Source organism: Ferroplasma sp., from assembly GCF_037442045.1.
Taxonomy (GTDB): domain Archaea; phylum Thermoplasmatota; class Thermoplasmata; order Thermoplasmatales; family Thermoplasmataceae; genus Ferroplasma.
In genome coordinates, this window is sequence record NZ_JBBIRC010000004.1 from 1 (window position 1) to 53,035 (window position 53,035).

A 53,035-nucleotide genomic window follows, 5' to 3' on the forward strand; every position below is an offset into this window, starting at 1 on the left:
ATGAAGAATGGAATAATAAAGAAGAATTAAATGACAAAACTATTATTGGCGTATCGGATCTTATGATTCTAAAGATAACCTATGGATTGAAATAGGTGGTACGTTTATGATGATGTATTCAAATTCAAAGAACGTAAAAAAGGCTATTGAAAGGACAAATAGCTTCAAGAGTGAAGTTTTAAATGAAAATAAAAAGGATATCAAATATGTAGTGTAGTATCGGAACTGGAAAAACACGATTTATTCAAGCGTGAGTGAGTGAGCTATTGCAAGAAAAAATTATTTACCATATTGATGCGAATGTTATACTTGATTATTTGATTCCAGACAATAAAGATTTTTAGAAATTACAAAACGCAACTTAGAAAGAAAAGAATGGTGGATTGACATATACAGGATTAACTCGCATGTTATTGGAGAGATTTCTACAAAGTTATTTAAAACAGCAGATTTAAAAATATATACAGCTATACAATAAAATAGAAAAGGCTATAATTTGTTTATATATGATTACTATTGGAACGATGCGGAGAGTGGGATTTGAACCCACGAATTCCTGCGAAAATGGACCCTGAATCCATCACCTTTGTCCTAGCTCGGCAATCTCCGCTTCCTGAAAGCAACAGTTTCATTATGTGCTTTTTTCAATATGTATGGATATTTACCATTTCCTAATAACTTTATCTTTCTTATACTTGACTCCAGGCTTATCATGTTCCCAGGGCTAACTATTGTATGCTTATTTATGTAATATCCAAGTTTTTTATTATTGTAAATTATGTAGCCATCGGCATCAATTTTACCTATAAGCAATGATTTTGCAACTCCGATTGTTTTTCTGTTCATTACAACACCAGCAAAGGTTGCAAGGCCACATTCCCTTGGATGCAGTAAACCGTTTGCATCTATTAATAGCATGCCTGGAACTCCTTCAGAAAGCTTTTCTATAAATGGTGTTTCCCTGTAGCCAAGATATCCCGGTATATATGGAAAATTTACTTCCATTTCAATATTTTTAACATTATATTCCTCATTATCATATGATACAAGAGCTCCATATCCGGTTCTTCCAGAGTATGAAATATCTATTGCTGCAAAATTTTCTTCTTCCAAATCGTCATCAAAATTTGCCATTTCTGCTATTTTTTCCTGTTCCTTCTGCAATTTAATTAATGGATAATCAGTTTTAAAATCGGCGAAAAATCTTTCATTGAAGTTTTCAATAATTCCATTGTTTATTATTATTCCATCTTTTTTCAGCCTTTTCTCTTTTTCCTCAATGCCCAATGCATATTTGCCCATTCTTTTATCTGTATGGACTACCTTATAGCACGGTATTCCATCAGGATCATTGTTTATGGAAAGCATGTATCCCACAGCCCTTGCAGCCCTTATATCACCAAGTGCCCTTGCCAGTTCACCATATGTTGTTATGTATCCTTCCGGAATCTGCTTTACCAGTCCATAAAAATAATCATAAAGATTTAAATTTGCATAATTCATATTCAATTATATTGATAATATATAAATTATTATTGAAATATATTCATTTCTATATTTATTCATTTTAAGAATTGTTTACTCATAAACTTTATATTTTACTGTGGCATTGCTTGTCAATGTTTGAATCGTTCTTCTACAGAGTGGGAAAGTATGTCAAAAGAAACAAAAAGAAGATAATTGTATTCTGGATAATTTTATTTTTGCTCATGGCATATCCTGCAACACTCATTTTCACTGATACTTCATATAATCTAAATAACTCACTGGTTACAAAAAATTCACAATCCAGCAAGGCAAATGATATATTAACAACACAGTTTAACAGTTCATCAGACCCTTCTATAATTATTGTATCAAATAATACTTCAATAGATAATCTTACAATTAGCAGGGAAATGCTTAATTTCCAGCATTCAATTGGTTCCTATTTAAAAAGTATAAATGTTGGATATAACAGGGCAACAAGCATTTATACAGTGGAAAATCAAACTTTAATGGGCTATTCAAGTAGTGCATATAAGCTTGAAAATGGAACAAAGGGCATGATTAAGTTTACACTTTTAAACTTATCAGAGGATAAATATAATGTAACAGAGACTACAAAAAATATTAGTCGCAATACTTCGCTTTTGCCATTGCTTGACGAACTTGGCTTAACAACACCAAAAAACGTTACAGCTTTTGTACAGCGTGTAAATAATACCATACGATCTCCTAAAAATTCATCAGCCATTGAAAATTATACTGTAAATCTTGTTGATTCAAGCCAGATATATTTAATAAATAATGTGAAACCTCTGGCAAATCCACTCATAAAAATTAACGTGCCATATTTTAACAACTATCTTTATGAATTATATAATAACACAGGAAATAATTACAGTGCTTTTGTGAGTGGCATTATACATAATACAACTTACAATGAATTGCCGGTTCTTCCTTCAGCCTATGCTTCATCCTCACTGATCAATAAAGGCAATTCAACATTAATTATGATATTTTCATATAAAACCAAGATTACCAGTGCACAACAGGCACATATCACATCAATGGAGAAAAGTTACAGCTCTAAAATTGAAAATAGTTCATATTATCTTGCAGGGTCATCAGTATCCAACAACCAGCTGGCCAGTGAGTCACTTCATGGGATGATCGTTGCACTGGTAATAGGAATAATAGTCTCAATATTTATTGTAGGATTATTCTTCAGGTCTCCTGTAGCTGCTTTTCTGCCATTTTTAATGTTTGTAACATCATCGGTAATAGCAGCTGGAATAAATGGCCTTCTTTACAAATATGTATTTCATACAACAATATCGTTTATAACGCCAACACTGTTGCTGATACTTATTCTTGGAATTGCTTCAGATTATTCTGTATACATACTTTCCAGGTTCCGCAGTGAATTGAGGTCAAAAAATCCTGATGCAATACCTGAATCGTCAAAATGGGCCGGGCATGCAGTATTCACATCCGGGACCACGGTTGCAATATCTTACCTTATATTATGGATATCAAATATACCAATTTTCAGTGATGCAGGCCTTACAAATGCCATTGCTGCTGTAGTTACCATTATAGTTGCCAATACATTTCTTATAGCAATACTTGCCCAGTGGCAGAATAAAGCTTACTGGCCCTCTAAAATTAAAGCAGGGCAGAAGCTCCCATTTGAAAAAGCCATGGAAAAAGTGGCACATGTAACATTGAAGAACAAGAAGAAGATTATTGTAATTTTCCTTGTAGTAACCCTTGGAGCATTATTATTATATTCAACAACACCAACAAATATGGATCTGTTTGAATTAATACCTGCAAGCAGTGGTGTTCAGGCAACATCAGTAATAAACAGCTCACTGCACTATGACCTTTTTGATCCAGCTTACGTTATGGTTAATTTTACATCACCATTTATAATAAATTCAACCGGCGGTGGCATTTCGTTTAACAGCACGGAATACAACCAGACACTTGCAATGGAAAATAAGCTTTTAGATTCACCTGATGTGCACAGCGTATCGGGCCCCGGTTATCCATATGAAAAGGAAGTAAATTACACTGACCTTATATCTTCTCCGTTATACAGAAAAGAATACATTAACCAGACGGCAACATATGTTGGGCATAATGATAAATCGGTAGAAATTGTAGTTTACCTTTCTAATGTTGCGTGGAGCAATCCGTCCACAAATTATGTTAATAAGATGCCTGCAATAGTAAGCAGTATTCAGGGAAGTGATTATAAAGCGTATGTTGGAGGAACAACAGAATACCTTAACAACGCATATTCATTTACATCCCATTCATTTAATAATATGGTGCCAATTCTTGGCATAGCCATATTCATTATACTATTAATACAGCTTGCATCGGCACTGACTCCAGTAAGGCTTATACTGATGGTGATGGCAGCAGTTATTATGGCACTCTCGGTTACATATATAATATTCTATTATCTTCTTCATCTTCCTGTAGTTATATTTTTGCCGCTCTTTGTATTTATTACGCTTCTCGCCGTAGGGCTTGATTATGATATATTCATGATTACCAGGGTTCAGGAAGATATGGCGAAAGGCAAGAGCACTGAAGAAGCTGTGAAAAACTCAATAATAGAAAACGGTGGAGTTATAATAACTCTGGGAATGCTTCTTTTCGCAACATTCGGTGCTTTATATTTCAGCGGGCTGGGAATAATGGAAGAAATTGGAGTCGGGCTTGCACTTGGTGTTCTTATTGACACATTTGTCAGCTGGATGCTCTTCGTACCTGCAATAATGACTGTAATGGACAAATATAACTGGTGGCCTTCAAAGATTGGAAAGAAGAAAGATACGGAAAAATAATTATACGTTGCTTAACTGTGGATATATGAAAACATTCCTTAAGGTGATATTTAACAGCGAGGGTACAAAACCCAGTGAGATAGTGGGTAGATTAAGGTCGTTAGGCTTTTCCCTGATAAAAGGTGAACAGGATATGGTTTACAACTGGCCTGACTCTGCAACAGCAGATGATGCAATATGGTTTGCAGATAAGATACAGGCCACGCTTCAGGGCTTTAATGTTTATTTCGAACTTGAAACTATGGATTGATTCTTATTTTCAAAAGGTATCCTTCTTATATTGCCACAGTACGGGCAGTGAATGATTACCATTTTGTTTTTTAATGAAATTTTAATATTTTTATACGGGGTTTTGCACTTTTTGCAGTAAGACCTCTTTATAGCAGGTTCTAAAGTAATGTTCATCCGCATTCCTATTTTTTCCATTAATTTAATATACCTTCGGGATAATTCAATATTATCTGTTTTTCCCGCCTGTTCAAACAATTCCGCAATTCTTTTCCTTGAGATTTTCACAAGGATCTGATCTTTCATGTTCTATAAATATTTATTAATATTATAAATATTGCCATGAATGATTAAATTCATGATACTGGATGTGGATGGAACAATTACAGACCAGAACCGAATTATTTCACCTGACGCAATGAAAAATATAAAGAATGGAATAGAAAAAGGATTGAATATATCGCTTATCAGCGGCAATGTCATACCAGTTATGTTCGGGCTTAAAACCTTTCTTGGAATCAATGGGCCGGTATTTGGGGAAAATGGTGGAATTATGTATTACAATGGAAAAATTGAAAAATTTTTCAGCAAAGAAAAGCCATTCAAATTTCTTGAGTATATATCGACTATTTCATCTGCTACTGCGTATTTCACCAACCAGTGGCGTGAAACATCTGCTGCATTTTCCATGGATCCTGGTGATGTGGAAAAAGTGTCAACAGAAGCAAAGAAATGGAATCTTAATATTGTCGACAGTAAATTTACATGGCATATAATGAATCAGGGGGAAAACAAGGCATATGCAGTAAATATTATAAAAAACCTTTACGGGCTTAACTGGGATGAAATTCTCGTTGCTGGAGATTCAGATAATGATAATCCAATGTTTAACCTTCCTGTAAAAAAAGCATGCCCGGCCAATGCAACAAATACCATAAAATCTTTAAGCGATTATATATCGCCAGAATCATATGGGAATGAAATAGGAGATATAATGCTTAAATTTAAAATATTACCTTAAATCATTTACATATTTTCCTGTTCTGCTGCCTGTAAGTTCTTTTTGATCTATAACGGTTTCACCCCGCAATATTACATAATCAGGAAATATTGCATCAAAGCCATTAAATGGAGAGCCTGGATTTTTTGAATGAAGCTTATAATCATCTATTCGATTCATGGAGGAAAAATCAACAGACATGAAATCTGCATAATTTCCGATTTTTATTTCCCCTTTTTTAAGATTAAATAATTTTGCAGGATTTAATATGCAGGTTTTATAGAATATATCAAATGGCAATATTTTTTTATGTACAAGTGCCAGCATTAGAGGGATTCTTGTTTCAACGCCGATGATTCCGGATTTGGCATATTCAAAATCAATTTTATCATTCTGTGTGTGTGGTGCGTGATCTGAAGAAACAGTGTTAAATTTTCCATTTATAAGCCCATTCAAAAGGCTTTCCTGAAGATCCTTTGACCTTAATGGAGGGTTTACCTTTCCATAGGGCCCAAGGGGCATATCTGTGTTAAGCAACGTATGGTGCGGTGTCACTTCCTTTATGTATGGAGTGTTTACATCGTGTGTTATGTGTGTAATAATTCCCTTTGAAAATTTCATGTTTTCTGCTTTTTTAATTGCAATGTCTTCACATTCCACTGGCCGTATAGATGAGTATTCCTTTAAATTTCTGGCTAAACCTGCATGGTTTTTAAGGCATTCACCATCCTCTGCATGGAAAACTACCGGTATGCCCATTTTTTCTATTGATGCCAGTGATTCTTCAGTAATATTTCCAATTCCACCGGCATTTGTGGTTTCACCCATGTAGATTTTTATTCCCGATGATTCTTTGCTGATTATATTTGCATTTGAACCGGTAAAATTTGAATATAATCCAAAATCACAGAAAGCTTTTCTTCTCACTATTTCCAGCTTGTCCATGTATGCAGAATAGTTATCAATTTTAATTCTGTTATTCGGCATATCAAATACTGTTGTTGTTCCGCCGTAAATGGCTGAAATAGAACCTGTAGAGAAATCCTCCTTTTCTGTTTCTCCAGGATCCCTGAAATGCACATGTGTATCGGTTCCTGCCGGAATAATTGCGTTTTTTAAAAGTTTCCGTTTCCCATTAATATGTTTTTTTATATCTGTTATAATTCCATTTTCAACTGCAACATCCAATTCCTGAAAAGTGTTCTGGAAAAAGAATTTTCCTGAGTATACAGAATCATGCATATAAACATATAATTGTAAAGTTAAAATAGATTGCCATTTTAAACGAAATAATTATATTAATAGTCAAAATAAGTAATAATGAGAGAGAAAAAAATCTTTGATTATGTGAGAAACGTGGATTCAATACTTATAATGAATGGCGGTGAAAACCAGATTGATAAAACCTTTTTTTACCTGACAGGAGCAAAATCAGGCATATTTGAAGGATCAATACTGCATGTAAAGCCTGAAAAAGTAACGATAATAACATCTGCACTTGAAGAGGAAGCTGCAAAGGAAACTGGCTTTGATGTAATGGTATACAATGGCTCTTCTGAAAAAAATGAAATACTTAAAAATGCATTCAATGGGGATGTTAATGTTGGGCTTAATTATTCTGCACTTACTCTGGACCTGTACAAGCAGCTTATGAGGATAATTCCAGATAAGGAATTCATAGATGTCTCACAGTCCATAGATGAAGCAAGAAAAATAAAGGATGAATCAGAATTAAAAAATTTAAGGGAAGCTGCAAAAATAGCCAGTGACTCCTTTCAGGATTTTATAAAAACACTGAAAGAGGGAATGAAAGAATCGGAGCTGGCGGCAAATGTGGTTTATGCAATGATGAGAAACGGTGCGTCTGGTGAATCGTTCAAAACTATAGTTGCATTCGGTAAAAACTCTGCAATGCCACATTATATGCCGGGCAATGCAAAACTTAAGAAAAATGACTTTGTGCTTATTGATTACGGAGCTTTGTATAACAGGTACTGTTCTGATATGACCAGAACTGTTGTATTCGGAAGGGCTGATGAGAAACAAAAAGAAATGTATGAAACAGTGAGGGCTGCACAGGATGAAAGCAAAAAAGCATTGAAAGCAGGAATAAATGGAAAAGACATAGATATGATTGCAAGAAAAATAATAGATGAAAAGTATCCAGGAAGATTCATTCACAGCCTGGGGCATGGTATTGGCCTGGATGTACACGACCACCCTGCATTATCTCCCTCCATGGATTTCTTGCTGAAGCAAAATATGGTGGTAACTGATGAGCCTGGAGTCTATATTCCGGAAGTGGGCGGCGTGAGAATTGAAGACGACTTAATCATAAAGAAAGACGGGCATGAAGAAATAACCAGTGCTACAAGGGAACTTCTGGAATTATAGATGATAACATCAAATTTTTTTGTTGATTTCAGGCTTATTCGTGATGAGAAGCGCATGGATGAAATAGTGAATTCAATTGACATTAATGCCCGAAGAGTTGTTGTTGAAGCATTTGATTACTTAAATGGGCTTGTTAGAAAATATTCAGATAATCAAGGATATAATATTACAATGAGCAAAAATGCGTTTGCCATTGCCATGTGGATGCTGCGGTATATAAATGAGCAGGGAATGACATCAAGATTTGTTATAACACAGAGAGACGTTTTTGAGCTGGAACTTTACAGAATTTCCAGGGATGATAATGAAGCCATAATTCTTTACTGTGACAGCGCAGGCATAGAGGCTACTACAGAAGGCGGCTCATTTAGAATACCATTTGATTTCTTCATAAAAAATAATAAAAAAATTTCAGGTTACAAATACAGGCTTATATATCAGAAAATTAAAAATGGATTTATTGATATAAGCAAGGAGCAGTTCGCGCATCTTTTGCGTGAAGATTTTGTGGTTAAAATTATGGATACCTATAACAGCATCAACATGGGTGATTCACAGAACATCTTTAGAAAGTATACAGGAACGCTTGATAAAATAAAGAGGGAGTATCTGGAAATAAAGGCAAAAAATACCATATCACTGGGAGATGTCGATTTTTCAATCTTTCCTCCATGCATAAAGGAGTATATTAATGAGATAAGGGACGGAGGAAACCCATCGCATCTGGCGAGGCTTACACTGGCAACATTCCTGCACCATATTGGAATGGAAAATGAAGATATTACAAAAATATTCAGGAGTACTGCTGATTTTGATGAAAGCAGTGCAACATACCAGATTAACCATTTAACCGGGAAAATATCTGGAACTGAATACAGCCCGCCTAAATGCGCAACATTAAAGTCGAATAGTCTTTGCTACATGGGAGATGATCCTGTTTGCAAAATAATAAAGCATCCAATGCAGTATTATGAATACAAAAAGAGAAGGAATGGAAAAAAGAAATAATTTATAATTTATCCTGAATAATTTTTAGTATTGTTGATTTTTTTATATTTGCATCAATTACAAACATCTTTGAATCTTCATACGGCATTCTTGAATAATGGGCGTCCCTGACTTCATATTTAACATTTATGGCTTTCAGGATGCCTGCCAACTTTTCATCGGAATAATTTTTGGCCTTTTCAACATTTATTCTTCTGCCGTATTTACGTGAATTTTCTGCCTTAAAATACTGGGAATAAAGAATTATCATTTTATTAATACTGCATTTATTATTCCATTCTGCCCTGGCCTGGATGTGATTCTAGCAGTGCCTGCATCTGTTGATATAACAGTTCCTTTGCTCATTATATTTCTCTGGACATAATGTGGATCGGCATTATTTTCTTTAACAGTAAGGATTTTCATTTTCTTTGTGGTTTTATCCTCTGGATTATATATATTTGCATACCCTTCCTTAAGCAACAATAATTTTCTGTTTCCGCCAAGTGTTCTGATAGCCCTGCGTTCAGTTTCGCCAACTTTAGTGAATGAAGGTTCTCTGCCAAGTTCATATCTTCTTTTTGAATGGTTTCTTCTTAACTTTCCTCCTGTATACTTACTTGTACTTTTACCCTGATAAATTGTCATATTATCCCTTATTTAATGTAATTATATAAGTTTATTTATGAATAGAGCCGGGCAGTTCACTTTATTTTTGATTATCCGGTTTAAAATTAATTCCCGTATCCACTATTAATCCAGTGTTATTATGATTGCCTATTATTAATTCTTTATTGTTTACAGTTTGCTGCAATACAAAAATAGGCATAATATTCTATTGAAACTCAGATGGCTGTTGAAGGCACACAAAATACAAAAAATAAAAATAAATAATTGGTATTCAGATATACTGTGAACAGATATTCTATTATATTTAAAAACATAAAAAGTGTATGGTATCTTATAATTGCCGTAATACTGGCATCACTTGCGTATGCCTATTTACGTCTCCTTGTGCCATTATATATTGGAGATGCCGTAGACAGCATAGTATCAAAGAATTATATTATAATACTGCATTTTGCTCTTCTAATTTTTGCCGTAACTGCTGTAGCTTCCCTATTTGATTTTGTAATAGATTATTATGCAAATAAGGCAAGCCAGAAATTTGTATATAATCTTAGAAAGAATGAATTTGGAAAATTATTGTCAAAAAACTATGAGTATTTCAATACAAATTCTACAGGCAATATATTATCGAAATTCACTATGGATATTGAAACACTGAGAAGGCTTGTAAATATGTCACTATCCAACCTTTTCAGTGTAACTTTTCTAATAATTATAGCAGGCATTGACCTTACAAGATTATATTATGGTTTCACAATTATATTTTTAATTGTAATAACTCCTGTTATTTTCTTTACATTTACCATGCAGAGAAAACAGAGAAAATACTGGCGTTCCCTGAGAGAAAAATATGGAAAGATGACTAATATACTCAATCAAAATATTGTTGGAAACCGTGTTGTGCGAAGCTTTACAGCCGAAGAACAGGAAATCAATAAATTTAATGATTCAACGGATTCGTATTTTGATGATTACAAAGGCATAGCAGGTGTCAGATCCCTTTATAATCCATTCCTCACACTTTTGCTGAGTCTTGCCATTGGATTTGTTTTAATATATGGTGGAATAGAGAGCATTGATTCGTTAATACCGGTGGGAAGTGTCATTGCTGCAGTAAATATATTTACACTGGTTCTTGGCCCGGTTAGGTTTTATGGACGGTATATATCTTTCTATGAAAACGGAATGGCCAGCCTTGATAGAATTAATTTAATAAATAGCGAAGATCTTGTCATTGCCGGCGCTCTTAAGCCTCCAATAGAAGGCAATATACATCTAGAAAATCTTGGTTACAAAAGCAATAAAACAGTTATATTGAATAATATCAATATGGAAATAAATGCTGGAGAGAGAGTTGCTATTGTGGGTGAAACAGGGTCTGGAAAAACTACGCTTGTAAATATAATTTCAGGGCTTTATAAGAATTATACCGGCCATGCGTATCTGGATGGAAATGAATTAAAAGAAATAGATGATAAATTGATAAGGGAAAAAATAGGTATAGTTTCACAGGATTCCACATTATTCTCAGGAACTATAAAGTATAATATAACAATGGGAAAAGAATATCCTGCAAATGAAATAAAAGCTGCTGCAAAACTTTCCATGCTGGATGATTTTATAGAGAGTTTACCATTAAAATATGAAACACCTGTTGGTGAGAGGGGCATAACGCTTTCCGGAGGCCAAAAGCAAAGAATGGCAATAGCAAGGATAATAATTAGAAATCCGCAGATTATTATATTTGATGATTCAACTTCCAATCTGGATGCTGATACAGAAACGAGATTTCTGAAGACAATAGAGGAATTCATAAGGGATAAAACTACCATCATAATAAGCCATAAACTATCTTCTGTTATGCTTGCAGAAAAAGCATATGTACTGGAAAAAGGCACTATTATGGAGTATGGAGATATAAAAGACCTTATAAAACAGAACGGATCCTTCTCCCATATATTTGCAAGGAGATTTGGAGGTGACCCTGTTGAATAATTATTTTATCAGGCTTTTAAAGGAAATTCTTGCATATAAGAGGAATTCGTTTATAATAATTACAGCCATACTCGGATCATCTGTTGTTGCAATGATTGGACCATATATCATAGGTGTAGCCACAGACTCCATAATAGCACTTAAATTTAAAATCCTTATAATTCTTGCAATTCTATATCTCTCTCTATATGGAATAAACTATATTGCGGAAAACAGAAGAACAAAGTATATGATGAATACATCCCAGGCGGTGATTAAAAATCTGAGGGACAGAGCATTCATGAATTTGCAATATGTTCCATTGAAATACTACTCTGGGAAGAATGGTGGCCAGATTATAAGCAGGATAACAAATGATGCGGAAACACTTTCAGATTTCCTGACTTTTCAGCTTCCACAGGTTGTTGGAGGCATAGCTGGAATTATAGCATCAATATTTATAATGGTTTATTTAGATCCTGTTCTAACTTTATATGCTATTATAATAATACCAATGCTTTTGGCTACGATATTTCTTATGAATAAAAGAATTAAATTTAACTACATGAATGTAAGAACAAGGATAGCGGCCATGACAGGAAATGTTGCAGAATCGGTAAATGGAATAAAAGCAATAAAAAGTTCTGGAACGGAGGATATATTTAATTCGAGCTTCGAAAATGTTAATTCCGATAATTATTATGCAAACATAAATGCTGTGAGATTAACTTCATTGTTTTCAAGCATAGTTCAAATCATAGAAGGTTTCGGAATTATGATAGTGCTTTATGAAGGTGGAAGACAGGTCTTTTCAAGTATTATAAGCATCGGTATTCTTGTGGCTTTTATTGTTTATGTTCAGAGTTTCTTTAATCCAATAGTACAGTTATCGCAGTTCTATAATTCGTACCAGTCGTCATCTATTGCTATAGAAAGAATTTACAAAATTATAGATGAAAAACGGGATTACAAAAGTGGGCAAAAAACTCCTGCGTTCAATAAAGACCTGATAATGAATAATGTATCATTTTCCTATGGAAATGAAAGAATTATAGATAATTTAACAATAAAAATTGAAAAAGGCAGCAGGATTGCAATTATAGGAAAAACAGGTGCGGGAAAAACAACATTATCTAATTTAATGCTGAATTTCTATAAGCCTGATGCTGGAACAATATGCATGGACGGGGTAGATATAAACGAATTTAATACAATAGAATACAGAAAACTTTTTGGAGTTATCCTCCAGGATCCGTTTCTTTTTGAAGGAACTATACTTGAAAATGTAAGATTTGCAGCTCCAGAGGCAGTTGAAGAAGAGATAAACCAGAAAATTAAGGATATTGGTCTTGAAAGCATCATAGGGCCATTTGGGCTGGATGCAGAAGTGGGTGAAAGAGGAACAGGGCTTTCAGAGGGGCAAAGACAGGCAGTTTCTATACTGAGAGCGTCAATCAATGACCCAGAAATTATTATAATGGATGAGGCAACTTCACAGCTGGACATGAAAAATGAGGGGGTAATCCAAAATGCTATATTCAAATTCATGGAAGGAAAAACAATTATTATTATTGCGCATCACCTTGAAACCATAGTGAATTCAGATTACATTTATTACATTAATAAAGGGCGCGTAATGGAGGAGGGAACACCGAAAGAGTTGATGAATAATGGTACGCAGTTCTATGACCTTTATATTAAGAACAGGTTATTAATTTAATCTTCATTTATTTTTTTACTGTCTGGAGATGGAATTTTAACAAGTTTACCCTTTACTTTTTCTGGGTCATATCTTTTGTTAAGTTCACCCATTTTATTTCTATATGCTTCTTCGAGATTGAAATTTAAATGGTCGGCTATGGCAAAACATGAAAAAAGTATATCTGAAACCTCATTTTTAATCATTTCCATTGTTTTCTTATCCTTTCCATTTATTATATTGCTTTCAAATTTATTGTCTCTCCATAGTATGAGTTCCATAAGTTCACTGGATTCTATGGAACAATTCATAGCAAGGTCTTTAATGGTATGGAATTTTCTCCAGTCACGGTCGTCTATAAACTTTTTTGCTATATTTTGCAACTCTTCAATATCTGACATAACATTCAACTATTACAAAACAATATATATTTTTATTAGTTTAATATAGAAGTTCATTATAAATATTTATATATGAATATAAAATATCAAGTTGATATTTAATGGACAAGAAGGAACAGAAAAAGGCTGAGCTGAAACAGCAGCGAGAATATATAAAAGAAAAGAAGGAAATAATAGAATCAAAGGAACATGATGATTCTGTTGTAGATTCAACAAGTATAGACGAATCGCTTGAAGGCGGACAGTTTGAGCACGGTGATTAATTTAAATTATTTAAAGAAGAGTTTTTGTATGAAGTGTATGGCTTTGCTTTATTATTAGCTTAATATAATAAATTGATCACATTTTATTCTGATTGAGGCTAAACTATCTTGAACATAATAATGAATATAATTCTCGGTATTGCAGTATGATTTTCCGTAGATTTTTTAAGAATATTTGGGATAAAAAACAATAATACGATACCCATTACTAATATTGATTTATCGCCAAATACGAATAATAAGGACAGAGAAAGCATTTATCATTACCTGTATTTACTTTATAATATGTACTGTAAATAATATAATTTTTATATTTTAAAGGTGCAATAGAAAATATATAAAAAGTTTAAAAAATATCATGAATTATCTGAATACGGCATTTAACTATTGGAACTATTCTCTCATTGGAACTATGCGGAGGGTCGGATTTGAACCGGCGAACCCCTTTGGGAATAGATTTTGAGTCTATCACCTTTAGCCTGACTCGGTAACCTCCGCTTGCACTGATATTGCATCATATATTATAAATTTTATAATATATGTAAGTATAGCTATTCATGGAAATATGCATTTCTATCGATGAAAAAAACTGCACAGCGCTTTATAATTCTTTAATCCAGGACAATGATCAGGATATAGAAATGGAATGCAAAGAAGGCCAGCTTGTAATTAAAATAAAAAATGCAAAAATAAGTTCTATCTACAATCTTGTAGATGATATAATAAGGGATTATGAAACATTTAAAAAAATTTATAATTTATAAATTTATTCATCAATTGTTAAATTGAGTTTTTCGGTCAGTTCCTTGTACCTGTTTCTGATTGTTACTTCGGTAACTCCAGCTACTTCGGCAATTGCCCTCTGAGTTCTTCTCTCGCCTGTTATCAAGGATGCTATATATATTGCAGCTGCTGCAACACCTGTAGGGCCTTTTCCTGATGTTAAATCATTGTCTATAGCCATTTTCAGTATTTCTTCAGCTCTTTTCCTTGCTTCCATTGATAATCTTAACTTGGAACAGAATCTATTTACATAGTCATCTGGCTTTGATGGTAGTATGTTCAATTTAAGGTATCTTGCCATTATTCTGTATGTTCTTCCTATTTCTTTCTTTTTTACTCTTGTTACAGAGGCAATTTCATCTAAAGTCCTTGGCACATTGGTTATCCTGCATGCTGCATATATAGAACCGGCAACTACCCCTTCTATTGACCTTCCTCTAATCATATTCTGCTTCACTGCTTTTCTGTAAATTACAGCGGAAGTTTCACGAACATCGTTTGGTATGCTAAGATTGGAAGCCATTCTTTCCAGTTCCTGCAGTGCCTGTGAAAGGTTTCTTTCAGCTGCATTTGATACTTTAATTCTTTTCTGCCATTTCCTTAGCCTGTAAAGCTGTGCCCTGTTTCTTGTAGGTATTGATTTTCCATATGAATCCTTATTTTTCCAGGAGATATCTGTGGATAAACCTTTATCATGAATTGTATATGTCATCGGAGAACCTGTTCTGGCCCTGCTCTCACTCTGCTCTGAATCGAAAGCTCTCCATTCCGGCCCTTCATCTATATAACTGTCATCAATAACAAGTCCACAATTAGAACAAACCAATTCACCCCGTTCGTAATCTCTTACAAGCTGTGAAGAACCGCATTCTGGACACTTATCTATTTCATAAATATTTTTTTTCTTTTCTGTTGCCATTATATCACCTTAACATTTAATATATATTTTCTGGATATTTTCATCCTTGCCTGCTATATATGCAAGTGCATATGGATCTGACACAGGTCCAAGTATTTTTGTAATCTTGCCGATCACTGCATCATGTTCATCAACCAGTTTGTTATGAAGTCCGATGCAGTCCTTTGTTTTCAATAGCAATTCATTATTGAAAGTATGTATTACTGTGCACTCACTTTTCATATACAAATAGTATATACAATGTCAGTATATAAACATTTAGTAATGTTATTAATATAACCTGTTATAATATTAAAATATTCGTGCATAAACATGTATATTACAGCATTTGCTTGATTGTTATATAGTTTAGCAGTAAATTTTTTTGCCAGATATTAGCTTCTGGATATAATAAAACTTTAATACTTAAAGCAATATCTATTTTAATTCAGGTGTATTCATGAAAATAGATGAAATTAAAAAATGCCCGGAGTGCGGTTCCGAACATTTAGTCAAGGATTATGATAGAAGTGAATTAATATGCCATGATTGTGGGATAGTTATTGAGGATTCATTTATTGACCAGGGGCCAGAATGGCGTTCGTTTGATTCTGAACAGGATGGAAAAAGAGCAAGAACTGGATCGCCCATGAGTTATTTAAGCCATGACAAGGGATTGGCAACTGAAATATCATGGACAAACAAAGATTATTATGGGAAAAGAATCCCGCATAAAAATAGGTCTCAGATCTATAGAGTGAGAAAATGGCACCAAAGAATTAGAGTGAGTAATGCTGCAGAGAGAAATCTGGCTCTTGCCCTTCAGGTATTAAATGATGATGGAGCAAAACTTGGAATCCCTAAAGATATAAAGGAAAATGCCGCTTTGATATATAGAAAAGCGGTTGAACGAAACCTGATAAGGGGAAGAAGCATAGAAAGTATTGTATGTGCATCAATTTATGCATCCTGCCGAATGATAAATTTACCCAGAACACTTGATGAGATTTCAAAGGTTGCTGACGTAAATAAGAAAAAAATAGGAAAGGCTTACCGCCACCTTGCCAAGGAGCTATCACTGAACATAAAGCCTACAACTCCTTATTCTTATATTGCACAGTTTTGCAATAAACTGGATCTTGATAAGAGCGTTATTATGGACAGTGAAAATATAATAAGGCTTGCGGGGGAGTCAGGGATATCAACAGGAAAGGGGCCAACGGGCATTGCGGCCGCTGCTATATACATAGCCGCAATGAAAAACGGGAAGCAGCGTACGCAGAAGGATATAGCTAGAGTTTCAGGCGTAACTGAAGTTACAATTAGAAATAGATATAAGGAAATTGCAAACCAATTGGGAATAGATGACGTTAAATAGTATTTTTTATATTCTTTAAATTAACTTAAAGATGTTCTAACTCCCGTAGTTATAAAAGCTGTGTGGTCTATTATATTGTTATCCGGGCGTGTAGCATTCTCCCTTACTATAATATTGCGCTTTATGAGTTCTACAGTTTCCAGAATATGAAATTTTTCATCTTTCATGACCAGAACATTCTTTTCTGCCTGATTAAAATTAGGAGAATATGTAATTAAATATCCCCCTGGTTTTATATGATCTCTCATATTTTTAACAGCATTCCATGGATCAGGTATATCAAGTATTGCGGCGTCGTATTTATCAGGCAATTTATCGTTTCGTATATCTCCTTTTATTGTTTCCCAGTTGTTTATTGAAATGAATTTTTCAATATTTGCCCTGGCAATTTTTATTGCATTCTCATTTAAATCCATCGTAACCAGTTTCCCAGTGCTGCCTGTAGCCCTTAAAATAGAATAGCTAAGTGAGCCTGTTCCTGCACCAGCTTCCAGAATGTGGCTTCCAGAGAAGATTCCTGCAGAATAAACAATATAAGATGAGTCAAGTGGAAGTATTGCCTGAGTATTTCTTCCTGAAATTTCATTGTAAAACATCGGATCCGGCTTCAATACAATAAAATTTATGTTTTTGACCCTTATTGCATCTCCTGGCTCGATGAATGAATTTTTTGGGAGGCTGTAACTCTCTTTCCCAAAATAAGCTACAAGTTTTTTCTCGTCCAGAATCCCTGTAATGCCATCGGATTTTAATATTAACATACATGTACCTATCGTTTACAAACATCCAGAAAATTCTTGAAAATTTCAACTCCATATTCAGTATTGTTTACCTCTGGATGAAATTGAACTGCAAATATGTCTTTAGTTTTATGATAATACGCCTGAACTGCACAGGTATCTGATGAGGCACAGAGAATGAATTCACCTGGCAGATTTTTTATCTCATCATTGTGGCTTTCCCATGCAGTTATGCTTTTTGGAAGATTGCTGAATATGGACTCATTTCTGATAAAAGTTACAATCTTTTTCCCATATTCAGGATGGATTGCCTTGCTTACAGTAGATCCTGAATTCAGGGCAATAAACTGAGCACCGGCACATATTCCAAGAATAGGATAACTGTGAGTTTCTATATACTGTTTTATATATCCAAGTTTGCCAACCTCGGATTCTATGCTAGCAGGCCCGCCAGAAAGGACAAGCCCGTCAAGCCCGTCAAGTTTTTCATTTCCAACGGTATTTGGATAGATTTCCGCGTCCACATCAAGAGATTTAACTACACGCCATTCACGATGTGTCCACTGCCCACCATTATCAATAATCCCTATCTTCATTTCTTGATAATACATTCCGTGTATATAAATTAAAAGAATAAACTAAACTGCAAATTTTAATCTGAAATTGAAAAGCAATACCTTCTAAAATTCTTCTTTAAAAATACATGCAAGCGTATAGAAGAACGATAGTGTTAAATATTGTCATTGATTTATTATAGCGTGATAGGTATGGATGGGGAACGTTATTTATATTATATAAAACTAATAAATAACCCTGCAGGTAATTCCGCTATTGAATACTATATGGACTTATCAATGCAGATCGAAAACGATTATAGCCTCTCATCAAGCCAGATCACAGAACTTGAGTCATTGATAGATACTTATATAAAAATGAAGGCCAGCCAGCATGTAAAGGTAATAAATGCAGTGACAGGTCTGGAAGAAGAACCACCAAAAACGGTTATTGATGATTTTGGCGGAAATGCGATTTTTACCGGAAAAGAGAGCAAATATGGCATAGAATGGAGTATTTATGAGCCAAGAGCGAGCAGTAATTTATTCTTCAAAAAATGGCATTACAATGAGAAAATAGCATCGATATTGAATAAAACCCTTGAAAAGGCAATTCCAAACGGAATACCAAATTATTTCGATATACCACCATGGATCTTTGGTAATTTTTCATACAAAGGAATACGATATATACCTTTAAGGGAGGTTATAAACAATGCCGTGGAAATGGAAATAATACCAAATAAATATTATCTTGTTCAGAGGGGAATTAGCAGAGAATTTTTAGAAAATCTGAATGACAGTAATATGTGGCTATAATTTCTTTAAGTTAAGTTTAAATATTTTAGTATTATACTAATGTTATGGAATACAATATCACCAGAAAAGAGAGGGACTGCATTATTGCGCTTCATGATAATTTTAGTTTTCCATTAAGATTATTTAATATAGCTGAAACTTTAAAAATTAAAGCTCCTACAGCCCATGAACTTATAAAACGGCTGGAATCAAAACATATTATAGAGAAAAAAAATGGAATAATATCCCTTACAGATTATGGGAACGCCGTCTATAATGATATTATAATGGCACACCGTACACTGGAAATAATGCTGACAAATAGCGGTGTAAATTCAGATATGGCATGCCAGCAAATTGAAAAAATAGATTACTTAATGGATGAAGTGTCAATTCAAAAGCTTTTTAAAAGCATGGGAAAGCCACAGACATGCCCACATGGAAAACCAGTAGTGCCTAAATAGTTAACTGACATACTCTCCATCGCAAAGAGTTGGATGTCCCCACTTTTGCTTTTGTCTTCATCTCTCACAGCATGGACAGTTTTGCGATAACCTATTGCCGAGTTTTAAGGCCGTTCCAATTCTGTACGTTGCCCCTTTAGAGGTGTCAGTGATCTCTTTGCATGCATCTCTGTCTACATGCCGGGATATGCCTTATTCCATTTCTCTGCTCAAATTGTAAAATAGAGGGATTCCCATCAGGCAGTAAAGCTTTTTCAGAATAATTCATTGCTGAGGGCTTCTCATACATGACTTGCTTCCATTTCAGAAGCAGTATACGTGTATGAATTAATATTTAAACGATATATGTACACATTTGCACTTCATCCACATCGCAAGTTCAGTAACTTTCATGCTTCAATTATTTGTAAAATTTTTTTTATTCTTTGGGATACAAGGAGAGACCCAATTGCCAGCAGTTTTTGTGAAGTTAAATCTATGGTAGACATTGATGCGTGCCTTATATCTATGCCAAAGCTTTCTTCTTCGTCCATGCCCAGATAGTGGGCAAGTACACATCTTATTGGAAATGAATGGCTTACAACAATGTAGTTCCCATCGTAAGAATTTATAAGGCTGATCATTCTATCTGCCTGGGATTGAAAAGATTCCATCCCCAGTTCATTGCGTGATTTATCTGGTATGTCTACAATTCTTTTTCCATTATATTCTCCGAAATCTGACTCTATTGCCCGATTATCTGTCACTATATCCAGATTCAAATACTGGTTTATTATGTGTGCAGTTTCAACGGCACGCAAAACGGGGCTTGATACAATTCCGTCAAACTTTAATCCTTTTAACTGTTCACCAGTAAATCTTGCCTGTTCTATTCCTTCTTCTGTTAATCTGTACTTGTTAAGTTCGGTGGAAAGTATGCCATTTCTATTTGTATAGCTTTCACCATGCCTTATAAGTACTGCATATTTCATAATCAATATATTATTAAATAGTTAATAATTCTATTGAATTTATTCGGAGTTTATGCTCTAGTTTATGGGAAAAATGATGGTGTATTGATATAGCTGTAAAACTGATAATGCCCTGCATAATTTATATTTGAAGGTAAAAAAAATGCAGAAACGATTTGAAATAGTGAAATAGTGAAAGAGTTAATATATACTTTCCTGCAGGATGGCAAAGAAGGAAAGACGAAGCCGATGAAATGATTTCTGAATGCAGTAATGAAAGAAGGAGCAAACATGCAGGTAGCAGCTTTTTCTCAGGAAAGAACCGAAAAAAGGAAAACATAATTTGCGATTTATACTTAATCTGTAATATACGCCTATGTACAAAGAAAGCGGGCTTCCTGCTTCAGGGATCTGCCGTTCTTAAAACATTGTGCATTGTTATGCACCTGCTTCATTCGCAGCGTAGGCAGTCTCAGTCCTTCCTGCTTCAGGCATGTCAGGTATGCCCTGTGTACAGGTATTCATTCTTCATGGACTGCCAAGAGGCTGACGCACTCACGGGGAACGGTTCTCCGCAAAGGTCAAGGCCACGAAGGGCTATTGCAAGTGATGCGAGCCTGTCCCTGTCGTAGTCCCGACCACAGTTTGTGCATCTGGATATTTTCCACCTTGGGTGCTTTAATTTATCACCACATACAGGACACTCGGATGAGGTCCCACGTGGATTAATATACAGTATTTTTCTTTCAGATTTGTATTCAACCATATTCTGGAATTCAGAATATGGCCATCTGTTCAGGTATGTCCTGAATTTCTTTCCCTTATCATCACCACTCTTCCTTATTCCTTTCAGGTCTTCGAATACAAAGGATGCATCAGGATTATCCTTCACCAGAGCTGAAGATAACTTGTGCATTGCATCCTTTATTCTCTTTCTCTGCCTTCCCCTTGCCTGCTTTTGCATATACATGAAGTGTTTTTCTGGATATCTGTAACAGGTTCAGGACTTCGTTGGTTTTCATAATTAATTACATCTATATCTATAATACATAAAGTTATCGTTATTATTGACGATATATCTATGTTATTTCAGGTATTTTTTATACCTGTGCAAAATTTGCATCTTTGCCAAGTTTATTATTAGTTTTAATTATTGATGATCGGGGAAAAATTATGAAAGAAGCAGAAAAAATGATCACAGCACTGGTTGATGTAAGGGAAGATTTTCCAATATTAAAACGGCAGATTAATGGTCACAGATTGGTATATCTTGATTCAGCGGCAACATCACAAAAACCAAAAAGTGTCATTGACCGTATTACGAAATATTATGAAACGTCCAACGCCAATGTATTGCGCAGTGTCCATACTCTGGCTGAGGAGGCCACGGAACAATTTGAAGAATCGCGGAAAAAGATAGCAGGATTTATTCATGCACGATATCCACAGGAGATTATTTTTACCAGAGGAACTACTGAAAGTTTAAATGTGATTGCCCGTGCATGGGGAGATAAATTTTTAAAGGCAGGGGATGAGATTGTTCTTTCACCAGTGGAACACCACTCCAATTTAATTCCATGGCAACAGCTCGCTGAAAGAGTTGGAGCACATTTACGTTTCATAGATCTCGAGAGAGATGGTACTATCACCGTTGACGCTGCAAGTGCCCGGATTAATTCCAAAACAAAAATAGTGGCTCTATCCGCCGTATCAAATGTACTTGGAACCATAAATCCTATAGCCGATATTGCCATACTTGCACATGAAGTGGGTGCTATTATTGTGGTTGATGGTGCACAGTCCGTGCCACATCAAATCACCGATGTCCAGAAATTAGGCATTGATTTTCTGGCATTTTCAGGACATAAAATGCTGGGACCTACCGGAATAGGCGTTCTGTGGGGAAGAAACGAATTGCTAAACGCACTGGATCCAGTAATATTTGGAGGCGAAATGATTGAATATGTTGATCGTGAAAATGCCACATGGGCGGAACTCCCCGCAAAATTGGAAGGCGGAACGCCAAATATTGTGGGCGCAATAGGTCTGGGTGAAGCCACCGACTATCTGGAGAAAATTGGAATGCCAAGAATTGAAAAACACGTCCAGGCACTAACAGAAGATGCTTATAGGAGACTGTCCAGTATTCCTGATGTAACCGTGTACGGTCCTTCTTCACCACATACTGGCGTTGTGTCCTTTAACATAGCCGGTGTTCATCCACATGATGTTGCACAGGTTCTGGATTCACAGGGTATTGCTATTCGTGCTGGCCATCACTGTGCCCAGCCACTCATGCAATGGCTTGATGTTATAGCAACTGCTAGAGCCAGTTTTTATTTATACAATAGCAGTATTGATGTGGATTCGCTTGTGGATGCCATTAAACTTACAAGGAGGTATTTTAAAAATGGACCTTGATAATATTTACAGTGAAACAATCATGGATCATAGCCAGTCTCCAAGAAATTATGGCCATTTGGACCAGCCATCAAAAATTGCAGGGTTGCGTAATCCAACATGTGGGGATCAAATTATATTGGAACTGACAATCGAGAGGGACATAATTACAGATATTCGTTTCAGTGGGCAAGGTTGTTCTATAAGTATTGCATCTGCGTCCATGCTTACACAGGCTATCAGGGGGAAAAAAATTGGAGATGCTCTATCCCTTTCATCCAATTTCAGGGCTTCAATTACAGGTGGAAATTCAGATATTGATCTTGGTGAAATGGAAGCTTTGCGTGGTGTATCACAATTTCCCAATAGGGTGAAATGTGCCACACTTTCCATTAATGCTCTGGAGAAGGCTGTGACATCCTCCCACATTTAAGGAACGTAGGCTTCCTGCTTCAGCAAGTGTACTTACCCTATTCCCTCTCTTTGCAGGAGGTGGATGGTACTGGCACTTCTGCCTACAGGCATTAATTCCTCACTATCAGCAGATACTCAAATCTTTATGAGAGTGAATTTTGTTATGTTTATTGCAACATTCAAATACCTGCCAATCTAAAGCCCACATTTCTTACATTTGTATGTGCAATCTGCTAGTCTCAGGCCATGATTGATGTTGCCGTGCTTTTAACACATCTTTCAGGAGGGACGAAATCACCGCATCTCAATAATATTTATTTCGTATAGTTTTAACCTTATCTGTGTCATTAATGGTAGTTCAATAAGCCAAATTACTAACATGTTCCTTAATGCATATATTTATAAGTTTATTATAATAAAAAATAATGGAATGAAAACAATGTGTAATAAGCTTTTGCAGAAATTTTCACATTATAATATATGGAAAAAATAACCTGAAATTTAACAATTGTTACTAATTTTATTATAGAATAGACAGACAATATATTTGAATAGAAAATTGAAATACATAATAATGAATAAACTGGCCAATGAAAATAGCCCGTATTTAATAGAGCATTCAAATAACCCTGTAGACTGGGAACCGTGGTCTGATGAAGCATTTAACCGTGCCAGGAATGAGGATAAGCCTGTTTTTCTCAGCATAGGTTATTCCAGCTGCCACTGGTGCCATGTTATGGAACAGGAAAGTTTTATGGACCCTGAAGTTGCAAAAAAAATGAACGAGACATTTGTATGCGTAAAAGTTGACAGGGAAGAAAGACCGGATATTGATAGCCTTTACATGACTCTGAGCCAGGTAATGACAGGCACAGGTGGCTGGCCACTAAACATGATATTAACTCCTGAAAAAAAACCTATATTTGCATTTACGTATATACCGAAATTTTCCAGGAATAATATGATAGGCATATTGGACCTGTGCACCAGTATATCATTCCTCTGGAAAAACAAAAGAGATGAACTGGAAAAAAATGGGGATGATGCAATTTCAAGGCTGGAAGGCATGAATAATAAAGGTCCGGGAAATCCAATAGAGTATAAAAGTATTATAGAGAATACATATAAAGAACTGGAAAAAAATTATGACAATGAATATGGAGGATTTGGCAGTGCACCGAAATTTCCATCATTTCATCATATAATATTTCTTTTGAATTATTACAAAAAATACGGTTCTCAGGATGCACTGAAAATGGTGAAGCATTCCCTGCATTCCATGTATTTAGGTGGAATGTATGACCACGTTGGAGGAGGATTCCACAGATATTCTACCGATCCGTTTTTCATGATCCCGCATTTTGAGAAAATGACATACGACCAGGCCATGGCAATAATAGCATATTCCTATGCATATGATATAACTAAAGATAATTTCTACAAAAATGTAGTTTATGAAATATATAATTTCCTGAAAGAAACAATGTTTTCTAAGGGATTTTATACAGCAGTAGATGCAGATTCGGAGAATGAAGAGGGAAAATATTATACATGGCAATATTCAGAAATTGCACAAAATGTTGCTCAGAATTTTATTTATGATTTTAACATACTTCCGGAAGGCAATTTTCATGACGCAAATTCACGGCAATCAGGCAAAAACATACTTTATATGAACAAAAATATTAAAGGTGACCCAACAACAGTATACAGGAAAGAACTTGCAATGCTTAAAAAATTGAGAGCTCAAAGGAAAGAACCATTAATAGATGATAAAGTACTTGCTGATATAAATGGGCTTGTCATAAAGGGATTATCAATTGCTTCTATGATTTTCAATGATGGTGATATGCTGGAACTTGCTGAGAGCTCTGCTGATTTCATTATGAATGAAATGTATACCAATAAGAAATTAATGCATTCCTACCGCAACGGCAGAGCATCTGTCAATGGAGGGCTTGATGATTATTCATTTATGATTTCCGGACTTCTTTCCCTTTACGAAGCATCACTGAATGAAATTTATCTTGATTATGCAAGGGAACTTCAGATAATGCTTATAAATCTGTTTTACGATAAAATAAATGGCGGTTTCTATAACACTGCGGAAGAACTGCCTGCCATGCTCAAGGAATCGTACGATAATGCTATACCATCCGGTTTTTCATTTGAAGTCGGTAATCTCATAGTTTTTAATTATATAGATAATAAATATGCAGAAGAACTGGAGAAATCCATGGAATCGATGGAAGGAAATATTAAAAGGCAACCGCTTTTCTTTTCCTATACAGTTTCATTCTTTTTTAACATGCTTGAATTTTATAAAGTCAGCACAGGTTCCAGTGAGGCACTGGATCTTCTTCAGCATCATTATCCATATAACTATTTCTTCCTGAAAACCAGTGAAAATGGAATTTCTGTGTGCGATACAAATAAATGCTTCATTGTTAAAGATATATCTGGATTAAAAACACTAATCAAGTGTTAAATAGCCTGATGTAATATTAAATCTTATGAAATGTATTCTTTGTGGTAAAAATGAAGCGTTTAAATTCGGGCTCTGCAAGAGTTGCCTGGCGGATAAAATTCAGCTTAAATCAGATAATATGGAAATTTCAGTGTGCCCTAAATGCGGTTCTGTAAGGCTCAATAAAAAATGGTATTACAATAACGTGGAAAAGTTTATGGTGAAAAATGCTGTATCACATATAATAACAGACAAAACAGATAAAATATCCGAAGTAAAATCATACAATATAGGTGAAGACCAGGTTTCCCTTGATGTTATGGTTGATGACAGGAATCTTGGGGATGTTGAAAAGAGTGTAACAGTTAACCTTAAAATAATTAAAGAAAGCTGCCCGGTTTGCAACAAAGTTACCGGATCGTATTATGAATCTGTAATACAGTTAAGGACTTTGACAACAGAATATGGAAAGATACTGGAAAATGCACGGGACACTATAGTAGAATTTATGAAAACACTTAATAAAAACGACCCAAATTCTTTCATATCGAGAATTGATACATTGAAAGAAGGTTTGGATATATATCTCGGGAAAAAAGAGGATGCAGTTAAAATTGATAAGTTTATGAACCTGGATTATTTTTGTAATGTAAAGATAACAAAATCACTTGCAGGCAGAAAGGACAGCAAGGATCTGTTTAGATACACGCACCTGATCAGAATTCTTGATTTGCCAAAGGGAGCTATAGTATATAATAAATTTTATTACATGATAAAAAGCGTAAGAGCCAATACCATGGAGCTTATTGATGTACGCAAGGGTAATACGGTTAGAATAAGTGCAAAAGAATTTTTCAGGGAACCCTTTAAGATAGTAATTAAAGACCCTGATATTGCAAAGTTCATTGTACTGTCAAGTACAGATAGGGAATCGCAGTTGATGAATGCCGATACATTTGAGATTATAACATATCGCCAGCCATTTGAAACCAAGGAAATAGAGCTGTACAGGTATAATGGCAAATTCTATCCTCTGTGAAAAACATTTTAAAGCTTTTGCAATATGCTCATATGAAAATAAGATCTGAATGGGGTAAATTAAATAAAGTTATAATGCACCGGCCTGGAACAGAGATTACATATGCCATGCTGGCGCCTAAACCATTCCTGTTTGAACGCCCATTTAACTATTCCATTGCAGAGAAGGAACATATGGGCCTGGAAGAAACATTAAAGGAAAATGGAGTTCATGTAGATCTTCTTGAGAACCTTATTGTTGATGAGGCAGATAAGAGGCTATCATTCCGGCAAAAACTTGAAGAAAAGATAATTTCACTTGTTAATTTTTATGGTACCATGGATTCTGTAAATGCAGCAAAAAATGATATGATTGAAAACCTGAAATATGTAGATTCGCTTTCTTTATTCCAGGCATTGATAATGGAGCCATCTATAGACCTTAAGGAATATGTTCCAGGAATACAGTATCCAAGAGTGTATTCAAACCTTCCACTTGCCAATCTTTATTTTATGAGAGACCAGCAGGCAGTTTCATCCGGAGTTTTAATAGGAAATATGAAGATGCAGCAACGGAGAAAAGAAACTGATATAACATCATTTGTATTCAATGAAGTTCTTGGAATAAAAACTGCAAAAATAAGCAATGGCTTTTTTGAAGGCGGCGATTTTATGCCTGCAGGAGATTTCTGCCTTATAGGAACAGGAAACAGAACGAATGAAGCAGGTGCAATGGAGGCTATGAATTCAGGAATTTTTGATTTTGACCGCATAGTTCTCATTTCAAATCCAATATATGACTTTATGGATGGGCACGATGTAATGGTTAACATGCATCTTGATACATATTTCAATATACCTGCAAAGGGCACAGCGATTACATCAATAGCTCTTGCAAGAGCTGCACAGGCAAAAGTATATGAAAGGAATTCTGATAAAACTTATTCTCTTACAATTGTTACAACACTCTACGATTTTTTAAAGTCCGAAGATTATCAATTTATAGACCTTGGAATAAGCGAGCAGCTTTCATATTCTTCGAATTTTCTTACTCTCTCAGATAATAAAATAATAGCAATAGATTCTTCAAAAGTAATACACAAACTTATTGCCGAGAATATATTTGATGAGATAACCAGAGAGAGAATATTGCATGATATGGAAATAAGAAACGGAAAAACATTTCCAGAAAGTCAACCTATGGTGGAAAGCGGAATAGATGTTATAAAAATTGACCTGAGCGAAATAACAGGAGGCTATGGTGGTGCGCACTGTATGACTTCCGCTTTAGAAAGGACGTAATTGCGGAAATTATTTTTACCGTTTATTAAAAACTAAATTTCGAAAACATTATAAATTTATAAGCTATAAAGTATTTCACTAATAAAGATAAACTCAATTAATAAGGGGGATTTAATGGCAGATAGAAGAAGATCAACTACAAAAGATAAATGGAAGGAAAAATCCTGGTACACTATTGTTGCACCATCATATTTCGGAGAGAAAGAGATAGGGCTTAGCCCCAGTGCAGACCCAAAAAATATGGTTAACAGAACTATAGCTGTTCCAGTGTCAACCTTTACAAACAATTTTAAAAAGGCAAGTTCAATGGTTTTATTCCAGATTGACAGGTGTGAAGGCAAACGCTGCACTACAAAATTCATAGGGCATGAAGTAAACGACGATACTATCAGGAGAATGGTAAGGAGAAGGAGAGAAAGGCTGGATATTGTTATTGACGTGAAAACCAGTGATTTATACAATATTGCAGTTAAGCTTGTTCTTGTTGCTGACCAGAAACTTACTGGCACCAAACGTTCTGAGATCAGGTCAAACATGTTAGATTATACTGTTAAAAAAGTTGCGGAAATGGACCTTGGAACATTTGCCAATTATATAATAGGTGACGATGTTTATGGTGACCTTGTAAATTCCTTGAAGGACGTTTATCCAATCAGGAAAATAGAGGTACGGAAAACCGAGATACGGTCACAGGCTGAAGCCCCGAATAATCTGGAACAGGAACCCGCTGAAGCCGTTCCAAACTAAAATTTTTACAGGCCGGGGTGGCTCAGTTGGTAGAGCGTCGGACTCATAAGCAGAAAACTGAGATATCCGAAGGCCTCGGGTTCAATCCCCGACCCCGGCAATCCTTTGGAATCTAAAATATTTTTATAGTACTGATATATGTTTATTAATGGAAGAAGTTGATTTTGGAACTTACCATCATTCCACACCGGAAGAATCTGCACAGGCGAGAAAGGAATTCAAAAAAATCTTTAGCAAAGCATTTGAAAAATCTGGAATTGCTCCTGATTCAGAAATAAATATACTGGATATTGGTTCTGGCCTTGGTTTTCTTTCTTATATTACAGCAAATTATTTTGGTAATTCAAAAATAACTGGAATTGATATATTTGATAATGAAAACCTTAAAGGTTCTTCACTGGAAAAAGCCAGGCACAACATGGAGATTCTAAAGCTTTCAGACAGGGTTAAATTTCTCAATGTTGATATATTAAGTTCCGATAATATTGATCAGGAATTTGATTTTTCCGTTTCAAATCTTGTTTTGCATAATCTTGGCAGAAAGAGATTTAAAGCATATGAGAACATATACGGGTTGCTCAAAAACGGCGGATTCTTTCTGAACGGAGATATTTTTATAAATACTTCCATATCGAATAAATTTAATTCTGACATAAGAAAAATATCTAATATTTTTTCTGTTAATTGCAATATTGTTATGGCGAAAACAGATGGATTGCCAAATTACAGGCTTGTGTGCCTGGAGAAGATATAATTCAAAACCAAAACTTGATTTATTTCTTTTAAATATTTGAAGCAACATAAGTTATGGTTTAGCTATTAATTATGTGAATTCTTTTCTATTTCATTTGAATATTGAATTATGAATAGTAGAAATATTAAAAAAAGTATTCCCCCATGAACCATGATATCTTAAAATAATAGGATTCATATATGGAGGTGAATATTACGAAAATTATAGTTGCAAAGGATAATGAGAAGGATACTAAATTTCTGATGGATAAATTGCTACAAATGCATAAGTGGTCGAAAATGAGTACACAATAACTGTTCCGATAATTATAATGGTAAATGAAATAATAAAAATATTGACTACATGCCAGGTAAGCATCAAAAGCAGAGCTTCAATTATATTTAATAAATCAGGACGTTTATAATCACATGAAGTGTATATATTATTAATAATGAAAGCCAAAGAAGTCCTGAACCTGTTACAGATATCCAGAAAGACTCTTCATGCCTATGCTAAAGCAGCCAGGATTCGTTATACTATCATGCCCAATAAGATGTACAACTGCAATGAGGAAGATGTATATAGGATACTTAAGAAGGATATAAAGAGGAAAACTGTTCTCTATGCGCGTGTTTCAACAGCAAAACCGAAAACAGACCTGCAAAATCAGATAGAATGGATGAAGCAGTAGTGTTTCATGAATGGTTATACTATTAATGTCCAATATTGCTTCTGGAATATCTTTTTTTAAAATGCCTTATAATGGATAATAAGTATGAAAAAGTTATTGTAAAATATAATTACCTTTAACAGGAAATGAATTTAAATTATTCAGCTATTTATTCAAAAAATATAGGAAATAAGAATAATAAGATATAAAACAGAAGAATCAGGAATAAAAACAATAGTTATTTATGAAGCATAAAGAGAAAAGCATTATTCCTTGATAAAGAAACAATAGAACATCATAATAACTGTTCAGGAAAGAAAATATAAAGAGATCTATTCAGAACATCTAATAGAACTATAATCAATGCAGATGCCAATGCAGCATACAATATGATAAGAAAAGCAATTCCAGAATAATTATAGGGATAGAGGATTTTGGATTGCATCCGGGAAGTTTAAGCATTAAAAAGATGATAAATTCTAAAGGAGTTTATTAAAATGCTTAACAGAAATCGTAATCTTTGTGCTTCAGGTATGTCTTACTATAATGAATATAAATTTATAGCATAATTCCATATTTTCAGCCTTTTCATATTGTGGCAGTTGTGCCTGATATGCCAGAGTTGCCGAAGTGAAATGCCAAGAAGGATTTTGGCTACGGCCGTGTATGCCATATTCGAAATTGAAAAATTAATATAATTACAGGATATTGTTATTTATGAAAAATAATTTAAGGGAGATTTCACTTGTTGCTGACCATCCAAAGTGCATGATTTTAAATAAATTGATGGAGATAAATGTTCAAGCAAGAATTTTTGAATTAAATGCAGGAATTGATACAACGAATCATCTAATAGGAATCAATGATTATAAGAACAATATTCCAAAGTTAAAGGATGATAGCATAACAATTTATAAAAATATAAAGGATAAAACATGGATGGAAAGCAGCAGTTGCGAAGTATGTACTGCTGCTGCGAAGCTAAATGCACTTATAATCAATGTCAAAGTATTTCATGATGGGAAAGTTCAGTATAAAATGTTATTTCAAAAACAAGAAATTCTAAAATTGTTGAAAGAGCAGTTAGATTCAACAGATATAAAGTACAGCATTTCAGATATTGACCAGAAAATTCCAAATGAATTGACTCTCAGGCAAAAAGAGATTTTATATATTGCATTTAGAATGGGATATTTTGATATAACCAGGAAAATAAAACTTGAAGATATTGCGAATGAAGTGGGAATTAGCAAAAAATCTGTACAGATAACATTAAGAAGGGCACTGAATAAAATAGTTTTGGAATATGTTTTTGAAAATTTATAGTACACATGTGTATCTCTTAACTTATATAGTTTTAACCATTATATAATATGGTGATAAAAATTAGCTATGAATTTAAATGCAAGGACATAGGAATGGATTGTGGATTTGATGTAAAGGCTGATTCCATAGACGAATTAATACCAGTAATACAGGCCCATGCAAAAAATGCACATGGAATAAATGAAATTAGCCCGGAATTATATGAAACTGTAAAAAAAGCAATAAAAAAGGCATAAATAAGTTTTATGTTATTTATAAATTATTTTTTAATTTCAGTTAAATGGTTAACAATATGAAATGGTTTTTGACCTTTTATATTTCTATTTTTATTATATAATATTTTGATTAAATCTTTACAATTACCCTTTAAATGTAAAAGCAGTGCTGAATATATTTATTATATTTAACCTGTGGGTAAAATATGCGATTGCCGGGATTTGAACCCGAGTTAGTGGCTTGGGAAGCCACTGTGATACCAGGCTACACCACAATCGCTTCATTATGTATTATTATACAATATATAAATTTATAATATCTTTACCTGCCTTCTTTTAGCAAGGTCCAGAACCATGATTCCCATTTCGGTTGGTTCATAATTTTTATCCATAAGCCCCATACGATATAGTTGTTTGCATTCATCGGGGTGTTCTTTCCTTTCACGCTTCAATAACAGCAATCTCAGGCATTCGATTTTAATATATTTTATATATTCCTTTTCTGTCATGTCTTTAAGTATATAATGACCTTTATTTGCTATTTCATAATATGTGTGGTGTTTATGCACTTCATTTGTCTTTTTCAGCTTTGCCTGTGTCCTTTTAACTGATGCACCGTCATATTTTTCTATTAATCCCATGGAGTACAACCTTTCTATGTAAATTTGTACGTTGGCCTGCGGTATGCTGGTATAAATCTTTATATTTTTAGCATAATCGAGCTTTGCAAGTTGAAAATGCTGTAAAACCATAAGCATTTCGTGGTCCATTGCAAGCATTTTTTTTATATCCTGTTCTTCCATATATTTTTTATAATGTCATCACTATATAAAAATTTAATTTGTGCAGGATGCGTGTTATCAAGGAACAATGAATAAGTGTAGAAGGAAAGTTTAAACTATACCTTGGTAATTTACAGGTGGTGTTTATATGGAAAATTTAGATCCGTTTGATATTGCTCTTGAGCAGCTGGATAAGGCTGCAAAAATTATGAAGCTGGATAAGGCAAGCGTAGATGTTCTGAGCTCTCCAAAAGAGATCCTCCAGGTAAGCATACCTGTCAAGATGGACAATGGAGTAACACAGGTATTTACAGGATTCAGAGTGCATTACAATAATGCGAGAGGCCCAATGAAAGGTGGAATAAGGTATTATATTAAAGAAAATCTCTCTGAGGTAAAGGCTCTTTCTGCATGGATGACATGGAAAACTGCACTTCTCGGGCTTCCATTTGGAGGTGCAAAGGGAGGAATAATATGTGATGCCAAGAAACTCAGCAAGGCAGAACTTGAAAGATTAAGCAGGGGATATATAGATGCTATTGTCAATTTTATCGGCCCTGAAATAGATGTACCTGCACCTGATGTTTACACAACACCACAGATCATGGGATGGATGATGGATGAATATGAGAAAATAGTAAGGCATTCTGCTCCAGGCGTCATTACTGGAAAGCCGTTAACAATTGGTGGTTCTCTGGGAAGAGGCGACGCAACTGCAAAAGGTGGCATGTATGTACTGAAAGAGGGAGCAAAATATAAAGGCATAGACCTTACAAAAGCAAAATTTGCAGTTCAGGGATTTGGAAATGCAGGACAATTTGCAGTGAAATTTGTAAAGGAAATGTTTGGCGCCAAAGTTGTAGCAGTTTCTGATTCAAGTGGTGGAATTTACAAGGAAAGCGGAATAGATTACAATGAATTGCTTGCATACAAAGAAAAGAATGGAACTGTAGAAAACTTCCCGGGTTCAAAAAACATATCTAATGAAGACCTTCTGGAAGCAAATGTTGATGTACTTATACCATCTGCTATAGAAGATCAGCTTACAGGAGAAAATGCAGCAAAGGTTAAGGCAAAAATAGTTCTTGAGCTTGCTAATGGACCATCAACTCCTGAAGCAGATGAGATATTTTATAAAAACGATGTTTTGCTGCTCCCTGACTTCCTTTCCAATGCAGGAGGTGTTACAGTATCATATTTTGAATGGGTTCAGAATATAACAGGTGATTACTGGACAGAGGAAACAGTTTATAACAGGCTTGACCAAAAAATGACTGCAGCCACAAAGGATGTTATTGCAGCACATGAAAAATACAACACGGATCCGAGAACAGCAGCGTATATAATAGCAGTACAGAGAGTGCTTGATGCAATGAAAGCCAGAGGGCTTTTAAACTAATTTTATTTATATTTTAATCTTTATTTTTGTTTTTCCAAAAAGAATATTTATAATAGACCGATTCATTCATGATTATATGACTAGAATAAATATTTCTGTGAAGAATCTTAAAGACGTAGTTGATATGCTGAGTACAGTTGTTACTGAAGCAAAATTCAATATTGGCCAGCAGGGAATAACAGTAAGTGCTGTAGATCCAGCCCATGTTGCAATGGTTTCTTTAGACGTACCGAAAAGTGTTCTTTCTGAATACGATATAGAAGGAGAAGAAGAAATATCACTTGATTTGGAAAAAGTAAAAGGAATCCTGAAACTTGCTTCAGGGAATGATTCTTTTGTAATTACAAAGGGAAGGGAAAAATTAAAATTTGAAATTGGCAATATAACTAAAAGCATATCCCTTCTTGACAACAGCCAGATAACTACACCAAGAGTACCACAAATTACAGCTGAAGACTATATAGTACTTAACAAGGGGGACTTTGAAAAAGGATTGCGGGCAGCCGAAGATGTATCTGATGCTATAAGGCTTACAATGACTCCAGATAGCTTTTCAGCGAAGTCAATGTCAGAGGCAGATGAAAGTGAAATGATTTTGCCAGTAAATATGTTAAAGGAAATTAAATGCAATGAATCGATAAAATCTTCATATCCTCTTGAATATCTTATAAAATTCATGAAATCAATATCACCAAACGAAGAAATAAAAATTTCATTCAAAAGTGATTATCCCATGACAATAGAATTTAATCTTGGCAGTGAATCACCAGATAGAATAAAAGGAAGATTCCTTCTTGCACCAAGGATGGAATCATAAAGCGGGCACGAGGGGATTTGGACCCCTGATTTACAGCTTAGGAGGCTGTTGCCCTATCCATGCTAGGCCACGTGCCCATCTTCACGTAATCAAACAAAAGCATTTAATTTTTTTTAATTGAAATAAAGAAATAAATATTTATTTTTCTAAATTGTAAAATGATTCAATGCAATTCCTTCATGGCCTTAACCATTTTAACACAGCTTTCCAGAGCATCCTTAGCCATTTCTATTCTTGCCTCTGCCTGGAGTCGAGATTCACCAGGACCCGATATTCCCAGAGCAACTGGCTTTTCATATTCAAGCGATAGATCTGTAATTTTTCTGGCCGCATTGTCCATAATAATTCTGTGATGGTCAGTCTCGCCCTTTATCACTGCGCCCAGAGTTACAACACCATCAATATCATTCATCTTCAACAATTTTTTTATTGCTAGAGGCATATCAAATACGCCAGGAACCTTAAAAACTTTATGCACATTAACTGATAGAAAATCAGCATAATCTTTCGCTCTTTCCAGCATCATCATTGTTATATCATAATTAAATTCCGAAACAACTATTCCTATTCTTATTTCATCCATATATATCATCTCAATGCCTGTGTGAATAAGTGTTTCCACCCACTGCAGGCCCTTTATCATCGAACCCCTGCCTCAATCCTGTGCCTGCGTTTTCTGTTAGTTTTTCAGGATCGAAAACAATATTGTATGCGTTTATGGCATGTTCTCTGGCTCTTCTATCAGAAAGCCATGCCAGTTCTTCATCGTCTCTTGCTTCATCTTCATGTACAAAAACTTCTATTATGTGCCTTTTTTCCTGCAACTGCACCTCCATTATTCCAGTTGATGCTATCTGTGCAGACATTTTATCGACAGGCATTGGTCCTGGCATGCCAAATGCCATTACTATATCACAATCGTAATCTTCAAAGAGGATCTTGCATGCTACCGGTATATCCTTAATGCCAGGCACTGTATACCGTTTAATTGTAAATCCCGTACCAGTACTGTAGAGTTCATCAATGGCAGAAGATGCCATATTATACCTGGCAAATGTAGTATCCACAATTCCTATTTTTTTCAGGATGAATCCCTCCAGTGCTCCAGTATTTCCGTTCCGGTTACATAGCCATATCCATGTTCAATGGCATAATTTTCGGCTTTCTCTCTAATCATCGATTTTCCATTATCATCCAGGGTTTCTACTATTGTTGCGCTTGGAATAAGGCCAGACTGCTCCATCATATATGTACTGAACTCAGTATGCCCTTTGCGCCTGGAAAAATAGCCTTCAGTTGCAATCAAAAGATGTACGTGCCCTGGAGTCCTGAACTGCTTTCCAAAATCGGATGAAGTAAGGCCCTGCTTTCTTATATTGCCTACAAATTCAGCAAATTGCCTTATTGTTGTGGCTCTGTCAATATCAGAAATTCCTGTAAAAGTATCCCTTGAATTGATGGTAATTGAAAATGTGCTATTTTTGTCATATTTCATATCCGAGGCGTCAAGAATTGATTTGTCCATATTCAATGATTGCTTATACAGGTCTTCTATATATGGCATATTAAGCAAATTTGCATCTTCCTCACGTATTGTTGTGCATATAAGCCCGCCTCCATCTTTCCTCATAATCCTTACAAAGTCCTTTGTCATGTACTGTGAGGGAATGACAATATCTGTTTCACCTTCTCTCTCCTCATTGTCAAAAATGAGCACGGGTTTTCCATTTTTGAATGATTTAATAGCATCAGAGTACATAGTGCAGTATTGCATCTAATTATTTAATATTTTAGTAACTACTCAAAATTAATTATATTTTTTGACTTAAAATAATGTCTTTTAGTTACTATCTGGTATTCGTTTAAATAAACGTTTTTGAAGTATATATACTTCATGCTAACTTTAATGCCTGCTTTTTCCAGGAATTTTAAAGGATTGTCAATTGCAAAGTTCATTATTTGCCCGGGGCTAATATAAGTTTTAAATCTCTGGTACCTGTAAAGAAAATCCATTTCTGAGAATATATCTGGCTCTGTTATGAATACATTGTCTGTACCCAGCATCAATTCAATACCTGATTTTATAAATTTCCCATAATCAGGGCGCTTACCATAAAATATATTCGACCTTGGAGTAATGGCCACAGGTATGTGTCTTTGCCTTATTTTATTTAAATCATCGATTTCCGCTGCTATTCCATGTATCAGTAAATCAGGTTTAAGATCAAGTATCTTATCAATATCCTCTCTAATATTTTCACTGAAATGAAGAGCCATAATTTTGTGTTTTTTTATTGCAATTTCACTGGTATTTTTTGCCTCTTCATATTCAATATCTGAAATTGAACTTAATCCAAATCCATCTGAACCGTCGATAATATTTTCTATATTATCGGTTTTATATGGCCTTCCAAGAATTACTGGCCTGATATATCTCTTTCTTGCGTTGCTGGCCATGCTGATACCGGAAAGCCCACTTTCCCTGAAATCAAAATAAGCCAGTGTACCAATATCTTCCATATATCTGTTTGAATTACTTATACCGCCAATTATTGTTTTCTTGGAAGCTCTTTCCAGCTCCCTGTGTTTCAGACCTCCAGGCCCAACTATTTCAGGCAGTGAACCCTCTGGCTCAGCAGAGATAAATGAGTCACCAGTATGAATGTGTGCATTAACTGGCATGGGTATTATAGTTCCATTAAGGGCATTATTTGAAATCCTATCTATAAATTCAATAATGTTATTTCCAACACACAACGTACCACGCCTCATTTTGCCTTTATAGTAAATATTTCCCGTAAATTTCATGCATTTACACCACAATTATTGGTTTAGCCATCATGAATGATATTTTAATATTTAAGTAGTTACTAAATTAATATAATTATTTATTAATTATAGATCACTTATAAAAATTATTTTATATTTTATTACTATTTTTTAGGTAATATCCCAAAATTGTTATATTAAATAAGAATTGCAGTTCATGCTGCCATATATTATAATCAACGTTGCAATGTCACTGAACGGTAAAATATCTTCCAAAGCTGGAAGTTATAAAATATCGAGCAGTAATGACATGAAACGGGTCATGAAAATCAGAAAATCAGTTGATGCTGTGCTTGTGGGTGCCAACACAGTGGTTATTGACGACCCTCTTCTTAAAGGTTCGGCAAACCGGATAGTTCTGGACGGACAGTTTAAAATGTCTGAAAAGTTCAGGATATTTGATGGAAGTATCAATACATATATATTTTCACAAAAAGATAAGAACATACCAGGTGCCAGAACTGTTATGATAAACAGTACAGATATAATGAGAATTATGGAAAAAGCCTGTGACCTGGGCATGAAAAGAATACTTGTTGAAGGTGGTTCTAATGTTATATTGCAATTTTTGAAAGCGAAATTATTCAATGAATTTTATATATATTTAAATCCGGGATTGCTGCTTTCAGGCAAGTCATTATTTCCTGATCTGGATATAATTGATATAGATTATACAATTACTGCTTTAAACAGAGGAATTCTTTTAAGCATAAAAAGTATACACATCTGATAAATATGGACAGTAATGGATTTTTAAGATTAAAATGGGCAAGAGACCATATGCCAGTTTCAGCCAGCATAAGGGAAAGATTTCTAAAAGAAAAACCATTGAAAGGAATAAAAATTGCAATGGCACTCCATGTGGAAGCAAAAACAGGGATATTTGCACTGCTGCTTACTGAGGGTGGTGCAGAAGTACGCCTTGCTTCCTGCAATCCTTTAAGTTCAGATGATAGTGTAGTACAGTCCTTAAAGGAGGATTATAATTATAAGGTTTATGCGAAGAAAGGTGAATCTGAAAAAGAGTATTATGAAAATATAGAAAAGACCCTAGAAACTGCCCCGGATTTAATTATAGATGATGGTGGAGACCTTACAAATCTTGTTTCCTCAAATCCAGAACTTGTTAAACATATTATGGGAGGGAATGAGGAAACAACTACAGGAGTGGTCAGGCTAAAAGCAATGGAAAAGGCCGGTGCTTTAAAATTCCCTATGTTTGATGTAAATGATGCACAGATGAAGCACTTCTTTGATAACAGGTACGGTTCTGGCCAGAGTGCACTAGACGGCTTTATGAATGCTACAAATATTCTTATAGCAGGAAAAAACGCACTTGTTGCAGGATATGGATATGTCGGCAAGGGCGTTGCAATGAGATTAAAAGGCATGGGGGCCAGAATTACAGTTACAGAAGTTGATCCTGTAAAGGCTATAGAAGCAGTCATGGACGGATTTACCGTTGATAAAATGAACAGTGCAATAAGATACTGTGATTTAGTTTTTACTGCTACAGGAATGAAAAATGTGGTGAGCTATGATGACATGCTTGTTGCCAAAAAAGGCATAATAATGGGAAATGTTGGCCATTTTAATAATGAAATCGATTATTCCTCACTTGAAAAAAACAGTATTGAAAAAACACAGGTAAGAAATATGGTTACTGAGTATAAACTGGAAAATGGCAATACCGTTGATTTAATATCAGATGGAAGACTTTTAAACCTTGCTGCAGGACAGGGGCATCCTGTAGAAATAATGGATTTAAGCTTTGCACTTCAGGCGCTTACAGCTGAATACATTGTAAAAAACCAAAAAAAATTGTCAAAAAAAGTGTATCCAGTACCGGAGGAAATAGATATAGAAGTTGCAAAAATTGCACTTGCATCAATGAATTTCAAAATAGACAGTTACACTGAAGAACAGTTAAAATATTTAAACAGCTATCAGGAAGGTACATAAATTTTTATATAATTTAAATATAAATATACATGAAAATAGCGGCTGTAATAATTGATAATGAAAGGCATCTTGCACTTTTCAATGAAGGGAAAATTTCCCTTTTAAATGATTATGGAATTAAGGCTAAATCTCTCTCAGAACTATCTGCTCAAGATTTTATGGAAATAAAAGGCATAGAGCATTTTCTGGATTATGATTTTACCTACGACTCTTTAATAGATAGAAAATCAACGCTTCTCTGCATAGGCCTGAATTATAAAAGCCATGTGGCTGAGCATTCCGATAAAAGCATTCCTGAAACTCCTGTAGTTTTTACCAAATCAAATAACACTTTCACAGGAAATGGATCTTTTGTTAATACTGGAAATGGGCTGAAAGTTGATTATGAAGGAGAATTATGTGTAATGATCGGCAAAACAGCAAGAAATGTAAAGGAAGAGGATGCATTTAATTATATACTTGGCTATTTTGCAGGAAATGATGTAAGTTCAAGATTGCTGCAATACAGAACTTCACAGTTCTATTTAGGCAAAAGTATGGATAATTTTTATCCCAATGGTCCTTATATTTCAATAGATGAAATAAAAGACCCGCAAAATTTAAAAATACAAACAATTGTAAATGGCGAACTCAGGCAGAATTCAAACACTTCATACATGATATTTCCAGTTAAGAAGCTCATAAGCTATATTTCAAGCTTTATTACTTTAAGGCCAGGGGATTGCATTTCCACGGGCACACCGGCAGGAGTGATATATGGGATGCCACCAGAAAAGCAAAAATGGCTTGGCAATGGAGATAAGGTAGAAGTTAAAATTGAAGGGCTTGGAAAGCTTGAAACTGTGTTCAGGTAATATGCAATACACACTTATATTAAAACCAGATTTAAAAACAAGGCGCAAAATTACATATAAAAAGAAAAAGTTGCAGAATCTTTATGGCTATACTGGGTCTTTAAGCAATAAAGGAGTGCATATAACAATGGTATATTTTAAAAATTCACAGTTTCTTGATATAGCACCTGTTAAAAGGCTTTGTAAAGATACAATGCCATTCAGCTTTAAAATTTCCGGCATCGATTATTTTGAAAGAATTAAGAAAGATAAGAAATCTTATATTGTATTTTATAAAGTGATTCTATCAATTCAAATGGAGAAATTCCATAAAAGTTTAATTAATGCCATGGATGGCAACAGTACAGATTCAGGAAAATTTGTGCCGCATATCACACTTATAAGAAAAAATGTTAATGATGATAATATAGATAATATACTAAATATGGCAAGAAATTCTAAAATAGATAATGAATTTTTATGCCGGTACCTTATACTTGGGAAACGTTCTTCTGAGAACTCACGATGGCATTTTGAGCATCTTGATTTCCGCAAGATTTAAAAGGAATTTACAATAACAAACTATGAAACGTATTGTTCTTATAATAATGGATGGACTTGGAGACAGGCCTGATAAGGAATTACAGGATAAAACAGCATTGCAGGCAGCAAACAGGCCAAATCTTAATTATCTTTCTTCGCAGGGTGTTACCGGCTTGATGTCGCCTGTATCATTCGGCATAAGGGCAGGTTCTGATACGTCCCATCTTTCTATCCTTGGATACAATCCACATGAATATTACACAGGCCGTGGGCCATTTGAAGCGCTTGGCCTGGGAATCGATTTAAAGCCTGGAGATGTTGCATTCAGGGCAAATTATGCATCTGTAAAAAACAATGTTATAGTTGATAGAAGAGCAGGAAGAATCCGAAATACAGAAGAACTTTCAAAAGAACTTGAAACGGAGATTGATGGGGTAAAATTTACTGTAAAATCAGGAGTTGAACATAGAGCTGCAGTGGTTATGAGAGGGCATGGACTGTCCGATAAAATTGCTGACACAGATCCACATTCTATTAATTCTCCTCCATTAAATGCAAAGCCATTATCGGAAGAAGCTAATTTTACGGCAAATGTAATAAATAAATTTTTGGAACGGTCAAGAAGAATCCTTTCAAATCATCCTTTGAACAAAAATTTGATTTCAGAAGGAAAACTTCCAGCAAATGAGATTATGCTCAGAGGTGCCGGGACAATGCCAGCACTTCCATCCTTCAAAGAAAAATATGGTTTAAATGCCGCATGCATTTCAGGCACGCCATTAATACGTGGTATAGCAGGGCTTGCTGGATTTGATATTCTAAATGTTGACGGTATGACCGGAAGAATAGATACGAACTATAATAATATAATTTTAAAAGCTGTATCATCTTTAGAAAAATATGATTTTATACTCATAAACTTCAAGGGAACAGATATAGCGGGGCATGACAAAAAACCGGAGTTAAAAAAACAGGTAATAGAAAAGGTTGATTATGTAATTGCTCCATTGACAAAAATGCTGAATGATACTCTTATAGTTGTAACAGGAGACCACAGCACCCCCTGCTCATATGGTGACCACACTGGAGATCCTGTCCCGATACTTTTTGCAACAGATGGAATAATAAAAGACAATGTAAATACATTTGATGAACTTAGCGTTTCCATCGGATATTATAAAATTACAAGCAATGATATAATGCCATTGATAATGTCCTATTCAGACCGGTCAGAAAAATACGGTGCCTGATATTTTATAATATATTTATCAATTTATCCGTTTTTTCAACATTATACTGTTCCATTTCATTGCTCAAATAAGATTCACTGAAAACCGCCCTTGCGTCCTTTAAGAGTATATCAAGATCATTATACCTGGAACTGTAATGGAACAGGAATAATTTTTTAACGTTTCCCTGTAAAGCTATTTCTGCTGCCTGCCTGGCTGATGTATGGCCATACTCGTTTACCATGGGCTCCATGGAGGAATCCATTGTGGTATCATGTATAAGTACATCTGCTTCTCTTGCAAATTCTGGCATTTCTGGAACTGGCCTTGTATCTCCAGTATATACAATTTTTCTGCCCTTTTTTATTCCCATTGCCATGTCTTTCAATTTATATTCCTTACCGTTTATTTTTACGGAACCGTTATTTCTAAGTTCTTCCAGTTTGTATACAGGAAATCCTGCCTGGTCAACCTTTTTTCTGTCTATTTTCACAAGATCCTTCTCTTCCAGGGAATATGAGAGCGACGGAACTGTATGATTATTTGCAAGAGTTTTTACAGTAAATTTTCCAAAATCATATGAAGTTCCTGGCCTGGTTTCATAAACGTTTACGTTGTAACTGATTTTGCCATAGCCAAGATGCATTGCACCGCGGATAAAATTTACTGCTCCAACTGGACCAAAAATATTTAGATCTTCAGTTCTTCCAAGGAAAGATAAAGAATTCAGAAGTCCAGGAAGCCCAAGAAAATGATCTGCATGGAAATGCGATATGAATATGTTCGAAATGGACATAAAAGAAACGCCACTTTTCATGAACTGTTTTTGAGTTCCTTCACCGCAGTCAAAAAGGTTAAGCATGTCATCAACCTGAATTGCAACTGCAGGCAGGCCTCTTCCAGGTTTGGGCATGGAACCTCCGGTGCCGAGAAAAGTTATCCTGATATTTGAAGCCATAATTATGTATTGCAGGCTAATATATTATTTTTAATAAATTAATTATATAACATAGGCATATAATATTATGATAAATCAGGAAATAGAAATAAAAAACAAAAAATATCAGTATATTAATGAAAAGTTAGGAAAAAAAGCTCCAATGATAATTGTAAAAGGCGATAATGGCTATATCATGTGCGGGTATCTTAACATAGATGCAGCAAACTCCCTTGGAGACGTTGCAGTCAGGGTATCCGGTGTTAATGATATCAATGATGTGCTTAATAGTAAGGTAAATTCATGTACTGACAATGCAAAGAAGCTTGGAATAGAGCCCGGTGACAATATAATGGATATTATAGATAAATTGTAGAAATATGGTAAACCGGTAATCTTATATATCGGATTACCATATATAATTATGGCAACAGAAAATAATGAAAACGCAGAAAATGGTGAAGACGAGGAAGTAATAAGAAAGACAATATCCATTAAAGGTGTAAGTGCAGATATTTATAAGAGAATCCAGAAACTTTCCAGTGACACGGGAAAAACAATAGGTCAGGTTACTGATGATGCTTATAAATCATTTATGGGTACTGTTGAGAATACAAAACATCTTTCCGAAGGATTTATGAAAGGCGTGAAGGAAGGTTCCTCACAGTTCATTGAGAATATAAAAGAGCTGGAAATTACAGGTGATGACCTTAAAGAAATTGGCAGAAAGGTGATATTTAAAAACATAGAGAGTTTAACATTTAAAGATATTGACAATGAAACTTTCGATAAATATGTGAATGCTATTGTAATGGTTAAAACTGTAACTATACCAAAGAATCTTAGCAAGGCAAAGATTCTTGTAAAGGGAAATTTCATTGACAAAATAATTCAATAAATTTTTTTATCTTTATAAAAGAATGTGTTTTCAACATCAGAAATTATAGCATCATAATCTTTCTTATCTTCTATAATATAATTATAAATTTCAGTATGGAGAGGCAACCAATATTTTTCAATATAATCCGGCTCTACGGATTGGATGAATTTATTGTTTACCCTGAAAATGCTGTCGGTAACTTCCGAATTAACGGTTTCTGGATCTTTCCAGTACCCTTTCAGGTATGAATTAATAACAGTTTCAATTATATCAACAATATTTTTCTTTGTGACTTCTTCTGCATTATGAACTTCTGATAGAGTTCCTTTTAATAATTTATCGTATTTTTTGTAATTTATTTCTGGAAATTCAACATTAAAAAATTGCTCAAGCAGTGTTATTTCTTGATATCCACTTTTATGCTCCTCGAAATTTTTCCTGGAAGTGTAAGTTATTAGTAAATTTTTCACCTGTAATTTCTTCACATATTCAATAAACTCATCATAGCTATATCCAATAGTATTTTCATGCATTTTTCTGAGAGTTGAAATAATTACCATATTTCCATATACAGTAATTGGATTTAAAATTGAGTACTGCCATAACAGCACTGCCTGATGCATTCTGTTTATTCCTAACACCTTGAATTTTTAATAGATTTGCGAGGATTAGCATAATATGACATATTTGCTTTTTTAATATAAAAAAACACGAAACAAGGATAAAGTTACGGCATTTTATGTTAAAATGTTTTTATGAAGTAAATTATTGTCATAAATATGAAAGATAAGTATTTATACACATAATTATTATTAATATTGATGAAAATGTCAGTACTAGGTGAAAAAACAGAGGCTGGATTAAAGGAACTTTTAACAGCCAACGCAGAGGACCATATGAGACTGAATGCAGCAGCAAGCTACTTTGAGAAAATGGGAGATGCAAAAACAGCAAATGAACTCAGGGGCAAAGCAAATGTTGAGCTTGGCCATTTTAACGCCATATTTGCCACTCTTGTAAAATATGAAGGAGTAAAAGGGATTGTTAACGATATGGCCAGAGAAGAAACAGAACAGCATGTTTCTGAATATACAAATGTTGCCAATGCTGCAAAAGCAGAGGGGCATGATGATATAGAAGCAATGCTTTGTGCATTCTCAGAACAGGAAAAGGGAATAGCCGAAACCCTTAACATGGTAGGAATGAAACAAATGATCTCAGACATGGCCAGAGAAGAAACAGAACAGCATGTTTCTGAATATACAAATGTTGCCAATGCTGCAAAAGCAGAGGGGCATGATGATATAGAAGCAATGCTTTGTGCATTCTCAGAACAGGAAAAGGGAATAGCCGAAACATTAAACAGGACAAAAAGAGCTTTCTAAATTTATTTTATTTATTGATATATTTTTTAATTACATGAATTGGAATTTTTGATTTTAACATCTTGCTTATAAAGTCTTTTGTACTCTCATTAATTTTTTCATCCATAGCTTGCATATCAAAATATTTGAGTTCCAGAGTATCAGACCCTGCTTTCTCTGACCCCTCTTCCCGAATGCAGATATAATCCATGATAATATAATGAAAATTTTCTGTAATAATTTCAGAAATGCCTGCCAGTTCACCAACATTTACAATCAATCCTGTTTCCTCCAGCATTTCCCTTTTTAATCCCTCTTCCAGTGTTTCATTTAATTCCAATTTTCCTCCTGGAATGGCCCATTTACCACGGTCCGGCTCATCTCTTCTTTTGCCAAGCAATATTTTGTTATCTTTTATTATTATGCCGCCAATAGCAATTTTAGGATATCTTTTCATAAATTAGAATCGATTTTTGCTATTTATAATTTTAACCAATGAAGAAAAATATCAATTATTAATACATAGAAAAATTTAAAGCACTAAAAATATAACATTATCCTACAAATTTCCTCAACTGAGCCAGTTCACAAATATTTTGCCGCACTTCATCGAATTTTTTATTTTTAAAAGCCATAAGCAATAGTGTTGTATACAATATGTGTTTCTGGGTATTATATGAAGTATCTGTTGGAACCCCAATATTATTTTCTACGTATCTAATATCTTCCTTTATCATTTCAATTATATTATCATCTACCTTCCATATATCTTTCAGGTAAGAAAGCGCGCCATAATTGAAATATTTCGCACTGGTTCTGATATCATATTCCATATGGCGGTATAATTTTTTTAATATGTTTTGATATTCGTCAGGCATTTCGGATAATGATGCTATACCAAGTATTTCCGGTGGTATGCCTATAGAGTAAAGTGCCCCAACGAATGCTATTGCACGGGGTAACCTTGCGGTTCCGGTACTCCTTGAATAGCCAAATAATCCAGTATGCAATTTTCTTGCCCTCCTTTTTGGAAGGTAAAGTGTGATATCGTTAATTGGCTGTACCAGCCCCTCAATAGTCCTCTGGAATCTCCTGGAATATATATCAACAATGGCCTTTAATGCCTTTTCATGTTCCACATCCATTATTTCAGTTTCTTCTGGAACGTGTTTATTTATTAGCGATATCGCCCTTTTAACAACATTTTCATCATAATCATACCTGAAGGCAGATTGAACAGAGAAAGTATAGTAAGAATTATACTCTTCCAGGGATTTTGCAATATTTTCCGGCCCCAGATTTCCTCTGAATGGCGATGATCCTGCTCCTATTATTGGATAGGTTTCCATTCCAGTATCTTTTGAGATTTTGCTTATTTTTGATGCTGCGTATTTGGAAAGTAATGTTGCCGGGATCATTCCATAATTCATTGCAGGATCCGATCTTGCAATAAAAATTCTCATATATTCTGGCTTAACAATTGAATGATATTTTTTAATTATTGATTCTATATTGTAAATTGAGTCCTTATCTTCTATAAGGGGAATAATATTAATCTTTCTGGGCAAAACTTCCCCGGTTACATCCTTTGAATATACATCTTCATAGAGATTTATATTTTCTGAATTTACGATTCCTTTTTCATAAAATTTTACTACATTGAGCATACTCCTGTAATCTGTGGTAAATGGAAGTATGACCTCAAATATGGGTGCTATTCCATTATTGAATATCCTGTTTGCAACATCATAATTCAATGGTATGCTGTTTAATGTTTCATTCAAAATCTTTCTCTCAGCACCTTCAATTAATGGATTTGGAACTCTGTAAGTGAGAAAAATATCTCTGCCCAGAACATTATTCTGGAAAAACTCTTTGTCCTTTGCGAACAATTTTCTTATTACATGTGTATCAACATCCTTGCCCTCTGCATCCCACATAACTTCTTTTATTCCAAGTTTTTTGTAAGCTATGTAAGCTTCTTCAATTTCATCTTCGTTTGTGATTACGTTTTTGCTGGAACTCCATGAAGGCATAATTGCGTTATCTGGATGCTGCGTCGACATTGTCTTTGGTACCATAATTGTTAATTGCAATTAAGTACAAATATAAATTGCACTAAAATTTGACATATATCTCATTTGAATCCTTTGCGTATAATTGTTTTAAGCATGTTCCAGTACCAAAAATAGAGTTTTGCCATTAAAATAAATATCCGCAATTAACAGTTTACATTGAGTTTTTCAAATTATTCTCTGGCCGGTGGAATGTTTAAATATTCTTTATTAATGATATTGCAAATGTCAGAAACTGATGAAATATTGAATTATCTTAATATTAAAAGCCAGGATGAACTGTTTAATGATATACCGGATGAAATGAAAGTATCAATTAACCTGGGAGAACCTTTAGATGAATTATCCCTGATTCAGCTTATTGAAGATCTGGGCAAAAAGAATATAACAGACAATATGAATTTCCTGGGAAATGGGATATATGACAGGTTTATTCCACCACTTGTTGATGAAATTATAGGAAGAAATGAATTTCTCACATCTTATACGCCATATCAGCCAGAAATATCTCAGGGAATTCTGCACTCGCTTTTTGAGTACCAGAGCATAATATCTGATCTGACAGAGATGGATGTTACCAATTCCTCCATGTACGATGGCTTTACATCACTGGCTGAAGCAGTGAGAATGGCATACAGGATCAATGGGAAAAATGAGGTTTTAATTCCTGAAAACATATATAAATCACAGTTAAGCATAATAAAAAATTACACTGCAGGATTGAATTTAAATCTTATTACATATGGCTTTGGATCTGATGGGTTTATGGATCTTGAAGCCTTAAAAGGCAAAATTACAGACAAAACTTCGGCAATATTAGTTGCAAACCCGAACTTTTTTGGGCTTATTGATGAAAACGCATTCCATGTCAACGAGATAAAGAAGGATTCTATTTTAATAACATATTATGACCCCATATCTCTAGGGTTAATAGTGCCACCAGGACAATATGGCACCGATATTGCAGTTGCAGAAGGTCAGCAGCTTGGAATACATATGAATTACGGTGGGCCGCTTCTGGGATTATTTTCATTTAAAAAAGAATATGTGCACCGATCTCCAGGAAGAATAATCGGACTTTCAAAGGATAAACAGGGAAGAAAGGCATTTGTTATGACATTGCAGGCACGTGAACAGCACATACGCCGTGCCAGGGCCATGAGCAATATATGCTCGAATCAGGCACTTCTTGCAGTGGCTTCGCTTGCATACCTTTCTATTTTAGGTTCAGATGGCCTAAAAAAAATAGCACTGATTACAATGAATAAGAGCAAAAAACTGAAGAAAGAACTTGGATCCAATGGAGTTAAGCCTGTCTTTGAGGGCATTAACTTCTCAGATAATTTATTCTACTTCGACAAGCAGGATATACTTGGAAAAAATAATGTTTCAGGGGGAATTAAACTGTCACAATTATCCGAATACAGTGGTTATAAAAATTCTTCGTTTTTCTCAGTTACTGAAAAAACATCTGATAAAAACATAGAAGAACTTGCAAAAATAATAGGTGATTAAAATGTACAGGCAGGCTCGTTATGATGAGGATTTTATAAACCAGTTTAACACTGGCAATGATTTTTATATGAATGATGTTGAAGATAGTTACCCTGAAAGAATAAAAAGAAAATTTTTAAAGCTTCCGAATGTCAGAAGTGTGGATGTGTCAAGGCATTTTACCAGGCTTTCAGAAATGAATTACTGTGTCGACCTTGGAATGTACCCATTAGGATCATGCACAATGAAATTCAACCCAAAATACGCGGACTATGCAGCATCCATTAAAGATTTCCAGAATATTCATCCACTGGAAGATGAATCAAAAATACAGGGAACTCTTGGTGTAATGTATAACTTGCAGCAATTTCTGGTAAAAATATCGGGAATGGATTATGTAACACTGCAGCCATCCGCAGGGGCACATGGAGAATTTACCGGAATTCTTATTGTAAGAAAATATTTTGAAGCAAATGGAGGTCTTGAAAAAAGAAATGAAATAATAATACCGGATTCCGCACATGGAACGAATCCTGCATCGGCCGCCATGGCCGGTTTCAATGTTGTTGAAGTGCCATCAGATCAGAATGGGCTTGTTGATATTGATGCTTTGAAAGCAGCAATTACAGATCATACAGCTGCATTTATGATAACTAATCCAAATACACTGGGAATTTTCGATGGCCAGATCCTCGAAATTGCAGATATATTGCATAAAAATGGTTCATTGCTTTATTACGATGGGGCAAATTTCAATGCAATACTTGGAATAACAACACCGGGCATAATGGGATTTGACATAGTTCATTTTAATCTTCACAAAACTTTTGCTACACCACACGGTGGAGGAGGGCCGGGTTCAGGGCCAGTGGCTGTAAAATCTTTTCTTAAAGAATTTTTGCCGGTTCCTGTAATTGTAAAAAATAATTGTAAATACTCGCTTTACTATGGAAATAACAATAGCATAGGGAAGGTATCTTCATATAATGGTTCATTTGGGGTAATACTCCGTGCATTAGCATATGCATTGAAGAATGGAAACAACCTGAGTGAAAATGCAAAGAGGGCAGTAATGAATTCCAATTATATGGCGAAAAAACTTTCAAAATCCTATGATATACCATACAAAACACTGAAAAAACACGAATTTGTGCTTTCAACAGTGAATACGGGCAGAAAGGCACTTGATATTTCTAAATTCATACTGGATTATGGAATACATTCACCAACAACTTATTTTCCACTTATTGTAAAGGAAGCAATGATGATTGAGCCAACAGAATCTGTAACAAAGAAAGATATGGATTATTACATTGAAGTAATGGAGAAAGCATTATCTGTGCCTGAAGATGATTTGAAAAATGCACCTGTTAACACCTCTGTTGAAAGAATAGATGAAATTGCCGCCGCAAGGAATCTTGTATTGAAATGGTTGGCCAGTATGGAAAATGATTAAATAAACATAAGGTATACAAAAAAATGAAGATTGGCGAAATACAGGGAAATTTAAATAATGTCGAATTAAAAGCAAAGTTGCTTTCGGTTGATAAAAGAGAAATAACTACAACAAAGGGAGATACTGTATATTATTACGGCCTTGTAGGGGATGATACAGGCGTACTGCCATATACTGCATGGGAATTTCCATCGCCAATAAAGGCAGGCGATGTCATCCAGATAAAGTATGCAAAAACAAAGGTTTACAACGATAGAATAAGGCTGTATTTCGATTCCAAAACCGAGATTCTATTAAAGCCGGGAGAAGAAATGGAAGTTAAAAATACGTATAAAGAAGTAAAACTTATAGACCTTTCAACGAAAAACCCATTTGTTTCAGTTACTGGTAAAATCAGCAACATGTCTGGAAAAGAATATAACAAATCCGGTCAAACCTTAACCATATACAATGGCTTTATAGAAGATGATACATCCAAAGTAAGAATATCGTCCTTTGGAAAGCCGCTGGAAAACGGAAAAATATACAGGCTCGTTGGTGCAAGGGTATCTGAATTCAATAAACAGCTTGAAGTTTCTATTGGCGATAAAACAGAAGCATTTATTGAAAATGAGGAAATGAATTTTGAAAGGTTTTATAAATTATCTGAGGTTGATAACCCTGCCGGTGGAATTACTGTTATGGGATTTATAATTACCCTTGGCACAAAAAGCGGAATTATAAAGCGCTGCAGTGAATGCAATAAGCCACTGTCCACAGGCGTATGCCCAGATCATCCTGATAAGCCGACAAAACTGGATATATTTTCATATTTTACATTTGATGATGGAACAAAATATATACAGTGCATTGCAGGAAAAAACGCAGTTCTTCCATTCATAGGCATAAAGGAGGAGGAATTACCCCGTTATGCCGGTGATATTTATAAAATGCTGGAGGAAAAATTATACGGGCATGTCGTTAAAATTAATGCGGACTTTTTGAAAAACGAGGATGGCTTATCACTGAGGGTTAATTCAATAAGTAAGATTACTAAAAATGATATTATGAAAGATATGGAATTAAATGAGCGGGTGAAATAATGGCATACATAAAGAGGGAGAACTCATACTGGGTATTTTCACGGGAATTAAAGGATTCAAACAGGCTCGAAGGAGAAGAGAAGAGACCATATGTTATAACTCCACTGGGCACAAAATTGAAGCGAATACTGGTAGCTGGAATAATTACATACAAAAGTTCAGACGACCGCATGGTTAAGATTACTGTTGCCGATTATATCGGTTCATTTTATATGGTAGCATTTAAAACAGGATTCAGCAGCGAAATGGCCGAAGATCTGGATAAATTTAATGTAAATGACCTGGTTATGGTAATGGGAAAAGTAAGTTCATTCAAAACTGATGAGGGCATCTTTTATTTTTCTGTAAATCCGGAACTGATAAAATCCATATCGGAAACAGAACGTTACTTCTGGGGTATAAGAAGTTCCTACGTTGCAAAAAGAAAAATACTTGGTATTATGGAGGCAATGAAGGATGAGGCATCCACTGAAGAGACGCTTGCTAATCTTGGATATTCGAAGGAAGAAGCAGAAGATGCCATAAGGGCCAGGGAATTCTACTCTGATTATAATTTTACATCTTTCCTGGATGCAATATCAGCCATTAACTTTGAATCACCCACAATGCCTGAAAATACGCCAGATAATAATTTGGAAGCACCAGAAAGCAAGGAAAATGCGGAAAATGCACCTTCTGTTCCCGCTTTCAATGTTGATGCATTTATACTTGAATATATCAACAGCAATGACATGGGGCCTGGCTGCAAATATGATGATATAGTTATTGCATCCTCAAATAAGGGAATACCCAGGGAGAAAGTGGATGAAACGCTGAATTCACTTGGTTCCAATGGTGACATTTACGAGGTATCATTGAAAAGATACAAAGCACTTTAATTCCAATGCCATATTTAAAATACTTTATTTTAATCTAATATATATGGTAACTCTTGATGATATAATAAAATGGCTCAGCTCAGGATCGGATAAAGCTAACTCGTTAATAGACCTGAAATGGAATATTAAGCAATCCGGAAATTATACAGCACTTCAAAACGATAAGATTCCATTTAATATTTTTCTTTATATTGACGATGAAAAAAAGAACCTCAATTTAATCGTCAGGACAGGAATAGAAACTGCCACAATAGAAAACCAGCCAAGGCTTGGAATATACAGAACACTGCTTATATTAAATGAAAAAACTGAACTGGTAAAATTCATGCTTGACGGAATAAACGAAGAAGTTATAGCAAGGGAAGATTTTGATATGTCTACTTTAACAAAAGATGTCCTCAATACAGGGCTTAACACAATACTGGCTGCTTTTTACCTAATGGTAAAGGCACTTAATCTTGAGGATGAATTCAATTCAAGCATTGTGGAAAGAACTGCAATGATGATACAGGATATGGCAAAGTCGGGAAAAACCAGGGACGAGATTAAAACATATCTTGTCTCTTCGCTGGGATTGAATGATAATGATGCAGATAAACTTATATCAGAAGTACTCAATGCTGGATCAGTGCCAAAAAATATGTATGAATGAAGAAGCAGTTAAATTTTATTAATAATGAATTTTATATTAATTTAA

General features: G+C 34.7%; 57 protein-coding genes, 5 tRNA genes and 2 pseudogenes. 38 read left to right on the forward strand and 26 right to left on the reverse strand.

Translation table 11 applies throughout. The features are described 5' to 3' along the window. Positions 1-525: 525 nt before the first annotated feature. A tRNA-Leu gene (locus tag WKI77_RS00920) sits at positions 526-610 on the reverse strand. Next, positions 592-1,503: an endonuclease V gene (locus WKI77_RS00925; RefSeq protein WP_337859960.1), complete on the reverse strand. Its 912-nt coding sequence runs from the start codon at positions 1,501-1,503 to the stop codon at positions 592-594. The genes WKI77_RS00920 and WKI77_RS00925 overlap by 19 nt, the downstream gene beginning before the upstream one ends. Before the next feature lie 116 nt (positions 1,504-1,619). On the opposite strand from WKI77_RS00925, the gene WKI77_RS00930 reads away from it, so the two are divergent. Next, positions 1,620-4,346, forward strand: a complete 2,727-nt coding sequence (locus WKI77_RS00930) for an MMPL family transporter (protein ID WP_337859961.1) — start codon at positions 1,620-1,622, stop codon at positions 4,344-4,346. A gap of 25 nt (positions 4,347-4,371) precedes the next feature. Further along, a complete protein-coding gene (locus tag WKI77_RS00935; protein ID WP_337859962.1) occupies positions 4,372-4,596 on the forward strand; it encodes a hypothetical protein in 225 nt (74 codons plus the stop codon). Here WKI77_RS00935 and WKI77_RS00940 read toward each other — a convergent pair. Further along, positions 4,569-4,880: a ribonuclease P gene (locus WKI77_RS00940; RefSeq protein WP_337859963.1), complete on the reverse strand. Its 312-nt coding sequence runs from the start codon at positions 4,878-4,880 to the stop codon at positions 4,569-4,571. The two genes, WKI77_RS00935 and WKI77_RS00940, sit on opposite strands and share 28 nt — an antisense overlap. Before the next feature lie 40 nt (positions 4,881-4,920). On the opposite strand from WKI77_RS00940, the gene WKI77_RS00945 reads away from it, so the two are divergent. Next, entirely contained in the window at positions 4,921-5,595 is a 675-nt protein-coding gene (locus tag WKI77_RS00945; protein ID WP_337859964.1) for a phosphoglycolate phosphatase, read from the forward strand. On the opposite strand, the gene WKI77_RS00950 is transcribed toward WKI77_RS00945, so the two are convergent. Beyond that, the gene (locus tag WKI77_RS00950) at positions 5,587-6,816 is read right to left on the reverse strand and encodes a dihydroorotase (protein ID WP_337859965.1); all 1,230 of its coding nucleotides are present in this window, start codon (positions 6,814-6,816) and stop codon (positions 5,587-5,589) included. The genes WKI77_RS00945 and WKI77_RS00950 overlap by 9 nt on opposite strands. 78 nt (positions 6,817-6,894) lie before the next feature. On the opposite strand from WKI77_RS00950, the gene WKI77_RS00955 reads away from it, so the two are divergent. Together WKI77_RS00955 and WKI77_RS00960 are read left to right on the forward strand one after the other, a co-directional pair. Then, positions 6,895-7,968, forward strand: a complete 1,074-nt coding sequence (locus WKI77_RS00955) for an aminopeptidase P family protein (RefSeq protein WP_337859966.1) — start codon at positions 6,895-6,897, stop codon at positions 7,966-7,968. Next, entirely contained in the window at positions 7,969-8,976 is a 1,008-nt protein-coding gene (locus tag WKI77_RS00960) for a hypothetical protein (protein WP_337859967.1), read from the forward strand. Between the two features lies 1 nt (position 8,977). Here the strand turns inward: WKI77_RS00960 and WKI77_RS00965 are convergent, their stop codons facing one another. Further along, positions 8,978-9,226 carry a signal recognition particle subunit SRP19/SEC65 family protein gene (locus WKI77_RS00965; protein ID WP_337859968.1) on the reverse strand — a complete coding sequence of 83 codons (249 nt, stop codon included), beginning with the start codon at positions 9,224-9,226 and terminating at the stop codon, positions 8,978-8,980. Beyond that, on the reverse strand, positions 9,223-9,603 hold the full coding sequence (locus WKI77_RS00970; protein ID WP_337859969.1) for a 30S ribosomal protein S8e: 381 nt from the start codon (positions 9,601-9,603) through the stop codon (positions 9,223-9,225). The genes WKI77_RS00965 and WKI77_RS00970 overlap by 4 nt, the downstream gene beginning before the upstream one ends. 264 nt (positions 9,604-9,867) lie before the next feature. On the opposite strand from WKI77_RS00970, the gene WKI77_RS00975 reads away from it, so the two are divergent. Beyond that, the gene (locus WKI77_RS00975; protein ID WP_337859970.1) at positions 9,868-11,580 is read left to right on the forward strand and encodes an ABC transporter ATP-binding protein; all 1,713 of its coding nucleotides are present in this window, start codon (positions 9,868-9,870) and stop codon (positions 11,578-11,580) included. Beyond that, positions 11,564-13,279, forward strand: a complete 1,716-nt coding sequence (locus WKI77_RS00980; protein WP_337859971.1) for an ABC transporter ATP-binding protein — start codon at positions 11,564-11,566, stop codon at positions 13,277-13,279. Before WKI77_RS00975 ends, WKI77_RS00980 begins: the two co-directional genes overlap by 17 nt. Here the strand turns inward: WKI77_RS00980 and WKI77_RS00985 are convergent. Continuing rightward, positions 13,276-13,659 (reverse strand): hypothetical protein, encoded by a 384-nt coding sequence (locus WKI77_RS00985; protein ID WP_337859972.1) that lies wholly within the window; start codon positions 13,657-13,659, stop codon positions 13,276-13,278. The genes WKI77_RS00980 and WKI77_RS00985 overlap by 4 nt on opposite strands. A 101-nt stretch (positions 13,660-13,760) precedes the next feature. Here WKI77_RS00985 and WKI77_RS00990 point away from each other — a divergent pair, with 101 nt between their 5' ends. Beyond that, on the forward strand, positions 13,761-13,922 hold the full coding sequence (locus tag WKI77_RS00990; protein WP_337859973.1) for a hypothetical protein: 162 nt from the start codon (positions 13,761-13,763) through the stop codon (positions 13,920-13,922). Positions 13,923-14,335: 413 nt separating this feature from the next. On the opposite strand, the gene WKI77_RS00995 is transcribed toward WKI77_RS00990, so the two are convergent. Continuing rightward, positions 14,336-14,420 (reverse strand) — tRNA-Leu (locus WKI77_RS00995). Positions 14,421-14,479: 59 nt separating this feature from the next. On the opposite strand from WKI77_RS00995, the gene WKI77_RS01000 reads away from it, so the two are divergent. Continuing rightward, positions 14,480-14,686: a KEOPS complex subunit Pcc1 gene (locus WKI77_RS01000; RefSeq protein ID WP_337859974.1), complete on the forward strand. Its 207-nt coding sequence runs from the start codon at positions 14,480-14,482 to the stop codon at positions 14,684-14,686. Positions 14,687-14,688: 2 nt separating this feature from the next. Here WKI77_RS01000 and WKI77_RS01005 read toward each other — a convergent pair whose 3' ends face one another. Both WKI77_RS01005 and WKI77_RS01010 read right to left on the reverse strand, forming a co-directional pair. Further along, positions 14,689-15,627 (reverse strand): transcription initiation factor IIB, encoded by a 939-nt coding sequence (locus tag WKI77_RS01005; protein ID WP_337860016.1) that lies wholly within the window; start codon positions 15,625-15,627, stop codon positions 14,689-14,691. Between the two features lie 6 nt (positions 15,628-15,633). Next, on the reverse strand, positions 15,634-15,846 hold the full coding sequence (locus tag WKI77_RS01010) for a hypothetical protein (RefSeq protein WP_337859975.1): 213 nt from the start codon (positions 15,844-15,846) through the stop codon (positions 15,634-15,636). Between the two features lie 217 nt (positions 15,847-16,063). Here WKI77_RS01010 and WKI77_RS01015 point away from each other — a divergent pair, with 217 nt between their 5' ends. Then, positions 16,064-16,981: a transcription initiation factor IIB gene (locus WKI77_RS01015; protein ID WP_337859976.1), complete on the forward strand. Its 918-nt coding sequence runs from the start codon at positions 16,064-16,066 to the stop codon at positions 16,979-16,981. Between the two features lie 20 nt (positions 16,982-17,001). Here WKI77_RS01015 and WKI77_RS01020 read toward each other — a convergent pair whose 3' ends face one another. Next, positions 17,002-17,742, reverse strand: coding sequence for a methyltransferase domain-containing protein (locus WKI77_RS01020; protein ID WP_337859977.1), 741 nt, complete (start codon positions 17,740-17,742; stop codon positions 17,002-17,004). An 8-nt stretch (positions 17,743-17,750) separates the two neighbouring features. Beyond that, the gene (locus tag WKI77_RS01025; RefSeq protein WP_337859978.1) at positions 17,751-18,317 is read right to left on the reverse strand and encodes a GMP synthase subunit A; all 567 of its coding nucleotides are present in this window, start codon (positions 18,315-18,317) and stop codon (positions 17,751-17,753) included. Positions 18,318-18,479: 162 nt separating this feature from the next. On the opposite strand from WKI77_RS01025, the gene WKI77_RS01030 reads away from it, so the two are divergent. Together WKI77_RS01030 and WKI77_RS01035 are read left to right on the forward strand one after the other, a co-directional pair. Continuing rightward, positions 18,480-19,094 (forward strand): hypothetical protein, encoded by a 615-nt coding sequence (locus tag WKI77_RS01030; RefSeq protein WP_337859979.1) that lies wholly within the window; start codon positions 18,480-18,482, stop codon positions 19,092-19,094. A gap of 44 nt (positions 19,095-19,138) precedes the next feature. Further along, entirely contained in the window at positions 19,139-19,537 is a 399-nt protein-coding gene (locus WKI77_RS01035; RefSeq protein ID WP_337859980.1) for a metal-dependent transcriptional regulator, read from the forward strand. A 389-nt stretch (positions 19,538-19,926) separates the two neighbouring features. Here the strand turns inward: WKI77_RS01035 and WKI77_RS01040 are convergent, their stop codons facing one another. The 3 genes and pseudogenes from WKI77_RS01040 to WKI77_RS01050 form a co-directional block, all read right to left on the reverse strand. Continuing rightward, positions 19,927-20,508 carry a 2,3-diphosphoglycerate-dependent phosphoglycerate mutase gene (locus tag WKI77_RS01040; protein WP_337859981.1) on the reverse strand — a complete coding sequence of 194 codons (582 nt, stop codon included), beginning with the start codon at positions 20,506-20,508 and terminating at the stop codon, positions 19,927-19,929. 475 nt (positions 20,509-20,983) lie between these two features. After that, positions 20,984-21,457: a transposase gene (locus WKI77_RS01045; RefSeq protein WP_337859982.1), complete on the reverse strand. Its 474-nt coding sequence runs from the start codon at positions 21,455-21,457 to the stop codon at positions 20,984-20,986. Beyond that, positions 21,435-21,509, reverse strand: a pseudogene (locus WKI77_RS01050) (IS607 family transposase); the annotation flags it as partial. The gene WKI77_RS01045 and the pseudogene WKI77_RS01050, both read right to left, overlap by 23 nt. 151 nt (positions 21,510-21,660) lie before the next feature. Here WKI77_RS01050 and WKI77_RS01055 point away from each other — a divergent pair. From WKI77_RS01055 to WKI77_RS01105, 11 genes and pseudogenes are all read left to right on the forward strand, one after another. Further along, positions 21,661-22,908 (forward strand): cysteine desulfurase, encoded by a 1,248-nt coding sequence (locus WKI77_RS01055; protein WP_337859983.1) that lies wholly within the window; start codon positions 21,661-21,663, stop codon positions 22,906-22,908. After that, entirely contained in the window at positions 22,898-23,320 is a 423-nt protein-coding gene (sufU, locus tag WKI77_RS01060) for a Fe-S cluster assembly sulfur transfer protein SufU (protein WP_337859984.1), read from the forward strand. The genes WKI77_RS01055 and sufU overlap by 11 nt, the downstream gene beginning before the upstream one ends. A gap of 555 nt (positions 23,321-23,875) precedes the next feature. Beyond that, positions 23,876-25,789 carry a thioredoxin domain-containing protein gene (locus tag WKI77_RS01065; protein WP_337859985.1) on the forward strand — a complete coding sequence of 638 codons (1,914 nt, stop codon included), beginning with the start codon at positions 23,876-23,878 and terminating at the stop codon, positions 25,787-25,789. Positions 25,790-25,814: 25 nt separating this feature from the next. After that, positions 25,815-26,807, forward strand: a complete 993-nt coding sequence (locus WKI77_RS01070; RefSeq protein WP_337859986.1) for an NMD3-related protein — start codon at positions 25,815-25,817, stop codon at positions 26,805-26,807. Between the two features lie 32 nt (positions 26,808-26,839). Next, positions 26,840-28,087, forward strand: a complete 1,248-nt coding sequence (locus tag WKI77_RS01075; RefSeq protein ID WP_337859987.1) for an arginine deiminase family protein — start codon at positions 26,840-26,842, stop codon at positions 28,085-28,087. Between the two features lie 114 nt (positions 28,088-28,201). Beyond that, positions 28,202-28,834, forward strand: a complete 633-nt coding sequence (locus WKI77_RS01080) for a 30S ribosomal protein S3ae (RefSeq protein ID WP_337859988.1) — start codon at positions 28,202-28,204, stop codon at positions 28,832-28,834. An 11-nt stretch (positions 28,835-28,845) separates the two neighbouring features. Then, positions 28,846-28,934, forward strand: a tRNA-Met gene (locus tag WKI77_RS01085). Positions 28,935-28,982: 48 nt separating this feature from the next. Next, positions 28,983-29,588, forward strand: a complete 606-nt coding sequence (locus tag WKI77_RS01090) for a class I SAM-dependent methyltransferase (protein WP_337859989.1) — start codon at positions 28,983-28,985, stop codon at positions 29,586-29,588. 430 nt (positions 29,589-30,018) lie between these two features. Further along, positions 30,019-30,365: pseudogene (locus WKI77_RS01095) on the forward strand (IS607 family transposase); the annotation flags it as partial. Between the two features lie 589 nt (positions 30,366-30,954). Further along, positions 30,955-31,563 carry a helix-turn-helix domain-containing protein gene (locus tag WKI77_RS01100; RefSeq protein ID WP_337859990.1) on the forward strand — a complete coding sequence of 203 codons (609 nt, stop codon included), beginning with the start codon at positions 30,955-30,957 and terminating at the stop codon, positions 31,561-31,563. 50 nt (positions 31,564-31,613) lie between these two features. After that, a complete protein-coding gene (locus WKI77_RS01105; protein WP_337859991.1) occupies positions 31,614-31,799 on the forward strand; it encodes a DUF1059 domain-containing protein in 186 nt (61 codons plus the stop codon). A gap of 186 nt (positions 31,800-31,985) precedes the next feature. Here WKI77_RS01105 and WKI77_RS01110 read toward each other — a convergent pair. Together WKI77_RS01110 and WKI77_RS01115 are read right to left on the reverse strand one after the other, a co-directional pair. Beyond that, positions 31,986-32,058, reverse strand: a tRNA-Gly gene (locus WKI77_RS01110). A 31-nt stretch (positions 32,059-32,089) separates the two neighbouring features. Beyond that, a complete protein-coding gene (locus WKI77_RS01115) occupies positions 32,090-32,581 on the reverse strand; it encodes a DUF2250 domain-containing protein (RefSeq protein ID WP_337859992.1) in 492 nt (163 codons plus the stop codon). 127 nt (positions 32,582-32,708) lie between these two features. Between WKI77_RS01115 and WKI77_RS01120 the strand changes: the two genes are divergently transcribed. Both WKI77_RS01120 and WKI77_RS01125 read left to right on the forward strand, forming a co-directional pair. After that, positions 32,709-33,959: a Glu/Leu/Phe/Val dehydrogenase gene (locus WKI77_RS01120; RefSeq protein WP_337859993.1), complete on the forward strand. Its 1,251-nt coding sequence runs from the start codon at positions 32,709-32,711 to the stop codon at positions 33,957-33,959. Between the two features lie 76 nt (positions 33,960-34,035). Continuing rightward, positions 34,036-34,776, forward strand: a complete 741-nt coding sequence (locus WKI77_RS01125) for a DNA polymerase sliding clamp (protein ID WP_337859994.1) — start codon at positions 34,036-34,038, stop codon at positions 34,774-34,776. 2 nt (positions 34,777-34,778) lie between these two features. Here WKI77_RS01125 and WKI77_RS01130 read toward each other — a convergent pair. The 5 genes from WKI77_RS01130 to WKI77_RS01150 all read right to left on the reverse strand — a co-directional run bounded on the left by WKI77_RS01130 (position 34,779) and on the right by WKI77_RS01150 (position 37,584). Then, positions 34,779-34,853 (reverse strand) — tRNA-Arg (locus WKI77_RS01130). An 86-nt stretch (positions 34,854-34,939) separates the two neighbouring features. Next, a complete protein-coding gene (gene ribH / locus WKI77_RS01135; protein ID WP_337859995.1) occupies positions 34,940-35,359 on the reverse strand; it encodes a 6,7-dimethyl-8-ribityllumazine synthase in 420 nt (139 codons plus the stop codon). Between the two features lie 10 nt (positions 35,360-35,369). Next, positions 35,370-35,843: a riboflavin synthase gene (gene ribC / locus WKI77_RS01140; protein WP_337859996.1), complete on the reverse strand. Its 474-nt coding sequence runs from the start codon at positions 35,841-35,843 to the stop codon at positions 35,370-35,372. A gap of 14 nt (positions 35,844-35,857) precedes the next feature. Then, positions 35,858-36,535: a 3,4-dihydroxy-2-butanone-4-phosphate synthase gene (gene ribB / locus WKI77_RS01145; protein WP_337859997.1), complete on the reverse strand. Its 678-nt coding sequence runs from the start codon at positions 36,533-36,535 to the stop codon at positions 35,858-35,860. Between the two features lie 38 nt (positions 36,536-36,573). Continuing rightward, complete coding sequence (locus WKI77_RS01150) at positions 36,574-37,584, reverse strand: N-ethylammeline chlorohydrolase (protein WP_337859998.1); 1,011 nt, start codon at positions 37,582-37,584, stop codon at positions 36,574-36,576. Positions 37,585-37,762: 178 nt separating this feature from the next. Here WKI77_RS01150 and WKI77_RS01155 point away from each other — a divergent pair, with 178 nt between their 5' ends. The 5 genes from WKI77_RS01155 to WKI77_RS01175 are packed head-to-tail and all read left to right on the forward strand — an operon-like array spanning position 37,763 to position 42,193. After that, on the forward strand, positions 37,763-38,335 hold the full coding sequence (locus tag WKI77_RS01155; RefSeq protein ID WP_337859999.1) for a dihydrofolate reductase family protein: 573 nt from the start codon (positions 37,763-37,765) through the stop codon (positions 38,333-38,335). 5 nt (positions 38,336-38,340) lie between these two features. Next, positions 38,341-39,567 carry an adenosylhomocysteinase gene (locus WKI77_RS01160; RefSeq protein WP_337860000.1) on the forward strand — a complete coding sequence of 409 codons (1,227 nt, stop codon included), beginning with the start codon at positions 38,341-38,343 and terminating at the stop codon, positions 39,565-39,567. A 29-nt stretch (positions 39,568-39,596) separates the two neighbouring features. Then, positions 39,597-40,421 carry a fumarylacetoacetate hydrolase family protein gene (locus WKI77_RS01165; RefSeq protein WP_337860001.1) on the forward strand — a complete coding sequence of 275 codons (825 nt, stop codon included), beginning with the start codon at positions 39,597-39,599 and terminating at the stop codon, positions 40,419-40,421. Position 40,422: 1 nt separating this feature from the next. Next, the gene (locus WKI77_RS01170; RefSeq protein ID WP_337860002.1) at positions 40,423-40,962 is read left to right on the forward strand and encodes a 2'-5' RNA ligase family protein; all 540 of its coding nucleotides are present in this window, start codon (positions 40,423-40,425) and stop codon (positions 40,960-40,962) included. 22 nt (positions 40,963-40,984) lie between these two features. Then, positions 40,985-42,193, forward strand: a complete 1,209-nt coding sequence (locus WKI77_RS01175) for a 2,3-bisphosphoglycerate-independent phosphoglycerate mutase (RefSeq protein WP_337860003.1) — start codon at positions 40,985-40,987, stop codon at positions 42,191-42,193. A 4-nt stretch (positions 42,194-42,197) separates the two neighbouring features. Here the strand turns inward: WKI77_RS01175 and rnz are convergent, their stop codons facing one another. After that, on the reverse strand, positions 42,198-43,130 hold the full coding sequence (gene rnz, locus WKI77_RS01180) for a ribonuclease Z (RefSeq protein ID WP_337860004.1): 933 nt from the start codon (positions 43,128-43,130) through the stop codon (positions 42,198-42,200). Positions 43,131-43,197: 67 nt separating this feature from the next. Here rnz and WKI77_RS01185 point away from each other — a divergent pair, with 67 nt between their 5' ends. Beyond that, positions 43,198-43,485: a DUF1805 domain-containing protein gene (locus WKI77_RS01185; RefSeq protein WP_337860005.1), complete on the forward strand. Its 288-nt coding sequence runs from the start codon at positions 43,198-43,200 to the stop codon at positions 43,483-43,485. Between the two features lie 48 nt (positions 43,486-43,533). After that, entirely contained in the window at positions 43,534-44,007 is a 474-nt protein-coding gene (locus WKI77_RS01190; protein ID WP_337860006.1) for a hypothetical protein, read from the forward strand. On the opposite strand, the gene WKI77_RS01195 is transcribed toward WKI77_RS01190, so the two are convergent. After that, positions 44,001-44,549, reverse strand: coding sequence for a hypothetical protein (locus tag WKI77_RS01195; protein WP_337860007.1), 549 nt, complete (start codon positions 44,547-44,549; stop codon positions 44,001-44,003). The genes WKI77_RS01190 and WKI77_RS01195 overlap by 7 nt on opposite strands. Before the next feature lie 261 nt (positions 44,550-44,810). On the opposite strand from WKI77_RS01195, the gene WKI77_RS01200 reads away from it, so the two are divergent. Continuing rightward, a complete protein-coding gene (locus WKI77_RS01200) occupies positions 44,811-45,374 on the forward strand; it encodes a rubrerythrin (RefSeq protein ID WP_337860008.1) in 564 nt (187 codons plus the stop codon). 7 nt (positions 45,375-45,381) lie between these two features. On the opposite strand, the gene WKI77_RS01205 is transcribed toward WKI77_RS01200, so the two are convergent. Further along, positions 45,382-45,810 carry an NUDIX hydrolase gene (locus WKI77_RS01205; RefSeq protein ID WP_337860009.1) on the reverse strand — a complete coding sequence of 143 codons (429 nt, stop codon included), beginning with the start codon at positions 45,808-45,810 and terminating at the stop codon, positions 45,382-45,384. A 97-nt stretch (positions 45,811-45,907) separates the two neighbouring features. Then, entirely contained in the window at positions 45,908-47,434 is a 1,527-nt protein-coding gene (ppcA, locus tag WKI77_RS01210) for a phosphoenolpyruvate carboxylase (protein ID WP_337860010.1), read from the reverse strand. 219 nt (positions 47,435-47,653) lie between these two features. Between ppcA and gcvPA the strand changes: the two genes are divergently transcribed. Genes gcvPA through WKI77_RS01235 form a run of 5 tightly spaced genes read left to right on the forward strand, consistent with a single transcriptional unit; the run spans position 47,654 to position 52,990 of the window. After that, a complete protein-coding gene (gcvPA, locus tag WKI77_RS01215; protein ID WP_337860011.1) occupies positions 47,654-48,943 on the forward strand; it encodes an aminomethyl-transferring glycine dehydrogenase subunit GcvPA in 1,290 nt (429 codons plus the stop codon). Position 48,944: 1 nt separating this feature from the next. Next, positions 48,945-50,378 (forward strand): aminomethyl-transferring glycine dehydrogenase subunit GcvPB, encoded by a 1,434-nt coding sequence (gcvPB, locus tag WKI77_RS01220; RefSeq protein ID WP_337860012.1) that lies wholly within the window; start codon positions 48,945-48,947, stop codon positions 50,376-50,378. 23 nt (positions 50,379-50,401) lie between these two features. Beyond that, complete coding sequence (locus WKI77_RS01225; protein ID WP_337860013.1) at positions 50,402-51,460, forward strand: replication protein A; 1,059 nt, start codon at positions 50,402-50,404, stop codon at positions 51,458-51,460. Next, a complete protein-coding gene (locus tag WKI77_RS01230) occupies positions 51,460-52,338 on the forward strand; it encodes a hypothetical protein (RefSeq protein ID WP_337860014.1) in 879 nt (292 codons plus the stop codon). The genes WKI77_RS01225 and WKI77_RS01230 overlap by 1 nt, the downstream gene beginning before the upstream one ends. Positions 52,339-52,381: 43 nt before the next feature. Then, the gene (locus WKI77_RS01235; protein WP_337860015.1) at positions 52,382-52,990 is read left to right on the forward strand and encodes a hypothetical protein; all 609 of its coding nucleotides are present in this window, start codon (positions 52,382-52,384) and stop codon (positions 52,988-52,990) included. Positions 52,991-53,035: the final 45 nt, after the last annotated feature.

Bases quoted from the DNA above. Each gene is read 5' to 3' on its own strand.
- WKI77_RS01045 (WP_337859982.1), bottom strand. From the start codon at position 21,457: ATGTATATGCAAAAGCAGGCAAGGGGAAGGCAGAGAAAGAGAATAAAG.
- WKI77_RS01205 (WP_337860009.1), bottom strand. From the start codon at position 45,810: ATGAAAAGATATCCTAAAATTGCTATTGGCGGCATAATAATAAAAGAT.
- WKI77_RS01190 (WP_337860006.1), top strand. From the start codon at position 43,534: ATGGCAACAGAAAATAATGAAAACGCAGAAAATGGTGAAGACGAGGAA.
- WKI77_RS01155 (WP_337859999.1), top strand. From the start codon at position 37,763: ATGCTGCCATATATTATAATCAACGTTGCAATGTCACTGAACGGTAAA.
- WKI77_RS01070 (WP_337859986.1), top strand. From the start codon at position 25,815: ATGAAATGTATTCTTTGTGGTAAAAATGAAGCGTTTAAATTCGGGCTC.
- WKI77_RS00940 (WP_337859963.1), bottom strand. From the start codon at position 4,880: ATGAAAGATCAGATCCTTGTGAAAATCTCAAGGAAAAGAATTGCGGAA.
- WKI77_RS01160 (WP_337860000.1), top strand. From the start codon at position 38,341: ATGGACAGTAATGGATTTTTAAGATTAAAATGGGCAAGAGACCATATG.
- WKI77_RS00965 (WP_337859968.1), bottom strand. From the start codon at position 9,226: ATGATAATTCTTTATTCCCAGTATTTTAAGGCAGAAAATTCACGTAAA.
- WKI77_RS00925 (WP_337859960.1), bottom strand. From the start codon at position 1,503: ATGAATTATGCAAATTTAAATCTTTATGATTATTTTTATGGACTGGTA.
- WKI77_RS01235 (WP_337860015.1), top strand. From the start codon at position 52,382: ATGGTAACTCTTGATGATATAATAAAATGGCTCAGCTCAGGATCGGAT.
- WKI77_RS01225 (WP_337860013.1), top strand. From the start codon at position 50,402: ATGAAGATTGGCGAAATACAGGGAAATTTAAATAATGTCGAATTAAAA.
- WKI77_RS00985 (WP_337859972.1), bottom strand. From the start codon at position 13,659: ATGTCAGATATTGAAGAGTTGCAAAATATAGCAAAAAAGTTTATAGAC.
- ribH (WP_337859995.1), bottom strand. From the start codon at position 35,359: ATGGATGAAATAAGAATAGGAATAGTTGTTTCGGAATTTAATTATGAT.
- WKI77_RS00930 (WP_337859961.1), top strand. From the start codon at position 1,620: ATGTTTGAATCGTTCTTCTACAGAGTGGGAAAGTATGTCAAAAGAAAC.
- WKI77_RS01100 (WP_337859990.1), top strand. From the start codon at position 30,955: ATGAAAAATAATTTAAGGGAGATTTCACTTGTTGCTGACCATCCAAAG.
- WKI77_RS00970 (WP_337859969.1), bottom strand. From the start codon at position 9,603: ATGACAATTTATCAGGGTAAAAGTACAAGTAAGTATACAGGAGGAAAG.
- WKI77_RS01010 (WP_337859975.1), bottom strand. From the start codon at position 15,846: ATGAAAAGTGAGTGCACAGTAATACATACTTTCAATAATGAATTGCTA.
- WKI77_RS00935 (WP_337859962.1), top strand. From the start codon at position 4,372: ATGAAAACATTCCTTAAGGTGATATTTAACAGCGAGGGTACAAAACCC.
- WKI77_RS01075 (WP_337859987.1), top strand. From the start codon at position 26,840: ATGAAAATAAGATCTGAATGGGGTAAATTAAATAAAGTTATAATGCAC.
- WKI77_RS01020 (WP_337859977.1), bottom strand. From the start codon at position 17,742: ATGTTAATATTAAAATCCGATGGCATTACAGGGATTCTGGACGAGAAA.
- WKI77_RS01115 (WP_337859992.1), bottom strand. From the start codon at position 32,581: ATGGAAGAACAGGATATAAAAAAAATGCTTGCAATGGACCACGAAATG.
- ribB (WP_337859997.1), bottom strand. From the start codon at position 36,535: ATGTACTCTGATGCTATTAAATCATTCAAAAATGGAAAACCCGTGCTC.
- sufU (WP_337859984.1), top strand. From the start codon at position 22,898: ATGGACCTTGATAATATTTACAGTGAAACAATCATGGATCATAGCCAG.
- WKI77_RS01035 (WP_337859980.1), top strand. From the start codon at position 19,139: ATGGAATACAATATCACCAGAAAAGAGAGGGACTGCATTATTGCGCTT.
- WKI77_RS01080 (WP_337859988.1), top strand. From the start codon at position 28,202: ATGGCAGATAGAAGAAGATCAACTACAAAAGATAAATGGAAGGAAAAA.
- WKI77_RS01150 (WP_337859998.1), bottom strand. From the start codon at position 37,584: ATGAAATTTACGGGAAATATTTACTATAAAGGCAAAATGAGGCGTGGT.
- rnz (WP_337860004.1), bottom strand. From the start codon at position 43,130: ATGGCTTCAAATATCAGGATAACTTTTCTCGGCACCGGAGGTTCCATG.
- WKI77_RS01025 (WP_337859978.1), bottom strand. From the start codon at position 18,317: ATGAAGATAGGGATTATTGATAATGGTGGGCAGTGGACACATCGTGAA.
- gcvPB (WP_337860012.1), top strand. From the start codon at position 48,945: ATGTACAGGCAGGCTCGTTATGATGAGGATTTTATAAACCAGTTTAAC.
- WKI77_RS00945 (WP_337859964.1), top strand. From the start codon at position 4,921: ATGATTAAATTCATGATACTGGATGTGGATGGAACAATTACAGACCAG.
- WKI77_RS01175 (WP_337860003.1), top strand. From the start codon at position 40,985: ATGAAACGTATTGTTCTTATAATAATGGATGGACTTGGAGACAGGCCT.
- WKI77_RS01125 (WP_337859994.1), top strand. From the start codon at position 34,036: ATGACTAGAATAAATATTTCTGTGAAGAATCTTAAAGACGTAGTTGAT.
- WKI77_RS01195 (WP_337860007.1), bottom strand. From the start codon at position 44,549: ATGGTAATTATTTCAACTCTCAGAAAAATGCATGAAAATACTATTGGA.
- WKI77_RS01230 (WP_337860014.1), top strand. From the start codon at position 51,460: ATGGCATACATAAAGAGGGAGAACTCATACTGGGTATTTTCACGGGAA.
- WKI77_RS01185 (WP_337860005.1), top strand. From the start codon at position 43,198: ATGATAAATCAGGAAATAGAAATAAAAAACAAAAAATATCAGTATATT.
- WKI77_RS01040 (WP_337859981.1), bottom strand. From the start codon at position 20,508: ATGAAATATGCAGTACTTATAAGGCATGGTGAAAGCTATACAAATAGA.
- WKI77_RS01015 (WP_337859976.1), top strand. From the start codon at position 16,064: ATGAAAATAGATGAAATTAAAAAATGCCCGGAGTGCGGTTCCGAACAT.
- WKI77_RS01200 (WP_337860008.1), top strand. From the start codon at position 44,811: ATGAAAATGTCAGTACTAGGTGAAAAAACAGAGGCTGGATTAAAGGAA.
- WKI77_RS00990 (WP_337859973.1), top strand. From the start codon at position 13,761: ATGGACAAGAAGGAACAGAAAAAGGCTGAGCTGAAACAGCAGCGAGAA.
- WKI77_RS00950 (WP_337859965.1), bottom strand. From the start codon at position 6,816: ATGCATGATTCTGTATACTCAGGAAAATTCTTTTTCCAGAACACTTTT.
- WKI77_RS01120 (WP_337859993.1), top strand. From the start codon at position 32,709: ATGGAAAATTTAGATCCGTTTGATATTGCTCTTGAGCAGCTGGATAAG.
- WKI77_RS00960 (WP_337859967.1), top strand. From the start codon at position 7,969: ATGATAACATCAAATTTTTTTGTTGATTTCAGGCTTATTCGTGATGAG.
- WKI77_RS01065 (WP_337859985.1), top strand. From the start codon at position 23,876: ATGAATAAACTGGCCAATGAAAATAGCCCGTATTTAATAGAGCATTCA.
- WKI77_RS01165 (WP_337860001.1), top strand. From the start codon at position 39,597: ATGAAAATAGCGGCTGTAATAATTGATAATGAAAGGCATCTTGCACTT.
- WKI77_RS01055 (WP_337859983.1), top strand. From the start codon at position 21,661: ATGAAAGAAGCAGAAAAAATGATCACAGCACTGGTTGATGTAAGGGAA.
- WKI77_RS01170 (WP_337860002.1), top strand. From the start codon at position 40,423: ATGCAATACACACTTATATTAAAACCAGATTTAAAAACAAGGCGCAAA.
- gcvPA (WP_337860011.1), top strand. From the start codon at position 47,654: ATGTCAGAAACTGATGAAATATTGAATTATCTTAATATTAAAAGCCAG.
- WKI77_RS00955 (WP_337859966.1), top strand. From the start codon at position 6,895: ATGAGAGAGAAAAAAATCTTTGATTATGTGAGAAACGTGGATTCAATA.
- WKI77_RS01090 (WP_337859989.1), top strand. From the start codon at position 28,983: ATGGAAGAAGTTGATTTTGGAACTTACCATCATTCCACACCGGAAGAA.
- ppcA (WP_337860010.1), bottom strand. From the start codon at position 47,434: ATGGTACCAAAGACAATGTCGACGCAGCATCCAGATAACGCAATTATG.
- WKI77_RS01000 (WP_337859974.1), top strand. From the start codon at position 14,480: ATGGAAATATGCATTTCTATCGATGAAAAAAACTGCACAGCGCTTTAT.